The 57,502-nt window shown below is 71.9% G+C and carries 52 protein-coding genes (2 of these 52 cut by a window edge); 24 read left to right on the top strand and 28 right to left on the bottom strand.

All coding sequences use genetic code 11. From position 1 onward, the window contains the following. Positions 1-378 carry the beginning of a helix-turn-helix transcriptional regulator gene (locus AB0B85_RS02090; RefSeq protein WP_357402584.1) on the bottom strand. The gene continues 504 nt to the left of window position 1, outside the view, so the window shows 378 of its 882 coding nt (coding positions 1-378); the start codon lies at positions 376-378; its stop codon lies beyond the left edge, outside the window. A 132-nt stretch (positions 379-510) separates the two neighbouring features. On the opposite strand from AB0B85_RS02090, the gene AB0B85_RS02095 reads away from it, so the two are divergent. Further along, on the top strand, positions 511-1,377 hold the full coding sequence (locus tag AB0B85_RS02095; protein ID WP_357402586.1) for an oxidoreductase: 867 nt from the start codon (positions 511-513) through the stop codon (positions 1,375-1,377). Positions 1,378-1,407: 30 nt separating this feature from the next. Here the strand turns inward: AB0B85_RS02095 and AB0B85_RS02100 are convergent, their stop codons facing one another. After that, the gene (locus tag AB0B85_RS02100) at positions 1,408-2,955 is read right to left on the bottom strand and encodes an MFS transporter (protein WP_357402588.1); all 1,548 of its coding nucleotides are present in this window, start codon (positions 2,953-2,955) and stop codon (positions 1,408-1,410) included. Positions 2,956-3,058: 103 nt separating this feature from the next. Here AB0B85_RS02100 and AB0B85_RS02105 point away from each other — a divergent pair, with 103 nt between their 5' ends. Then, positions 3,059-3,538 (top strand): helix-turn-helix domain-containing protein, encoded by a 480-nt coding sequence (locus tag AB0B85_RS02105; protein WP_357402590.1) that lies wholly within the window; start codon positions 3,059-3,061, stop codon positions 3,536-3,538. Positions 3,539-3,806: 268 nt separating this feature from the next. Then, positions 3,807-5,057 carry a DUF222 domain-containing protein gene (locus AB0B85_RS02110; RefSeq protein ID WP_357402592.1) on the top strand — a complete coding sequence of 417 codons (1,251 nt, stop codon included), beginning with the start codon at positions 3,807-3,809 and terminating at the stop codon, positions 5,055-5,057. 445 nt (positions 5,058-5,502) lie between these two features. Here the strand turns inward: AB0B85_RS02110 and AB0B85_RS02115 are convergent, their stop codons facing one another. After that, entirely contained in the window at positions 5,503-6,273 is a 771-nt protein-coding gene (locus tag AB0B85_RS02115; RefSeq protein WP_357402594.1) for a serine/threonine protein kinase, read from the bottom strand. 236 nt (positions 6,274-6,509) lie between these two features. On the opposite strand from AB0B85_RS02115, the gene AB0B85_RS02120 reads away from it, so the two are divergent. Together AB0B85_RS02120 and AB0B85_RS02125 are read left to right on the top strand one after the other, a co-directional pair. Then, positions 6,510-9,524, top strand: coding sequence for a S8 family serine peptidase (locus AB0B85_RS02120; protein ID WP_357402596.1), 3,015 nt, complete (start codon positions 6,510-6,512; stop codon positions 9,522-9,524). A 176-nt stretch (positions 9,525-9,700) separates the two neighbouring features. Further along, complete coding sequence (locus tag AB0B85_RS02125; protein ID WP_357402598.1) at positions 9,701-12,049, top strand: AAA family ATPase; 2,349 nt, start codon at positions 9,701-9,703, stop codon at positions 12,047-12,049. 50 nt (positions 12,050-12,099) lie between these two features. Here AB0B85_RS02125 and AB0B85_RS02130 read toward each other — a convergent pair whose 3' ends face one another. The 4 genes from AB0B85_RS02130 to AB0B85_RS02145 are packed head-to-tail and all read right to left on the bottom strand — an operon-like array spanning position 12,100 to position 17,216. Further along, entirely contained in the window at positions 12,100-14,187 is a 2,088-nt protein-coding gene (locus AB0B85_RS02130; protein ID WP_357402599.1) for an alpha-galactosidase, read from the bottom strand. Next, entirely contained in the window at positions 14,184-15,005 is an 822-nt protein-coding gene (locus tag AB0B85_RS02135) for a carbohydrate ABC transporter permease (protein WP_357402601.1), read from the bottom strand. The genes AB0B85_RS02130 and AB0B85_RS02135 overlap by 4 nt, the downstream gene beginning before the upstream one ends. Continuing rightward, entirely contained in the window at positions 15,005-15,919 is a 915-nt protein-coding gene (locus tag AB0B85_RS02140) for a sugar ABC transporter permease (RefSeq protein ID WP_357402603.1), read from the bottom strand. Before AB0B85_RS02140 ends, AB0B85_RS02135 begins: the two co-directional genes overlap by 1 nt. Position 15,920: 1 nt before the next feature. Further along, positions 15,921-17,216 (bottom strand): extracellular solute-binding protein, encoded by a 1,296-nt coding sequence (locus AB0B85_RS02145; protein WP_357402605.1) that lies wholly within the window; start codon positions 17,214-17,216, stop codon positions 15,921-15,923. A 159-nt stretch (positions 17,217-17,375) separates the two neighbouring features. Between AB0B85_RS02145 and AB0B85_RS02150 the strand changes: the two genes are divergently transcribed. From AB0B85_RS02150 to AB0B85_RS02185, 8 genes are all read left to right on the top strand, one after another. Further along, the gene (locus AB0B85_RS02150) at positions 17,376-18,122 is read left to right on the top strand and encodes an SDR family oxidoreductase (protein ID WP_357402607.1); all 747 of its coding nucleotides are present in this window, start codon (positions 17,376-17,378) and stop codon (positions 18,120-18,122) included. Positions 18,123-18,156: 34 nt separating this feature from the next. Continuing rightward, positions 18,157-18,867 (top strand): FCD domain-containing protein, encoded by a 711-nt coding sequence (locus AB0B85_RS02155; RefSeq protein WP_357402609.1) that lies wholly within the window; start codon positions 18,157-18,159, stop codon positions 18,865-18,867. Next, a complete protein-coding gene (gene dgoD, locus AB0B85_RS02160) occupies positions 18,864-20,009 on the top strand; it encodes a galactonate dehydratase (protein WP_357402611.1) in 1,146 nt (381 codons plus the stop codon). The genes AB0B85_RS02155 and dgoD overlap by 4 nt, the downstream gene beginning before the upstream one ends. Further along, entirely contained in the window at positions 20,003-20,842 is an 840-nt protein-coding gene (locus AB0B85_RS02165; protein ID WP_357402613.1) for a hypothetical protein, read from the top strand. Before dgoD ends, AB0B85_RS02165 begins: the two co-directional genes overlap by 7 nt. Positions 20,843-20,853: 11 nt before the next feature. Further along, positions 20,854-21,474 carry a bifunctional 4-hydroxy-2-oxoglutarate aldolase/2-dehydro-3-deoxy-phosphogluconate aldolase gene (locus AB0B85_RS02170; RefSeq protein WP_357402615.1) on the top strand — a complete coding sequence of 207 codons (621 nt, stop codon included), beginning with the start codon at positions 20,854-20,856 and terminating at the stop codon, positions 21,472-21,474. Further along, positions 21,471-22,412, top strand: coding sequence for a sugar kinase (locus tag AB0B85_RS02175; RefSeq protein ID WP_357402617.1), 942 nt, complete (start codon positions 21,471-21,473; stop codon positions 22,410-22,412). Before AB0B85_RS02170 ends, AB0B85_RS02175 begins: the two co-directional genes overlap by 4 nt. 87 nt (positions 22,413-22,499) lie before the next feature. After that, positions 22,500-23,381: an SMP-30/gluconolactonase/LRE family protein gene (locus tag AB0B85_RS02180; RefSeq protein ID WP_357402619.1), complete on the top strand. Its 882-nt coding sequence runs from the start codon at positions 22,500-22,502 to the stop codon at positions 23,379-23,381. A gap of 156 nt (positions 23,382-23,537) precedes the next feature. Then, a complete protein-coding gene (locus AB0B85_RS02185; protein WP_357402621.1) occupies positions 23,538-24,641 on the top strand; it encodes an L-dopachrome tautomerase-related protein in 1,104 nt (367 codons plus the stop codon). A gap of 96 nt (positions 24,642-24,737) precedes the next feature. Here the strand turns inward: AB0B85_RS02185 and AB0B85_RS02190 are convergent, their stop codons facing one another. The 10 genes from AB0B85_RS02190 to AB0B85_RS02235 form a co-directional block, all read right to left on the bottom strand. Beyond that, positions 24,738-25,493: a dienelactone hydrolase family protein gene (locus tag AB0B85_RS02190; RefSeq protein WP_357402623.1), complete on the bottom strand. Its 756-nt coding sequence runs from the start codon at positions 25,491-25,493 to the stop codon at positions 24,738-24,740. 160 nt (positions 25,494-25,653) lie between these two features. Continuing rightward, the gene (locus AB0B85_RS02195) at positions 25,654-27,663 is read right to left on the bottom strand and encodes an FAD-dependent oxidoreductase (RefSeq protein WP_357402625.1); all 2,010 of its coding nucleotides are present in this window, start codon (positions 27,661-27,663) and stop codon (positions 25,654-25,656) included. Positions 27,664-27,764: 101 nt separating this feature from the next. Beyond that, complete coding sequence (locus AB0B85_RS02200; protein WP_357402627.1) at positions 27,765-28,445, bottom strand: response regulator; 681 nt, start codon at positions 28,443-28,445, stop codon at positions 27,765-27,767. Continuing rightward, positions 28,442-30,994 carry a DUF4118 domain-containing protein gene (locus AB0B85_RS02205; RefSeq protein ID WP_357402629.1) on the bottom strand — a complete coding sequence of 851 codons (2,553 nt, stop codon included), beginning with the start codon at positions 30,992-30,994 and terminating at the stop codon, positions 28,442-28,444. Before AB0B85_RS02205 ends, AB0B85_RS02200 begins: the two co-directional genes overlap by 4 nt. Positions 30,995-31,066: 72 nt before the next feature. Continuing rightward, positions 31,067-31,948 (bottom strand): potassium-transporting ATPase subunit C, encoded by an 882-nt coding sequence (locus AB0B85_RS02210; protein WP_357402631.1) that lies wholly within the window; start codon positions 31,946-31,948, stop codon positions 31,067-31,069. Beyond that, positions 31,948-34,143 (bottom strand): potassium-transporting ATPase subunit KdpB, encoded by a 2,196-nt coding sequence (kdpB, locus tag AB0B85_RS02215; RefSeq protein WP_357402633.1) that lies wholly within the window; start codon positions 34,141-34,143, stop codon positions 31,948-31,950. The genes AB0B85_RS02210 and kdpB overlap by 1 nt, the downstream gene beginning before the upstream one ends. A 20-nt stretch (positions 34,144-34,163) precedes the next feature. Then, entirely contained in the window at positions 34,164-35,819 is a 1,656-nt protein-coding gene (gene kdpA, locus AB0B85_RS02220) for a potassium-transporting ATPase subunit KdpA (RefSeq protein WP_357402635.1), read from the bottom strand. Beyond that, entirely contained in the window at positions 35,819-35,908 is a 90-nt protein-coding gene (gene kdpF / locus AB0B85_RS02225) for a K(+)-transporting ATPase subunit F (protein WP_036390805.1), read from the bottom strand. Before kdpF ends, kdpA begins: the two co-directional genes overlap by 1 nt. Next, positions 35,905-36,081 carry a hypothetical protein gene (locus AB0B85_RS02230; protein ID WP_357402637.1) on the bottom strand — a complete coding sequence of 59 codons (177 nt, stop codon included), beginning with the start codon at positions 36,079-36,081 and terminating at the stop codon, positions 35,905-35,907. Before AB0B85_RS02230 ends, kdpF begins: the two co-directional genes overlap by 4 nt. A 211-nt stretch (positions 36,082-36,292) precedes the next feature. Then, entirely contained in the window at positions 36,293-37,333 is a 1,041-nt protein-coding gene (locus AB0B85_RS02235) for an SAM-dependent methyltransferase (RefSeq protein ID WP_357402639.1), read from the bottom strand. 72 nt (positions 37,334-37,405) lie between these two features. Here AB0B85_RS02235 and AB0B85_RS02240 point away from each other — a divergent pair, with 72 nt between their 5' ends. Next, complete coding sequence (locus tag AB0B85_RS02240; RefSeq protein ID WP_357402641.1) at positions 37,406-38,272, top strand: zf-HC2 domain-containing protein; 867 nt, start codon at positions 37,406-37,408, stop codon at positions 38,270-38,272. A gap of 6 nt (positions 38,273-38,278) precedes the next feature. Here the strand turns inward: AB0B85_RS02240 and AB0B85_RS02245 are convergent, their stop codons facing one another. From AB0B85_RS02245 to AB0B85_RS02260, 4 genes are all read right to left on the bottom strand, one after another. Beyond that, positions 38,279-38,899, bottom strand: coding sequence for a CGNR zinc finger domain-containing protein (locus AB0B85_RS02245; protein WP_357402643.1), 621 nt, complete (start codon positions 38,897-38,899; stop codon positions 38,279-38,281). A 7-nt stretch (positions 38,900-38,906) separates the two neighbouring features. Beyond that, positions 38,907-39,755 carry an MBL fold metallo-hydrolase gene (locus AB0B85_RS02250; RefSeq protein ID WP_357402645.1) on the bottom strand — a complete coding sequence of 283 codons (849 nt, stop codon included), beginning with the start codon at positions 39,753-39,755 and terminating at the stop codon, positions 38,907-38,909. Positions 39,756-39,832: 77 nt separating this feature from the next. Then, on the bottom strand, positions 39,833-40,489 hold the full coding sequence (locus tag AB0B85_RS02255) for a TetR/AcrR family transcriptional regulator (protein ID WP_357402647.1): 657 nt from the start codon (positions 40,487-40,489) through the stop codon (positions 39,833-39,835). Between the two features lie 96 nt (positions 40,490-40,585). Continuing rightward, positions 40,586-40,984, bottom strand: coding sequence for a VOC family protein (locus AB0B85_RS02260; RefSeq protein ID WP_357402649.1), 399 nt, complete (start codon positions 40,982-40,984; stop codon positions 40,586-40,588). Positions 40,985-41,083: 99 nt separating this feature from the next. Between AB0B85_RS02260 and AB0B85_RS02265 the strand changes: the two genes are divergently transcribed. From AB0B85_RS02265 to AB0B85_RS02295, 7 genes are all read left to right on the top strand, one after another. Beyond that, positions 41,084-42,061 (top strand): YafY family protein, encoded by a 978-nt coding sequence (locus AB0B85_RS02265; RefSeq protein ID WP_357402651.1) that lies wholly within the window; start codon positions 41,084-41,086, stop codon positions 42,059-42,061. A 208-nt stretch (positions 42,062-42,269) separates the two neighbouring features. Then, positions 42,270-43,430, top strand: coding sequence for an N-acetylmuramoyl-L-alanine amidase (locus AB0B85_RS02270; RefSeq protein ID WP_357402653.1), 1,161 nt, complete (start codon positions 42,270-42,272; stop codon positions 43,428-43,430). Positions 43,431-43,574: 144 nt separating this feature from the next. Beyond that, positions 43,575-44,741: an acyl-CoA dehydrogenase family protein gene (locus tag AB0B85_RS02275; RefSeq protein ID WP_357402655.1), complete on the top strand. Its 1,167-nt coding sequence runs from the start codon at positions 43,575-43,577 to the stop codon at positions 44,739-44,741. After that, positions 44,731-45,945 (top strand): acetyl-CoA C-acetyltransferase, encoded by a 1,215-nt coding sequence (locus tag AB0B85_RS02280; RefSeq protein ID WP_357402657.1) that lies wholly within the window; start codon positions 44,731-44,733, stop codon positions 45,943-45,945. The genes AB0B85_RS02275 and AB0B85_RS02280 overlap by 11 nt, the downstream gene beginning before the upstream one ends. A 16-nt stretch (positions 45,946-45,961) precedes the next feature. Then, the gene (locus AB0B85_RS02285; protein WP_357402659.1) at positions 45,962-48,133 is read left to right on the top strand and encodes a 3-hydroxyacyl-CoA dehydrogenase NAD-binding domain-containing protein; all 2,172 of its coding nucleotides are present in this window, start codon (positions 45,962-45,964) and stop codon (positions 48,131-48,133) included. Then, the gene (locus tag AB0B85_RS02290) at positions 48,130-49,296 is read left to right on the top strand and encodes a CaiB/BaiF CoA-transferase family protein (RefSeq protein ID WP_357402661.1); all 1,167 of its coding nucleotides are present in this window, start codon (positions 48,130-48,132) and stop codon (positions 49,294-49,296) included. The genes AB0B85_RS02285 and AB0B85_RS02290 overlap by 4 nt, the downstream gene beginning before the upstream one ends. Before the next feature lie 87 nt (positions 49,297-49,383). Then, positions 49,384-49,671: a hypothetical protein gene (locus AB0B85_RS02295; protein WP_357402663.1), complete on the top strand. Its 288-nt coding sequence runs from the start codon at positions 49,384-49,386 to the stop codon at positions 49,669-49,671. On the opposite strand, the gene AB0B85_RS02300 is transcribed toward AB0B85_RS02295, so the two are convergent. Both AB0B85_RS02300 and AB0B85_RS02305 read right to left on the bottom strand, forming a co-directional pair. Further along, positions 49,672-50,514, bottom strand: coding sequence for a cytochrome c oxidase assembly protein (locus tag AB0B85_RS02300; protein WP_357402665.1), 843 nt, complete (start codon positions 50,512-50,514; stop codon positions 49,672-49,674). Continuing rightward, on the bottom strand, positions 50,511-50,984 hold the full coding sequence (locus AB0B85_RS02305) for a DUF2243 domain-containing protein (RefSeq protein WP_357402667.1): 474 nt from the start codon (positions 50,982-50,984) through the stop codon (positions 50,511-50,513). Before AB0B85_RS02305 ends, AB0B85_RS02300 begins: the two co-directional genes overlap by 4 nt. A 141-nt stretch (positions 50,985-51,125) precedes the next feature. On the opposite strand from AB0B85_RS02305, the gene AB0B85_RS02310 reads away from it, so the two are divergent. The 3 genes from AB0B85_RS02310 to AB0B85_RS02320 all read left to right on the top strand — a co-directional run bounded on the left by AB0B85_RS02310 (position 51,126) and on the right by AB0B85_RS02320 (position 54,190). Next, a complete protein-coding gene (locus AB0B85_RS02310) occupies positions 51,126-52,412 on the top strand; it encodes a DUF2786 domain-containing protein (RefSeq protein ID WP_357402668.1) in 1,287 nt (428 codons plus the stop codon). Between the two features lie 147 nt (positions 52,413-52,559). After that, positions 52,560-52,916: a YciI family protein gene (locus tag AB0B85_RS02315; RefSeq protein ID WP_357402852.1), complete on the top strand. Its 357-nt coding sequence runs from the start codon at positions 52,560-52,562 to the stop codon at positions 52,914-52,916. Continuing rightward, positions 52,913-54,190, top strand: coding sequence for a DUF6596 domain-containing protein (locus AB0B85_RS02320; RefSeq protein ID WP_357402670.1), 1,278 nt, complete (start codon positions 52,913-52,915; stop codon positions 54,188-54,190). Before AB0B85_RS02315 ends, AB0B85_RS02320 begins: the two co-directional genes overlap by 4 nt. 24 nt (positions 54,191-54,214) lie before the next feature. On the opposite strand, the gene AB0B85_RS02325 is transcribed toward AB0B85_RS02320, so the two are convergent. From AB0B85_RS02325 to AB0B85_RS02345, 5 genes are all read right to left on the bottom strand, one after another. Further along, positions 54,215-55,678, bottom strand: coding sequence for an alpha/beta hydrolase (locus AB0B85_RS02325; RefSeq protein ID WP_357402672.1), 1,464 nt, complete (start codon positions 55,676-55,678; stop codon positions 54,215-54,217). 120 nt (positions 55,679-55,798) lie between these two features. Continuing rightward, positions 55,799-56,068: a hypothetical protein gene (locus tag AB0B85_RS02330; protein WP_357402674.1), complete on the bottom strand. Its 270-nt coding sequence runs from the start codon at positions 56,066-56,068 to the stop codon at positions 55,799-55,801. Next, on the bottom strand, positions 56,065-56,415 hold the full coding sequence (locus tag AB0B85_RS02335; RefSeq protein WP_357402676.1) for a helix-turn-helix domain-containing protein: 351 nt from the start codon (positions 56,413-56,415) through the stop codon (positions 56,065-56,067). Before AB0B85_RS02335 ends, AB0B85_RS02330 begins: the two co-directional genes overlap by 4 nt. Before the next feature lie 165 nt (positions 56,416-56,580). Then, on the bottom strand, positions 56,581-56,754 hold the full coding sequence (locus tag AB0B85_RS02340) for a CsbD family protein (RefSeq protein WP_278137166.1): 174 nt from the start codon (positions 56,752-56,754) through the stop codon (positions 56,581-56,583). An 80-nt stretch (positions 56,755-56,834) separates the two neighbouring features. Further along, positions 56,835-57,502 carry the 3' portion of a heavy metal translocating P-type ATPase gene (locus AB0B85_RS02345; protein WP_357402678.1) on the bottom strand. It continues 1,576 nt past the right edge of the window, so only the last 668 of its 2,244 coding nucleotides appear in the window; its start codon lies beyond the right edge, outside the window — the gene reads right to left on this strand; it ends in the stop codon at positions 56,835-56,837.

Genomic DNA, 57,502 nt, shown 5'->3' on the forward strand with positions numbered 1-57,502 from the left:
GTAGCGGTTCTGCACGAAGGCCGGCATGTCGAGCTGCCGCAGCAGGTGCAGGATGCTGGCCGGCACCCGATCGGCGGCCGGTCGGACCGCCCGACGCGACCGCGCCCGGCTCAACCCGATCAGGTACGCGGTCGCCTCCGGATCCAACCGCAGCACCCCGGCCAGGGCATCGAGCACCTGCACCGAGGGGTGCCGTTCGCGTCCCTGCTCCAACCGCAGGTAGTAGTCGGCGCTGATGCCGGCCAGCATCGCCACCTCCTCGCGCCGCAGCCCCGGCACCCGGCGCAGGCCCACGCCGGGACCGAGCCCGACGTCCTCGGGCCGGGTCTGCTCCCGACGGGCACGCAGAAAGTCGCCGAGTGGGTTCATCGCGTCCATACCACCGACGGTAGATCGCCCGGCCGTCCGTTGACTGGGCGTGTCACTACCAGGAACAGCTCGCCCTGCCGGTCGGCCGACCGTCGGCGCACAGTCGAGGCGTACCGACTCCCAGCACGGATAGAGGACCACATGAGCGAGAACCTTCCCGGCGGATCCCTGACCCTGGCTGACGGCCTCACCCTGAGCCGGATGGGCTACGGGGCGATGCAGTTGGCCGGCCCGGGTGTGTTCGGCCCGCCCCGCGACCGCGAGCAGGCGCTCGCCGTGCTCCGCGAGGCCGTCGAGCGCGGGGTCCGGCACATCGACACGAGCGACTTCTACGGCCCGGTGGTGGTGAACGAGCTGATCCGCGAGGCGCTGCACCCGTACCCCGAGGATCTGCACCTGGTCACCAAGGTCGGCGCGCGACGCGGCGCCGACCGCTCCTGGATCCCGGCGCTGGAGCCGGACGAACTGAAGGCCCAGGTCCGGGACAACCTCCGACACCTCGGCCTGAACGTCCTCGACGTGGTCAACCTGCGGGTCGGGGTGGCCGAGGGCACCGGCGACGATCCCCTCTCCGAGCAGTTCGGCGCCCTCGCGGACCTGCGACAGGAAGGGCTGATCCGGCACCTCGGGCTCAGCAACGTCACGCTCGACCAGCTCACCGAGGCCCAGGCCATCGCCCCGGTGGTCACCGTCCAGAACCTCTACAACCTCGCCAACCGCAAGGACGACGCCCTGGTGGACAGGTGCGCGGCGGAGAACATCGCGTTCGCGGCGTTCTTCCCGCTCGGCGGGTTCACGCCGTTGCAGTCCGACACCCTCAACGACGTGGCCGCCCGGGTGGGCGCCTCGCCGCAGCAGGTCGCCCTCGCCTGGCTCCTCCAGCGCTCCCCGACGACCGTGCTGATCCCGGGCACCTCGACGCTGGCGCACCTGCGGGAGAACCTCGCGGCGGCCGAGCTGAAGCTGCCGGCCGACGCGATCGAGGAACTGGACACCATCGGTTCCTAGGGCTGTTTCATCAGGACTGGCCGACAGCCCCTAGTGCTGGCGCGGGCGGTTGCGGACGAGTGCGAGCGTGAGCACGGCGGTGACCAGGAAGACGATCCCGGTGATGCGCAGGCCGGCCTGGACGCCGGAGGTCAGCGCCTCGGCCAGTGCCGCCCGGACCGGATCGGGCAGCGGTTGGTCGCCGGTGGCACCGGCGGCCACCGCCGCCCGCACGGCGGACCGGGTGGGTTCGCCGACCTGGTGCGCGGCCAGCCGGTCGGGCAGGTCGGCAAGCATGGTGGTGGTCAGGAGCGTGCCCAGCAGGGACGCGCCGAGCACGGAGCCGACCTGGCGGGCGGCGTTCACCGCACCGGAGGCCATGCCGGCCTGAGCGGGCGCGACGCTGGCCAGGGCCGCCGCCGTCGCCGGGGCCACCACCAGAGCACTGGCGACGCCGAACAACGCGAACAGCGCCCAGCGAGCACCGAACGAGGTGGTGGGGCCCTGGGCCGCCAGCGCGAAGCTGGCCACCGCACCCAGGACCAGGCCGAGGGCGATCGGTGCCTTGAAGCCGGTACGACGGATCGCCTGCCCGACGCCGAAGGCGGTGAGCGCGTAGGCGCCGAAGAGCACGAGCATCCGCCAGCCGGTGTCCAGCGGGCTGAGCGCCTGGGCCCGCTCGTGGAAGAGGACAAGCAGGATCGCCACGCCGGTGAAGCCGAACAGCGATACCGCGGCGACGACCATGACGGCGCTGAACGACGCGGACCGGAACAGCCGTACGTCGAGCATTGGCGCACCGGCCCGTAGCTCGACAAACACGAACCCCACAAGTGCGACAAGCGCGACGATCCACGCCACCAGCACCACCGGGCTGGCGTAGCCGGCCTTGCCACCCTGGATCATCGCGTAGACGGCGGCGGCGATGGCGACGGTGCCCAGCAGGAGGCCGGGTACGTCGAGTCGGGCGGCGCTCGGCTGGGACTCGGCCACCCCGACGGCGGCGACGACGAGAGTGATGACGCCGAGCACGATGGTCGACAGGTAGACGCTGTGCCACCGGTGGTGCTGGAGCAGCGTGCCGGCGATGAGCGGGCCGACCGCGAGCCCGATGCCGGAGGCCGCCGACCACGCGGTGATGACCTCGGTACGTCGGTGCGGATCGGTGAAGGTCGCGCCGAGGATCGCCAGGCTGTTCGGCAGGATCAGGGCTCCGCCGAGGCCGGCGACCAGCTGCCCGACGATCACCCAGGCCACGGTCGGGGCGCTGGCCACGACGGCGGCACCAACGATCATCGCGATGACTCCGGCACCGAACATGCGCTTGCGCCCGTAGCGGTTGCCGAGGGTGGCCGCGGACAGCACCACGCTCGCCACCATCAGCGTGTAGGCGCTGGGGACCCAGATCAGGGTGGTCGGATCGACCCGCAGATCCTGCTGGATCGTGGTCAGCGCGGATACCGTCGCGGTGATCTGGAAGAACGTGATCATCGCGCCCAGACACATGGCGATCAGGGTCACCGGACGGGAGCCACGGACCGACGACCGGACGACGCCGGCCGGTCCGGGCGCGGGTGGGGCTGCGGTGTTGCTGGTCACTGGCATCCTCAGGGACGGGCGGGCTGGCTTGCATATGCAGAAGTCAGCACGCCCCAGTGAAGCACCTGACTAATCGCAATGCAAGTCAGATAGGCTGGGTGACATGGAGGACCTACGGGAAGACCGCGACTCCTGGTCGAGCGAGAACTGCTCGGTGGCCCGGGCGATGGACATCGTGGGCAGCAGGTCGACGGTCCTGATCATGCGCGAGGCCCTGCTCGGCACGCGCCGCTTCGACGACTTCGTCCGCCGGGTCGGCGTCGGTGAACCCGCAATGGCCGCCCGACTCAAGGACATGCTCGCCGCCGGCCTACTCGAACGCATCCCGTACCGGGAGCCCGGGCAGCGCACCCGCCACGAGTACCAACTCACCCGCAAAGGCCGCGAACTCCTGCCGGTCATCACCGCCCTGCGCAACTGGGGCGACACCTGGGCCGCCGACGACGCCGGCCCATCCGTCGTCGCCACCCACCACGACTGCGGCGAGCCGGTCCGCGCGGTACTCCGCTGCGCCGCCGGCCACGAGATCACGGACGGCGACATCGACATCGCCGCCGGCCCGGGCATCATCCGACGCGCCTGACGGCCGAGCCGGCCGGGCACGGGAGCCGCCGGGCGCGCGGGGCCGCCGGGCGCGCGGGCCGCCGGGGCGGGCTCGATCCGAGGCGACCGGCAGGCGGGCGGGCTCATTCCTCGCGGCGGCCGGGCAGGCGGGCCGCCGGGCCGGGCGTCATTCCTCGCAAATCGGCATGCGGGCCGCCAACCTGAGGTCCCGATGGCACCAGCACAGCACCACTTATCAATCGATTTTGATCGCTAAAACTGTCGTACACCTGTTCTAGTCTCTGGTCATGGTTGAGGAGTTGGCGCGGGCAGACGACGCCGTCGCCGTCTGCGTCGACGACGCCGCCTGGGCCCTCGCCGACGATGAGCTGATCGCGGCGCTCGACGCCGCACACCGCCTGGCGCAACGCCTCGCCGCCGTCACGCTCGCCCTGGTTCGCGAGATCGACGGTCGGGGCACCGCCCGCGCGCAGGGCGCGTCCAGCACAGCGGTCTGGCTGCGCGAACGACTCCGGCTCACCGTTCCCGCCGCCCGCCGGCTCGTCGACCTCGCCGCCGCCCTGGAAAGCGGCAATCCTGGGGTACGCGCCGCTCTGGCCAACGGGGACATCACCCTCGACCAGGCCCGGGTCATCGCCGACACCGTCACCACCGTGCACACGGCCGCCGGCGCGGAGGCCGCCGACAAGGCCGTCGGTGTGCTCACCGAGTGGGCCGGCCAGTTCGACAGCACCCTCCTGCGCAAACTCGGCACCCGCATCCTCGACCACGTCGCACCCGAGGCCGCCGACGCCGCCGCTCGGGCAGCACTGGAAGCCGAAGCCCGCCAAGCGACCCGCGACCGTCACCTCACCCTCTCCGAACTGTCCGACGGGCGGCTCCGACTCACCGGCACCCTCGACACCGAAACCGCCGGCCTGCTCCGCGCCGCCATCGACCCGCTGACCGCCCCGTCCGGTCCAGACGACAGACGCTCCCCCGGGCAACGCCGCCACGACGCACTCGCCGACCTGTGCCGACTCAGCCTGCGCACCGGCGACCTACCCGAGCACGGCGGCGATCCCGCGCAGATCGTCGTCACCACCAGCTACGACATGCTCGCGAGACAACTCGACGCCGGCACCCTCGACACCGGGCTGCGGCTCACCCCGGAGACGGTGCGTCGGCTCGCCTGCGACGCCGCGATCCTGCCCGCCATCCTCGGCAGCGCCGGCCAGGTCCTCGACGTCGGAAGACAACGCCGCCTCATCACCGGCCCACTCCGACGCGCACTCGTCCTCCGCGACCGCGGCTGCGCCTTCCCCGGCTGCGACCGCCCACCCCGCTGGTGCGACGCCCACCACATCCGACACTGGGCCGACGGCGGCGACACCAGCCTGGCCAACGCCGTCCTGCTCTGCGGCCACCACCACCGACACCTCCACCACAGCGACTGGACCGTCCGCTTGGCCGGCGACGGTCAGCCCGAATTCATCCCACCGGCCTGGCTCGACCCCGAACAACTCCCCCGCCGCAACCACTACCACCGGCGGACATAGACACGACCTACCGACGCTGAACCCACCTTCGCCACGCAGTCGGTTCCAGGCAGGTCTCCACGTCGCTGGGCCGGGGTGCTCGATGACCCGCGCGCGCTCGGCGGGACCACCACGGTGGCGCGACCGCACAGGCCGGCGCCGGGTGTGAGCCCGGCCCGCCGCGGGCCACGTCCCTACCCACAGCCACCCACCCCCGTGACGGCCGACCACCTTCGGAGACGACCACCCGCGGGGAGTGCCACCCGCGCGGGGAAGGCCATTCGCGGGGAGAGCCACCACGGAGACGACCACCCGCGGGGAAGGCCACCCCGGAGACGGCCACCCGCGGGGAGGGCCACCGCGGGGAGGGCCACCCCGGGGAGGGCCACCCCGGGGAGGGCCACCCCGGGGAGGGCCACCCCGGGGAGGGCCACCCCGGGGAGGGTCAGGATGTCGCGGGCCGGCGTCATGGGCTTCCTGGGCGGCGAGCCGCCTCCCGCCATGCGCGGACCAGCGCCGGTACGCCGGAGTAACGCTCGGCAGGGGCCGCCCTGGTCGCCCGGTCCACGACGCGACGCTTGTCGTCGTTGCCCCGCCAGCCCGCGGGCGAGTCAAGCAGGTGGCGCAGGGTGCGGCCGAGCAGGTGCACGGTGGTCCGCTCGTCGATCACCGCGCCCCGGACGAACTCCTCCGGCGCCATGTAGCGCCGCGAGCCGGGCAGCCGTTCGGCGTCGAGCACAAAGGGTCCGGGGCGGTACTCGTCCAGGTCGATCAACCGCATCCGTGCGGCGGAGAAGTCGTACAGGAAGCAGCCGTCGTAGAGGTCGACCGCGACGAGGCCGGCGGCGCTGACGGCGAGATGAGCGTCGAGGATCGCGTCGAGGGCCGCCTCGACCTGCGGCAACGGCAGTTGCTGGAACCGGGAGAGCCCGGTCCGGTCCGCACCATGCACGGTGGCGTGGTTCAACACGTCGCCGTCGTACCAGGGGTAGACGAGCGTTGGCCCGGCCGGTCCGTCGACCGTCCGGATTGGACGGACGATCGTGCGGTGGCTGACTGCGGCGTGCACCGCGCGGGCTCGGTCGAGGGAGGCTCTGCCCTCGGCCGTGATGGCCGTCTTGACGAGCCACCGCCGGCCCGCCTGCTCGACCCCGTAGGAGAGGCAGCCGGAGTCCTGTTCGTCGAAGACCACGAAGGCCGTCTCGATCGCCGGCACCGAAAACCGCTGAAATGACATCGACACCCCCGAGTCGGCGTCGTCCAAATGACGCGCAAAGTACCCCTTGTGTTACGAGCCTGTTTCCAAGATGACAGCCAGGTTACGAGTGCTTCTCGATGATCGGTGCCGAACCTAGGTTTCGGCCACCGTCATCAGTCGTGGCGGCCGGCACCGAACGTGGAGGCAACGACGTGCCACAACCGAACACACATCGGACCGGACGGGTCAGGCGCGGGGTCAGCATGCTGGCCGCCGTGGCACTGACCACGGCCGGCCTGACCAGCCTGCCCGGCAGCGCCACCGCGGCGCCGACAAGCAGTGGACCGACCGCCCGCTACCTGGTCCAGCTCGACGAGGAGCCGCTGGCCACGTACACCGGCGGGGTGCCCGGGATCGCGGCGACCAAGCCGACCGTCGGCGCCAAGCTGAACCGCACGTCGGGCAGCGCCAAGGCGTACCGCGACCACCTGCGGCAGCAGCGCACGTCAGTCTTGGACCGTGTCGGTGTGCCGGCCGACCGCACCCGCGTCACGATGGAGACCGCGTTCAACGGCTTCGCCGCCGACCTGACCGGGCCGCAGGCCGCCCGGCTGCGCGCCACCCGCGGGGTGCGGGCGGTCTACGAGAGCCACCAGGTGCACGCGACCACCTCACACACTCCGGACTACCTGGGCCTGACCGGCAAGGGTGGGGTGTGGCAGAACGAGTTCCGCGGCGACTCCCACGCGGGCGAGGGCGTCATCGTCGGGGTCATCGACAGTGGTTACTGGCCGGAGAGCGCGAGCTTCGCGCCGCTGCCCAGCCCGCGCCCGGACCAGGCAGTCATCGACGCCAAGTGGAAGGGCACCTGCGACGTCGGCATCGAAGCGCCGGTCACCTGCAACAACAAGGTGATCGGCGCCCGCTGGTACAACGACAGCGGCATCGCCGACACGTTCCCGGACGACTACTCCTCGCCGCGTGACCGCAACGGCCACGGCACCCACACCGCCAGCACCGCGGCCGGCCTGCACGGCGTCCGGGCGACCTCGGGCACCCAGGACCTGGGCCTGATCTCCGGAATGGCGCCGGCCGCGCGCCTGGCGATCTACAAGGCGCTGTACGACAACGGGGCGGGCGGCGCGACAGGTACCGACATCGACATCGTGCACGCCATCGACGACGCGGTCGCCGACGGCGTGGACGTGATCAACTATTCGATCGGTGACGACACCGAGCAGTTCGGGGCAGTCGACGCCACGTTCTTCAACGCCGCCGCCGCTGGGGTGTTCGTCGCCGCCGCCGCCGGCAACTCCGGCCCCTTCGCCAACACCGTCGACAACTCGACGCCGTGGCTTACCACTGTGGCCGCGAGCACCACCGACCGGCAGAACACCCGGCAGCTCAACCTCGGCGACGGCACCACGATCGCCGGTGTGGGCATGGGCGAGACCGGTGTCGGGCCGGCCCCGCTGGTCTTCGCGAAGGACAGCGCGCTCGACCCGGACGGGGCCTACGGCGCCGGCCTCTGCGCCGACGACACACTCGACCCCGCCAAGGTCAAGGGCGCTATCGTGCTCTGCCTGCGCGGCGAGATCCCGCGTACCGACAAGAGCATCGAGGTGGCCCGGGCCGGCGGCGTCGGCATGGTGCTGTACAACGAGGAGCTGAACTCCCTCAACGCCGACGTGCAGACCGTGCCGACAGTGCACATCAACGAGGTCGACCTGGCCACTGTCAGCGCGTACGTCGCGAAGGGCAACGCCACGGCGACCATCTCGCCAAGCAGGCTGGAGACCGTCGAGGCACCCGCGGTCGCCGCGTTCTCCTCGGCCGGCCCGTCCAACCTGAACGCCGGTGAGCTGCTCAAGCCGGACATCAGCGCGCCCGGCCAGGACATCGTCGCGGCGTTCTCGCCGTCCATCGGCGGCAACGACTTCGCCCTGGAGTCGGGCACCTCGATGGCCGCGCCACACATCGCCGGCATCGCCGCGCTGCTGCTGGCCAAGCACCCCGGCTGGTCGCCGGCGGCGGTCCGCTCGGCGCTCATGACAAGCGCCGTGGACAAGACCGACAAGGGCAACCCGATCAAGATCGGCACGTACGACGCCACCCCGCTGAACTACGGCGCCGGTCAGGTGAAGCCGGGCAGCGCCTTCGACCCGGGCCTGGTCTACGACTCCAACCAGCAGGACTGGATCAAGTACCTGTGCGGGGTGTCGGCCGACCGGGGCGGCGACTACGGGCTCGGTGACCTGGACGGCTGCGACACCATCGGCGCGATCGACACCGCGCAGCTCAACTACCCGTCGATCTCGCTGGGCCGGATGGTCGGCAAGCAGAGCGTGACCCGCACGGTCACCAACGTCAGCGACAAGACCAGCACCTACACGTCGTCGGTGCAGGCCCCGCCGGGCTACCAGGTCACTGTCACCCCGAAGAAGTTGCAGATCCGTCCGGGCCAGAGCGCCCGCTTCACCGTCGAGGTCACCAACACCGGCGGGGCGTTCGACACCTGGGCCGACGGCTCGCTGACCTGGCGCGACCAGTTCACGCACGAGGTACGCAGCCCACTGGTCGTGCGCAACTCGGGGCTGGTCGCGCCCGACGCCATCACCGGCACGGGCACCTCCGGCAGCGTCCGGATCGCCGCCGAGGTCGGTTACAAGGGTCAGCTGATCTCCCAGCTCTCCGGCCTGACCGCGGGCACCAGCACCGCGGTCACCCTGACGGGCGAGGGGCCGAGCTGGGACTGGAGCACGTCGAACAACCTGCCGGTGCCGCTGCCCGCGGCCATCAGCAAGACCACCCTGCACGTACCGGCCGGCACCCGCAGCCCGGAGATCCACGTGACATCGGCACGACCCACCTGCTCCCACATCGACTGGGAGGACGAGGAGGGCGTGATGGAGTGCACCGAGTTCAGCCTCAACGTCTACGACACGTCCGGGAAGTTCGTCACGGCCACGGCCAGCACCCGGATCGGCGCCAAGGTCAGCCTGCCGGACGGCGCCGGCGACTACATAGTGGTCGTCGAGCAGGAGTTCACCGAGAACATCAAGGACGAAGCCAACGCGTACACCATCACCAGCTACCTGCCGGGAGCGCCGGGCACCTCGACCGGCCGGTTCACCATCGACCCGAAGCAGCGCAGCGTGCAGCCGGGCGCGACGGCGAACCTGACAGTGCGCTGGTCCGGCCTCGCGGCGGGTCAGCGCTACGTCGGGCTGGTCGAGTTCCGCAACGGTGACGGCTCGCTGAAGACCGTGCCGGTCACCATCCAGTCCTGACCCTCTCCCCCAACCCGGCGGATCGGCGTGTGACCCAGGTCACCGCCGGTCCGCCGGCCCATTGTCCCGCCGGACGGAGGTGATCTGCTCGCCCCACGGTGATCGACGGCGGCGAGGACACGACACGGGGCGGCGGGAGCCCAACTCCCGTCCGCCCCGAACGTCTGCGTGGACCCGTGGAGTTCGTCGGACGAGCGGCGGAGTTGGCCCAGTTGCGTCGGCTCGCCGCAGCCCCACCGTGCCTGATCCTGCTGGAGGGCGAGCCCGGGATCGGCAAGAGCCGCCTGGTCACCGAGTTGCTCACCGAACTTCCCGGTCACCACCTGGTCGGCGAGTGCGACGACGTGCCGGAGCCCTTCCCGCTCGGCGTACTGCTCGACGCGATCCGGGGCAGCGCCAACCGACTCGGCACCCTCAGCCCGGTGGCTGGCGCCCTCGCGCCGCTGCTGCCCGAACTGGCCGACGTGCTGCCCGACCCGCCACCCCCGCTTACCGACCCGGCAGCCGAGCGGCACCGGCTGCTCCGAGCCGTCGGGGCGGTGCTCGCCGCGTTGAGCCCCGCCACGCTGCTCCTTGAGGACCTGCACTGGGCCGACCCGGCGACCTGTGAATTCCTCGCCTACCTGAGCACCCACCCGGTCGACGGGTTGGCGGTCGTGCTGACCACCCGCACGGTGACGGCCGGCGGCAGCACCCCGATCCACGACGCCCTGGCCCGAACTCCACCGTGGAGCGTCACGCGGGTCGCGCTCGGTCCGCTGGACACCAGCGACGTACGCCGGCTCGCCGCCCGGACCCTGCGGCTCGACGACCCGCCGCAACAGTTGGTCGCCACCCTGCTCGACCGCACCGCCGGCATCCCGTTCGTCGTCGAGGAGGTACTGCGGACGCTCGCGGAGCGGGGCGGCGACCCGTTGGCGGACGACAGCGTCCCGTTCGTCCTGCGGGACGTGCTGCTCTGGCGGTTGCGGGCGCTCGACGAGGCGACCCGGGAGGTGCTCGGCGCCGCCGCCGTACTCGGGTTGGCACCGGACCAGCGCATCCTCGCCGCGGTGCTCAGCCTGGACCGGGTGGCGGTCGGCACGGCACTGACCGCGGCCCACCGGGCCGGCCTGCTGCACGACGCCGGGGACGGCCTGCGGTTCCGCCACGACCTGGCCCGGCAGGTGGTGTACGACCTGGTGCCCCGGGAGAGCCGGGAGTGGCTGCACCTACGCGTCGCCCGGGTGCTGGAGCAGGAGTTGCCCCGGCCGGTCGCCCAACTCGCCCACCACTACCATCGGGCCGGCAGCGGCGCGGACTTCGTCCGCAACGCCGAGGCGGCCGCCGACCTGGCCACCGAGCGTGGCGACGACGCGACAGCCGCCAGCTTCCTGCTCCAGACCATGGACGTCGCCGAACTGCCTCGACCGGTACGGGTACGGCTCGCCGCCAAGCTGGGCCGGTATGCCATCGACGGGCTCAGCCAGGCCGAGGCGATCCCGGTGCTGGAGCGGCTGCTCGCCGACCGACGACTGCCGCCCGGAGCCCGCGGTGAGCTGGGTCTGGTCCTCGGCCGGATGCTGCGTCAGCAGGGTGAGGCGCTGCGCGGGTACACCGAGATCGAACGGGCCGTGCCGTACCTGCGCGCACCCCGACGCAAGGCGCCGGCACTCGCGGTGTTGGCGGCCCCCGACACCGTCGTCGGCCGGCACGTCGACGACCACCTGGCCCGCTGCGCGGAGGCGGAGAGCGCCGCTGCGGCCAGCGGGGACCCGGGGGCGCACCTCGCGGTCCGGATCGCCCGGGCCTCGCTGCTGCTGGAGCTGGGCGACCCGGCCGCCTGGGCGATCATCGGGGAGTTGCGGGCCTCCGCCGAGTTGGCCGACCGGCCGCGGGAGCACGCTCGGGCCTGCCTGAACTGGGCGCAGGGCGCGTTGCACGCCGGGCATCCGGAGCAGGCCGAGGCGCTCCTGGCGGCGGGTCGGACGCTCGTCGACGAGACCGGGTACGAGCGGCTGACCGCCCTGGTGGATGCGACCGAACTGTCGCTTGACCGGGCCGCCGGCCGGCTGGACGGTCTCGTCGAGCGGCTCACCCGTCTTGTCGCAGGCGCGGCGCGAATGCCGGTCACCCTGCTCGACGCGCGGGCCGAACTGGCCACCGTGCTGGCCCGCACCGCGAACAAGGACGACGAGGAACGGCGGGCGGAAGAGGCGCTGCGGGAGGTGGTGGCCGACGCTCGGCGGGTCGGCGCGATCTGGCCGCTGGTGCAGGCGCTCTCGGCGCTGGCCCGGCTGACCCTGGCCGGACGGCCGGGCGAGGCGGTCGGGCATGCGACGGAGGCGCTGTCGCTGGTGCGCGGCAAGGGCATCCTGGCGTGGGCCGCCGAGGCGGTGCTGGTGCTGGCGGAGGCTGCCGCCACGGCGGGGGCACCGGAGTGGGCTGCGGCGGCGGTGACCGAACTGGAGGCCGGGATCGCCGGCCGGGACGCCCCACTCGCCGTGGCCACCCTGCGTCGGTGCCGCGAAATCCTGCCGGCCTGAGACCGTCCGGCCGGTTGTCGGGCCCGCCGCAGGGTGGTGGGGCTCCGGCCTCAGTCGCGGGTCAACACGATGAGGTCGGCGTCGTGGGTCGGACTCCACTGCACCGGCAGGCCCACCGTGGCGAGGTGGCTGCCGGAGTAGTGGCGGTCGCCGTCGGAGTAACGAGCCGCCGGGTCGAGGCCGCGCAGCGGCAGCCGCACCGGGCGCGACGGCAGCAGGCCGGTGCCGTCGAGCCGGCCGGTGTGCCAGGCCAGGACGACCAGCCTCTGCTCGTCGGGGGCGGTGTACTGCACCGCGCAGCGGGCCTGGTCGGGGCCACCGATCAGGTGCACCTCGCCGTGTGTGACGACGTCCCGGATCTCCTTGTAGCGGGCGATCCAGCCGGCCGCCTCGACCCGCTCCGCAGGGGTCCACGCGCGGATGTCCGCACCGATGCCGAGCACACCTGCCATCGCGAGGACGAACCGGAACGCCAGCGAGCGGGGGCGCGTGTCGAACAGGCCGGGGGCGTCGGTCACCCAGGAGCTGAGCAGGTGCGGGGCGTTGGCGTGCAGGAAGCCGTACTGGATGGCCAGCCGGTCGAGTGGGCCGGTGTTGTCGCTGGGCCAGAAGACGTCGGCGCGGGCGGCCATCGCCAGGTCGGTCCGCGCGCCACCGCCGGCGCAGGCCTCGATCAGCACGCCGGGGTGGTCCCGGCGCAGCTGCTCGTAGATCCGGTGCAGGTTGGCGACGTGCGCACCGTCCAGGTCGAGCGGGGCGACCCCACCGGGCCGACCCGGCTCGGTACGCGGCCTGTTGAAGTCCCACTTCAGGTAGTCGATGTCGTACCGGCGCAGCAGACCGTCCACTGTGGCGTGCACGAACTCGGCGACCTCCGGCCGGCCCAGGTCGAGCAGGTACTGGTTGCGCACCGGGGTGAGCGGTCGGCCGTCGACGGCGTAGACCCAGTCCGGGTGCTCGGCATAGAGGGTCGACTTGGGGTTGACGCACTCCGGCTCGACCCAGAGCCCGAAGTTCAGCCCGAGCGCGCGGACGTCGGCGATGAACGCGTCGAACCCGGCCGGGAACTTCGCCGGATCGGGCGTCCAGTCACCCAGCCCGGCGGTGTCGTCGTTACGGCCGACGAACCAGCCGTCGTCCACCACGAACGTCTCCACGCCCAACTCGGCGGCGACCCGGGCGAGCGCGAGCTGGCTCTGTGCCTCGACCGCGAAGTAGGTGGCCTCCCACGAGTTGTAGAGCACCGGGCGCGGGGTGAGCCGGTCGGCGGCCAACAACCGCTGGTGGGTGTGCCAGACCCGGGCCAGCCCGTCCAGGCCGTCCGGGCTGTACGCGCCGGTGACCACCGGCAGGGTCAGCGACTCACCGGGGGCCAGGTCAAGCGGGCCGTCGACCAACTGCCGGCCGGCCCGGACCCGGGTCAGCCCACCGGTGTCCCGCTCCGCGCTGATCTCCCACGAGCCGGTCCAGGCCAACCCCATCCCCCAGGCCGCGCCGGCCGGGTCCGCGGTGTCCCGCACGGCCAGCCAGGGCACGTGCAGATGCCCGGGTACGCCCTGGGAGCTGCCGATGCTGAACGTGCCGTGGTCCAGCTCGACGTGGGCGAGTTGGAACTCCTGCGCCCACTGCCCCCACTGGTGGCTGAGCAACGCGCCGTGCGGCGTGGGTACGCAGAATCCGCCCGAGAAGGCCCGGAGCACCCGCAGGACGCCGGTGCCGTCGTTTGTCAGCTCCACCCAGCGCTGCACCACGTCGGTGCCGACCGGCACCCGGTAGTGCACCGTGGCGCGCAGCCCGGTCACCGGGTCGGCGAACTCGACGGCCAGCTCCCGCTGGTCGGCGTCGACCCGCTCACCGGTGTGGGCGAAGCCGACCCGGCGCTGCCCGTTGGCGGTCTCCACCACCAGGTCGGCGCCGGTGAACGGGCGGTCGGCGTCGGTGGCGTACTCGATGGGGGCGGCGTCGCCGGCGGTGAGGAACGGCACCGGGCCGTCGTAGGCCACCGGCGACGGCCCGTCCGAGACGCCGTGCGGGCCCCACGCGACAAGCTCCAGCCAGCGACCGTGCGCGGGCATTGTCACCGTGTACTCGGTGTTCGTGCCGCGCAGCGTCCAGCGCCGCCCGGTCGCGGCGGTCACTTGACCGCTCCGAGCGCCAGACCGGACACGAAGTGCCGCTGGAAGCGCAGGAAGACCGCGACAGTGGGGACTGCCGCGATGACAGTGCCGGCGGCGATGACGTTCCAGGACGAGACGAACTGCCCCTGCAGGGCGAGCAGCGCCGGAGTGACGGGCATGTTGTCGTCGGTACGCAGCACGGTGATCGCCCAGAGCAGGTCGTTGAAGATCCAGGTGAAGGACAACGCACCGAGGGCGGCGAGCGCGGGGCGGGTCAGCGGCAGCATCACCTTCGTGAAGATCTGCGCTGTGCCGGCGCCGTCGATGGTGGCCGCCTCCTGGATCTCGTTCGGCAGGTCCCGCATGAAGCCGTGCAGGACGAAGGTGTAGAAACCCAGCCCGAAGCCGACCTGCACCGTGATCAGCGCCCAGAGCGTGTCGTACATGCCGGTCAGCTCGCTGAACTTGGCCACCGGGATGAGCAGGATCTGTGGTGGCAGCAGGTTGCCGGCGAGCATCAGCAGCAGGATGGTGCGTCGGCCGGGGATCCGGAACCGGCTCAGCGCGAACGCGGCCATCGCCGCGAGCCCGAGGCTCAACACCACCGACGGGATGGTGACGAGCATGCTGTTGATCAGGGCGCGCAGCTCACCGCCGTCGGTCCACGCCTGCCGGTACGTGTCCACTGTGAACGACCGGGGCAGGCTGCCCACCCCGTGCGCGGCGATGTCGTCGAACGACCGGGTGGACATCACCACCACCCAGAGCACCGGCCCGAGCCAGAGCACTGACAGCAGGATCATGCCGGTGTGGAAGGCCCCGGTACGGAGCTTGTTCATCAGGCTTCCTCCCGGAACGCGCGGACCAGGTAGCCGAGGATGACGGCCAGCGCGAGCACGAAGATCACGACGGCGATCGCTGAGGCGTAGCCCAGCCGCAGGCTCTGGAACGCTGTCGAGTACATGTAGGTGCTGAGCAGCTCCGACGAGTGGTACGGGCCGCCCTTGGTGAGCGACCAGACGATGTCGAAGGAGCGCAGCGAGTCGATGACGATGACCGACAACACGACGGCGTTGACCCCCTTGAGCTGGGGAATGGTGACGTGCCGCAGCCGTTGCCAGGAGTTGGCGCCGTCCATCCGGGCCGCCTCGTGCAGCGCCGGGTCGATGGCCTTCAGGCCGGCCAGGAACAGCACCATCACGTAGCCGATCTGCCGCCACAGGGCGGGCAGGATCACCGCGTACAGGGCGGTCTGCGGGTCCGCGAGCCAGGGCCGGATCAGGCTCTCCAGGCCGACCGCCCGCAGCAACGTGTCGGCGATGCCGTCGGGCTGGTAGAACACCCGCCAGACCAGCGCCGTCACCACGAGCGAGAACACCACAGGGGTGAACAGCGCGGCCCGGTAGAAGCCGACCCCGCGCCGCTCCTTCTGCAGGACCAGCGCCATCCCGAAGCCGCCGAGCACGGAGAGGCCACCGAAGAGCACCAGCCAGATCACCGTGTTGACGAGCGCACCGCGGAAGGTGGCGTCACCGGCCAGCTCGACGTAGTTGTCGGTGCCGACGAAGGCCGGCGACGACATGCCGTCCCAGCGGGTGAGCGAGAACCAGAAACCCTGCAGCGCCGGCCAGAACACCCAGATGCTCTCGACCGCGAACGGCACCAGGACGAACGCCACAAGCAGCGGCGACAGTCGAGCCGACCGTCGCCGCCGCGTGGGGGTGACCGAAGTCGTGGAGATCGTTGCTGTCACGTCAGCCCTTGAAGACCTTCTCGGCGCCGGCCTGCCACTCCCGCAGGATCGCGTCGATCTGGTCCGGCTTGTCGATGAACTTGGTGAGCGCGGTGTCCGCTGTCGGCTGGAGTGCGTCGCTGGAGTCGCGGTTGAAGAACTGGGTCAGCTCCTTGGCCTCGTCCAGCATCGCCTTGCCCTTGGCGACAAGCGGCGAGTCGGACGCCTTGGCCTTCGGGTTGGCCGGCAGCACGATGCCGGAGCTGGCCTTGACGTACGCCTCCTGCGCCTCGACCCCGGCCAGGTAGGTGAGCAGGGCCTTGGTGCCGGTCGGGTTGGCGGTCTTCGCGCTGGCGAAGAAGCCGTCCGTCGGCGCCTCCTCGGCCAGCGGGACCGCCGGGTCGATGATCGGGAACCGGAAGAAGTCCAGGTCACCGAGGGCGTCCTTGGGCGCGGCGTCGGCGAAGAACGTGCCGATCAGGAACATGCCGGTCTTGCCGGCCAGCAACGCGGTGGTGGCCTCCTGGAACGGGTACGCCTTGCCCTTCGGGTCGAAGTAGGGCAGGGCCTCGCGCCAGCGGGTGAAGACCGCCTTGACCTTCGGGTCGTCGAAGCGCTGCTTGCCGGCGAGCAGCTCGCGGTGGAACGGCGCGCCGTTGATCCGGATGTTGAGGTAGTCGAACCAGGCCGAGGCGATCCACGGGGTGTCGCCGAGACCGATGCCGATCGGCGGGATGCCCTTGCTCTTCAGCGTCTCGCACAGCGCCAGGAAGTCGGTCCAGGTCTTCGGCTCCTGCACGCCCCACTTGGCGAAGTTGGACTTGCGGTAGAAAAAGCCCCACCAGTAGTTGTTCATCGGCACGAAGACCTGCTTGCCGCTGGTATCGGTGGAGAGCGTGCGCAGCGACTGCGGGTAGTCGCCGAGCGACTTCCACACGTCGGAGACGTCGAGCAGCAGGTTCTTGCTGGCGTAGTCGTTGGCGACCGAGCCCGCGTACCAGGTGTAGAGGTCCGGCGGGTTGGCCGAGGTCAGGTAGGTCGGGAGCTGGGTCCGGAAGGTCTCCGAGGCGATCGTGTTGAGGCTCGCCGTGCCCTTGCCCTGCGCGTTGAACGTCTCGATCAGCTTCTCCATCGCGACCTTGGCCTGCGGCGAGGAGAGGTTGGACTGGATGGTGACCGCGCCTGAACCGCCGCCCGTCGTCGGCCCGCTTGCGGAGCTGGCGCACGCGCTGAGGAACGAGCTGGCGCCGAGTGCACCCAGGCCGGCCAGCCCTAGGTGACCAAGGAATCGCCGGCGACCGGGGTCGAAGTCGCTCACGGAGGTATCCCTTCCTCTACGACACGCAGCGTCACCGCGCAGTGTGTCGTCCATGTGAATGCTGTGCCGAGAAGGTTGCATCGGACGTCGCCGACTGTCAAGATATCTTCGTAATTAATGATTAGATGAGATCAAGGCGAAGGTCAGGTGGATCAGCTTATGCGTCGGCTTGAAGGCAGAAACGCGCTGGTCACCGGTGCAATGGGCGGGATCGGCGCCGCCACGGCCCGGCGGCTCGCCGCCGAGGGCGCAGCGGTCGCGCTCCTCGATGTGCACGACCCGACCCCGCTGGCCGACGAACTGAAAGCTCACGGCGCACAAGCACTGTCCGTAGTGGCAGACGTCAGCGACGAGAGCGACTGGGCGGCTGCGGTGTCGGCCGCCCGCGACCGTCTCGGTCCGATCGACATCCTGGTGAGCACCGCGTACGCCGTGCGGGTCGCCCCGGCCCACGAGACCAGTCGACAGTCCTGGGACCAGCAACTCGGCGTCAGCCTCACCGGCTCCTTCCTCGGCGTCCGCGCCTGCCTCGACGACCTGCGGGCCCGCTCCGGCGCGGTGGTGCTGATCTCCTCCGTACACGCGCTCGTCGGGTTGCCCGGCCGCCCCGCCTACGCCGCGGCCAAGGGCGGCCTGGTCGCGCTCGGCCGCCAACTCGCCGTGGAGTACGGCCCGCAGGTGCGGGTCAACACGGTGCTGCCCGGCCCGATCCTCACCGCCGCCTGGGCCGACGTGTCCGAAGAGGACCGCGAGCGTAGCGTCGCCGAGACGGTGGCGAAACGCTTCGGCACCCCGGACGAGGTGGCCGCGACCGTCGCCTTCCTCGCCTCGCCGGACGCCGCCTACATCACCGGCGCGAGCCTGGTGGTGGACGGTGGCTGGACAGCGGTGAAAGCCTCGGCCTGAGAGATCGATCCGACAAGCGAAAAGGCCACGAGCATTGGCACAGTACGCACGCCGCGGCGTCCACGGGCAGACCGTCGAAGCGATCGCCCGACGCATCCTCACCGGTGAGATCCCTGCCGACGCGACACTGAACATCGTCGCCCTGCAGGAGGAGTTCGACGTCAGCCTGACCGCGCTCCGCGAGGCGCTGAAGGTCCTCTCCGCCAAGGGCCTCGTCGACGCCCGGCAGAAGCGCGGCACCTTCGTCCGACCCCGCGCCGACTGGAACCTGCTCGACGGCGACGTGATCCGCTGGCAGTTCGCCGAGGGCCCCGACGAACGACTGCTCGAAAAGCTGCACGAGGTGCGCGCGATCATCGAACCGGCCGCCGCCCGGCTGGCCGCCACCCGGGCGACCGAGGACGACCTGGCCGCCCTGGACCGGGCACTCGACGAGATGGCCGAGGCCAACGGTGACCCGGCCGCCGCCGTCGCCGCCGACCTCGCCTTCCACCGCGCGCTGCTCACCGCCACGCACAACGAGCTGCTGGAACGGATGGAGGTGGTGATGGAGACCGGGCTCGCCGAACGGGACCGCCTGGTGCACGGCGGCGCCGCGCACGACGATCCGGTGCCCAGCCACCGGGCCGTCGTCGACGCGCTGCGCGAGCGGAACGAGACAGCGGCCGAGACCGCCATGCGTGAGTTGCTGGACAAGGCCGTCCGCGACGTCGAGAAGGCACGGGGACGAAGGGGCAGTCAGTGAAGATCGAGCGCATCGAGACCTTCCTGGTCGCGCCACGGTGGTTGTTCTGCCGGGTGGAGACCGACGACGGGCTGGTCGGCTGGGGTGAACCGGTGGTGGAGGGGCGCGCCGAGGTGGTGCGCAGTGCCGTCGAGGTGCTCGCCGAATACCTGATCGGCGCCGATCCGCTGCGCATCGAGCAGCACTGGCAGGTGCTCACCAAGGGCGGCTTCTACCGGGGCGGCCCGATCCTCTCCAGCGCGGTCGCCGGCCTCGACCAGGCACTCTGGGACATCGCCGGGCAGGCGTACGGCGCACCTGTGCATGCGCTGCTCGGCGGACCGGTACGCGACAAGGTGCGGATCTACTCCTGGATCGGCGGGGACGAGCCCGACGAGGTAGCCGACGCCGCCGCCGCGCAGGTCGCCGCCGGGCTCACCGGGGTGAAGATGAACGCCTGCGGACGGCTCTCCCCCATCCCCACCTCCGCCGAGCTGGACGAGATCGTCGGTCGGGTCGCCGCCGCCCGCGAGGTCCTCGGCCCCGACCGGGACATCGCACTCGACTTCCACGGCCGGGCCGGGCTGGCCGCGGTCCGCCGGATCCTGCCCGAACTGACCGCCCTGCACCCGTTCTTCGTGGAGGAGCCGGTCCTGCCCGACCAGGCCCACCACCTGCGCGACATCGTCGCCAGCACACCGATCCCGGTGGCCACCGGGGAACGGCTCTACGGCCGCGGCGAGTTCCTCGGCCCGTTGCAGGCCGGAGTCGCAGTGGTGCAGCCGGACCTGTCGCACGCCGGCGGGATCTCCGAGGTCCGCCGGATCGCCGCGCTGGCCGAGACGTACGGCGCGCTGCTCGCCCCGCACTGCCCGCTCGGCCCGATCTCGCTGGCAGCCAGCCTCCAGGTGGCCTTCGCGACGCCGAACTTCCTGATCCAGGAGCAGAGCATCGGCATCCACTACAACGTGGGTTCCGAGTTGCTCGACTACCTGGTCGACCCGGAGCCGTTCCGGTTCGTGGACGGGCACATCGCCCGCCTCGACCGGCCCGGCCTGGGCATCACGGTGGACGAGACGGCCGTCCGCAAGGCCGCCCAGACACCGCACACCTGGCGCAACCCGGTCTGGCAACACGCCGACGGATCGTTCGCGGAATGGTGACCGGCGCGACGCAGGTCCCGCTGCGCGTGGAGTACGACGCGGCGCACGGCGGCCGGTGGACCAGCCTGCGCGGCGGCGGGCGACAGTGGCTGTGGCGGGGCCCGCAGCAGGGCCGCCACGGGGTACGCCCCGACGACGCGTTCGTCGACGCCGGTGGCCTGGAGGAGTGCCTGCCCACGGTGCGCGGCGAGCCCGACCACGGCGAGGTGTGGTCACGCCCCTGGCGCAGCGCCGGGCCCGGCACTCTGGTCATCCAGCGCCCGACGTTCGTGCTGACCCGCCGGATCACCGACTCCGGCGGCGTGGTGGTGGCCGACTACCGGCTGGCCGCCGACCCGGGTCACCGGTTCGTCTGGGCCGCGCACGCCCTGCTCGGCCTCTCCCCCGAGGCCCGCCTCGACGCGCCCGCCGGCACGCCGACCCGGCTGCACCCGGAGGCCGCCGCGCTCCTGCCGCCGGGCACCTGGCCCACCGACGCCCCCTGGCTCACCGGGGCGTGGCCGGCCCCCGCCGGGCTGACGCTCGACACGTTCGGCCCGGACGACGGCACCGCGCTCGGCGCGGTACTGCTCGATTGCCCCCGCGTCCAGGTGGTCGACGAGTCCGACCGGCTGACAGTGGAGCTGGAGTGCGACGGCCAGCCCCGCAGCACCGCGCTCTGGCGCAACCTGGGCGGCTGGCCGGAGGACTGCCCCTACCGCAGCATCGGCGTCGAACCGATGCTCGGCGCGGCCTTCGACCTGGCCGACGCCGGCCCCGCCGACGCGGCGGTCGTACCCGCCACCGGTGAGATCACCTGGCGACTCACCATCTCCGCCCACCGCACCCACTGAGGACACCCGCGATGAACCTGCTCGACGAGCTGCGTACCCACCGGTTGCTGGCCATCGTGCGCGGCCCGGACCCGGCCGCCGCGCTCGCCGCCGTACTCACCCTTGCCGAGAGCGGCGTCGCACTGGTCGAGGTCTCGCTCACCAGCGCCGACGCGCTCGACGTCATCCGACGTGCCCGGGCCGCCCTCGGGCCGGACTACGGCCTGGGAGCGGGCACCGTGCTCAGCGCCGAGGACGCCCGCGCGGCGGCCGACGCGGGCGCCGGTTTCCTGGTCACCCCGGCGCTCGCGCCGAGCCTCGCCGAGGGTGGCCGGCTCGGGTTGCCGGTCCTCGCCGGTGCGCTCACCCCCACCGAGATGGTGCAGGCCATCAGCGGCGGGGCCGCCGCGATCAAGCTCTTCCCGGCCTCCCTCGGTGGGCCCGACTATCTGGGCGCGCTGCGCGACCCGTTCCCCGGCACCGCGTTCGTACCGGTCGGCGGGGTCGACGCGGCCGGCGCGCGACACTACCTGGACCGGGGCGCGATCGCGGTGGGCGTCGGCTCCCCGCTGCTCGGTGACGCCGTCCGGGGCGGCGACCTGTCGGCGCTACGTGAGCGCGCTGCGACATTCCGCACGGCGGTCCAGCGGTGATCGACCTGCTCACGCTCGGCGAGACGATGGCGGCCTTCCGCAGCAGCGGCCCGCTGCGGCTGGGCGGCACCGCCGGGATCTCCGTCGCCGGGGCCGAGTCGACTGTGGCGATCGGCCTGGCCCGGCTCGGTCACCGGGCCGCCTGGATCGGGGTCACCGGCGCCGACGAGCCCGGTGCGCTGGTCCGCCGTACGCTGCGCGCCGAGGGCGTCGACCTGACCTGGTCCCGGATCGACCCGAGTGCGCCCACCGGGCTGATCCTCTTCGAGAACCGGGTCGCCGACATCAATCGGGTGACCTACCACCGCGCGGGTTCCGCCGGCTCCCGGCTCGGCCCGGCCGATGTGACCCGGGCCTTCGACGCACCTGGGTCGCCGCCCCGGCTGCTGCACGTCACAGGCATCACCTGCGCGCTCGGCGTCGAGCCGTACCAGTCGGTGCTGGCGGCCGTGCGCCGGGCCCGCGCGGCCGGCAGCACCGTCTGCCTCGACGTCAACCACCGGCAGCGGCTCTGGTCGGTCACCGAGGCCGCCGCCGCGCTGCGACCGCTGGTGCCCTCGATCGATCTGGTGGTCGCCTCCGACGACGAGTTGGCAGTGCTCACCGACGCCGCCGACCCGGTCGCGGCGCTGCTCTCGGCAGGGGTGACCGAGGTGGTCGTCAAGCACGGTGCCGGCGGGGCGAGCAGCCACCGGGCGACCGGCACGGTGCACCGTCCAGCCAGGACGGTGCCGGTGGTGGACACCGTCGGCGCCGGCGACGCGTTCGTGGCCGGACTGCTCTCCGGTTGGCTCGACGGCGTCGACGCGCCAGCCCGGCTGGACCGCGCGGTCACTACCGGCGCGTTCGCGGTGGCCACCCGAGGCGACTGGGAGGGCCTGCCCGAGCGGGCCGAGCTGACGCTGCTGGACCACGAGCCGGGCGGTACGGTCCGCTGACCGGGCAGTGGGCAGTCACAGCGGCGGGCCGCCCGCCGATCGTGCGACCGCCCACCGCCGCCCCCGCAGATCGTTTGGAGGAACACCATGGAGCTGACCGAACCGACAGTCTGGAGCACCGACCGGCTGGAGCTGGGCGAAGGACTGCGCTGGGTCGACGGGCGCCTGATCCTCGTCGACCTGCTGGCCGGACGGCTACTGGAAACCGACGGCGACGCCCCGGCCCCGCTGCGGGAGCTGCGCCGTCTCGACGTGCCGCTCGGCGCGGTCGCGCCGGTGGCCGGCCGACCCGGTGACTGGCTCGCCGCCGCCGGGACCGGCATCACCCTGCTGCCCGCGGGCGGCGACCCCCGACCGGTCGCCGACCTGGTCGGTGCCGCAGCCGAGCCGACCCGGATGAACGACGCGGTCGCCGACCCGCACGGCCGCTTCTGGGCCGGCAGCATGACGTACGCCGCGGTCCCCGGCGAGGGCGCGCTCTACCGGCTCACCCCGGGCGCGGCACCGGTGTCCGCGGTGACCGGGCTGACCATCCCGAACGGGCCGGCGTTCGACGCCACCGGCACCACCATGTACCTGGCCGACACGCCGCGTGGCGCGATCGAAAGGTTCACCGTCGACCCGGCCACCGGTGACCTGCACGATCGGGAGCCGTTCCTGCGTCTCACCCCCGACGACGGCGGTCCGGACGGAATGACAGTCGACGCGGAGGGCCACCTCTGGGTGGCGTTCTGGGGCGGCTCGGCGGTTCGTCGCTACCGGCCCGACGGCACAGTGGACCGGGAGATCCGGCTGCCGGCGAAGCAGCCCGCCGGCATCTGCCTGGGCGGCCCCGACCTGCGCCGGCTCTTCATCGGCACCGCCCGGGTGGGGCTGACCACGCCCGGCCCGGCGGACGGAGCACTGCTCGCGGTGGACGTCCCGGTACCCGGCCTACCCGCCGCCGGGGCCGCCGCACCGGTGGCCTGAGGCAACCCGAACGGTTCGCCGCCCCGACCTCGCTGGCCGCCTCCCGACGATGCTTCCTGCCCGCGGTGAGGCATACCGGACGCCCGGGCGGGAATAGCGGCACCGGAGTGGGACAACCGGCAGGAGGCGGATGGTGAGCACCATGGGACGGGCGTCATGAGCGGGCCGGTCGGCGACGAGCCGGTCGGCGAGTTGGAGTTGGTGCACACCTTCACCGGCCCGATGCCGACCGGGGTGAGCGTCTCGCACTCCGGTCGAATCTTCGTCAACTTCCCGAAATGGGGCGACGAGGTACCGGCCACCGTCGTCGAGCTGCGCGACGGCCGGGAGATGCCCTACCCCGACCAGGCGTGGAACGACCCGTCGGGCGACGACGACGCGGGCGCGTTCATCTCGGTGCAGAGCATCGTGGTGGATCCGGCCGACCGGCTCTGGGTGCTGGACACCGGCAGCCCCATGTTCCAGCCCACCAAGCCGGGCGGCCCGAAGCTGGTCCGGGTCGACCTGGAGACCGACACTGTCGCCCAGGTGATCACCTTCCCGGCGGACGTGGCGCTGCCGACGACGTACCTCAACGACGTCCGCTTCGACCTGCGTCGCGGTGAGGCGGGGGTCGCGTACATCACCGATTCGGCTCTCTCCGGGCCGAACGGGATCATCGTGGTGGACCTGGCCAGCGGGGCGTCCTGGCGGCGGCTGCACGACCACCCGTCCACCAAGGCGGAGCCGTTGACGTCGTTCCGGCCGGTGGTCGAGGGTCGACCGTTCCTCGAACGGCCGGCGGACGGGCCGCCGAAGCCGGTGGCGATGGGCTCCGACGGCATCGCGATCTCCGCCGACGGCAGCCGGCTCTACTACTGCCCGTTGACGTCCCGACGCTGGTACAGCGTCTCCACCGAGGCGTTGGCCGACCCGGGCGTCACCCAGGAGGCGGCCGCCGCGACGGTGGTGGACGAGGGCGACAAGGGCACCGCGTCGGACGGGTTGGAGAGCGACGACGCGGGCCGGTTGTACATCACGTCGTACGAACACAACGCGGTGCTGCGCCGACTGCCGGACGGCGAGTACGAGACGCTGGTCCACGATCCGCGCCTGCTCTGGCCGGACACCATGTCGGTGACCACCGACGGGTACCTCTACGTCACCGCCAACCAACTGCACCGGCAACCGCAGTACCAGGGGGGCCAGGACCTGCGGCGCAAGCCGTACGCGCTGTTCCGCACCCGCATCGACGCCGGCCCGGTGCTGCTGCGCCGCTGACATGGATCTGGCGATCATGGAGTTGTGGTGCCCGGTTAGGAATGCTTTTGAGTGTTTTGTTGCCCACCACAACTCCATGATCGGCAAAGCAGGCGCTCAGCTGACGGGCAGGGTGCGGTCCAGGAGGTCGAACAGGGCGGCCCAGTGACGCTCGGTGGCCTTCTCGTCGTACGCCGGGGTGTCGGCCATGGTGAAACCGTGGTGGGCGCCCTCGTGCACCTCGGAGCGGTAGCGCACCCCGGCGGCGTCGAGCGCCTTCTCCAGCGTGGCGATCTGCTCGGGCGTCATCGACTGGTCGGCGTCGGCGTGCCCGAAGTACAGCTCGCCGGTGATCGAGCCGACGCCCAGGTGCGGGCTGTCCGGCGCGTCGGTGACGAGCCAGCCGCCGTGGAAGCTCGCCAGCGCGGCGATCCGGTCCGGGTACGCCTCGATGGCCCGCAGCCCGTTCGTGCCGCCCATGCAGTAACCGGTGATCGCGACCGGGCCCGGCCGGACGTCGTCGCGGGCCGCCAGGAAGTCGAGGTAGGCGGCGGTGTCCCGGTTGATCACGTCGGGGGTCAACACGCCGACCAACGGCATGATTTTCTCGAAGAGCGCGGCGCGCTGGTCGGCCTCGCCGAGTCGGGACAGGTCGAACAGTGGTGCCCGGCCGGCCCGGTAGAACAGGTGGGGAGTCAGCACCAGGTAGCCGCGCTCGGCGATCCGCTCCGCCATCTCCACCAGGCGCGGGCGCGGCCCGAAGGCGTCCATGAAGATCAGCACCGCCGGGAACGGGCCGTCGCCGTCCGGTCGGGTCAGGGACGCGTCAGCGATCCCGTCGTCGGTCGGAATGTCCACCGTCGTCGTCTGCACCACGCCTCCTCGTACGCCGATCTTGGTCTGTCCCGAACGTTACTCGCCGTGTCGGCGGGCCCGGCCGGCAGCCGCGTGAACGCGGCGTCAAAAATCGGCGACGGCCTGTCGGAACGGCGTATCGGCGGGCGCTCCGGCGTCGTCCGGTGGTCACGATCGGTCAGGCGCGGACGAAGCGCACCGCGTCGGCTATGACGTGGCCGTCGGTGTCCTCGGTACGGATCAACACGCTCCCCTCGGTGCCCGCCGTGAACGGGTAGGTGCCCAACGCCACCCACTGGCCCCCGGACTGCCGCTGGTCGACGGTCCGGGTGGCCAGCCCGCCGGAGTACGCGATGTCCACCGGCACGTTGCTCGCCCGGTTGGGGTCCGCGGTCCAGCGCAGCTGCACGGTCCACGACCCGGAGGCAGGCAGTGTCGGGCGGAACCGCAGCCGGTTGACGCCCTTTGCGGTGTTGCCGTCGTGCTCGTAGTCCGGGCCGTAGTAGCCACCGATGCTGGTGCTGCGCAGCCACGTCCCGGCCCGGGTGATCCCGTTGGCCGCCGCGTTGTCCAGGATCACCTCGCTGGTCGAGCCCCATTCCAGTACCGCGCCGTCCTGCCGCAGCCGGGCCTGGAGGGTGGACACGGGCACCTCCTGCACGGCGAGGTTCCCGGCGAGGGCCAGCGACGCGGCGGTGGCCGCCGCCTGCCCGAGGATCATGAACACCGGTTCCATCCGGATCGAGCCGTACGCGATGTGACTCGCCGAGAGGCAGACCGGCACCAGCAGGTTGGCGCACTGCGTCTGGTGCGGGACGATCGCCCGGTAGCTGACCGGGTACGGCTGCGGCACCCCGATCTGCACGTCCCCCTCGTTGCGCACCTTCCCGTCGACGACCACCCGTTGACAGTTGTGCGAGTCCATCGTGTAGCTGGCCAGCCCCACCGAGTCGGCGGCCCGTACCCGGCCCCGGCAGTCGGCCTCGGTCACCACGTACGCGGACACCATCCGGCGGGCCTCCCGGATGTAGAGCAACGGCGGCCAACCACCGGTGCTGGTGAACTCGTCGACCGGCAGCCCCCACCGGGCGGTCGAGTCACGCACCGACGCCGGCAGCCGGGGATCGTTGGCCAGGAACCACATCAGCCCCTGCTGGTACGTGCGGTGCTCGGCGATGATGCTCTCCCGTACCGCCCAACTCGCCGTCGGGTACGCGTGGTTGAAGCCGATGTGGTCGGTGGAGACCGCGCCGTTGTTGTTGGAGTCGGTCTTGCCGCCGCCGATCGAGTGGGTGGTGAAGTACGGCCCCGCGTAACCGGCCTGGATGTGGCGTAGCAACAGCTCGTACCGGATCGGGTCGTAGCCGGACGGCCTGCCGAACGGGATCCGGTTGGCCGCCTGGGTGAGGCACATCCGGAAGCAGTACGCCTGGATCCGGTCGTCGGCGCTGCCGCGCGGGGCGAGTGGCGTGGCGGAGATGCCCGGCAGCAGGCCGCTGGCGGGCGAGCCGGCCGTCACGTACGGGTCGACGGGGTAGACGAACTGGTGGGTGTTGCCGGACTGCACCCCGTTTATCGTCTCGCCGTAGGTGTCGTTGGACTCCCGCCCGACGGTGAACCCCACCCCGGCCATGGCCAGCAGGTCGCCCTCGTAGCTGGCGTCGACGAACACCCCGCCGGAGTAGATCGAGCCGTCCTCGGTGCGCAGCTCGGTGATCCGGTTGCCGCTGCGGCCGAGGCCGGACAGCCGCGCGCCGACGACCACGGGGACGCCCGCCTCGGCGAGCATCTCGGCGAAGACGGCTGCGGCGACGTGCGGTTCGAAGGTCATCCGCAGCGGCGAGGTAGGCGTGAGGGTCCCGCCGTGGTACTTCACGTACACCCGGCGGTAGAACTCGGCGGCGAGACCGCCGATGGACGCCTGGACGCCGGTGTCGGTGGCGCCCAGCCCGGCGGTGCTCAGCCCGCCGACGTGGCTGGTGGGCTCCACCACCACTGCGGTGCGGCCGAGCCGGCGCATGGTGATCGCGGCGGCCAGCCCGCCGGAGGTGGCGCCGTAGACGACCAGGTCGGCGGTGGTGACGGCGGCCCGGGCGGGGCCGGCGCGGAACGGGTCGGTGAGACCGGCCAGGACGAGGCCGGCACCGCCGGCGGTCAACAGGCGGCGGCGGGACAGGGGCACTGACACGGCGGGCTCCATCAGGGGTAACCGGAGGGGGACGGTTACAGAAGCACGCCGCTGCCGCTGCGAGCGAAATTCTTCAATGTTCGCTGGCGGGTGTCAACGGGTCAGGGGCGGTAGCGGTAGCCCATTCCCGGCTCGGTGATGAGGTGCCGGGGGCGGGCCGGGTCGTCCTCCAGCTTGCGGCGCAGCTGGGCCAGGTACTGCCGCAGGTAGTTCGTCTCGTTCTGGTATTCCGGCCCCCACACGTCCTGCAGGAGCTGACGCTGGCTGACCAGCTTGCCGGGGTGGCGGAGCAGCTTCTCCAGCACGCTCCACTGGATCGGGGTCAGCTTGACCTCGGTGCCGTCGTCGCGCCGCACACTGTGGTCGGCCAGGTCGACTGTGTGCTTGCCGATCCGCAGCGCCGGCACCGCCTCGGTGGGGCCGCCGAGGCGGCGGGTGACGGCGCGGATGCGGGCCAGCAGCTCCTCCACTCCGAACGGCTTGGTGACGTAGTCGTCCGCGCCCGCGTCGAGCGCGGCGACCTTGTCCTCGCTGCCGGCCCGGCCGGAGAGCACGATGATCGGCACGCTGGTCCAGCCGCGCAGACCGCGGATCACCTCCACCCCGTCGATGTCGGGCAGGCCGAGGTCGAGGACCACCAGGTCGGGCGGGTGACTGGCGGCGGCCTTCAACGCGGCGGCCCCGGTGTCGGCGACGTCCACGTCGTAGCGGCGGGCGCGCAGGTTGATCCGCAGGGCGCGCAGGATCTGCGGTTCGTCGTCGACGACCAGGATGCGGGTCATTCCTGCGGCCCCTCCGAGCTGGTCTGTGCGGCGGCCGGCAGCCGCAACACCATGGTGAGCCCACCGCCGGGGGTGGTCTCCGGGGTGATGCTGCCACCCATCGCCTCGGCCAACCCCCGGGACAGGGCGAGTCCGAGACCGACGCCTGTCTGGTTGTCCCGGTCGCCGAGGCGTTGGAACGGCAGGAAGACGTGCTCCCACTGGTCCTCCGGGATGCCCGGCCCCCTGTCGATCACCCGTAGCTCCACCTGCCCGGCGTGCGCACTGGCGGTGATCGTCGGCGGCTGGTCCGGCGGGCTGTAGCGCAGCGCGTTGGCGACGATGTTGACAAGCACCCGTTCCAGTAGGCCCGGGTCGGCGGTGGCGGCCGGCAGGTCGGCCGGGATGTCCGTGCCGACGGTCGCGGCCGCCGGGCCGAGTTCGTCAAGCGCCAGGGGTACGGCGTCCTCCAGGCCGATCACTGTCGTCGAGATGCCGAGCACGCCGGCCTGGAGGCGGCTCATGTCCAGCAGGTTGCCGACCAGCCGGGCGAGCCGGTCCAGCGACTCCTCGGCGGTCTCCAGCAGCTCCTCGCGGTCGGCCTCGTCGAACTCGATGTCGGGGCTGCGCAGGCTGGTCACCGCCGCCTTCGCCGACGCCAGTGGCGTACGCAGGTCGTGGCTGACCGCGGCGAGCAGCGCGGTGCGCATCCGGTCGGCGGCGGCGAGCGGCCGGGCGGTGGCGGCCTCCTCGGCGAGCCGTTCCTGGCGCAGCGCCACGGCGGCCTGGGCGGCGAACGCCTCGACGATCCGCCGGTCGGCGGCCTCCAGCCGTCGGCCGCTGAGCACGACGGTGATCCGCTCGTCGACGGGTACCGCCGTCTCACCGCCGTCGGGTGTGCAGGCGGGCTGGTCGCCGACGCTTGCCACCACGCACCAGGCGCGCTCCTCCCGGGCCCGGTCAGGACGACCGCCGGCCTCCTCGGCCAGCTCCAGCACGCTCACCGCGCGCAGCCCGAAGGTCTCCCGGAGCTGGTCCAGCAGGGCCGGCAGAGGGCGTTCGCCGCGCAGTACGCCACCGGCGACGGCGGCGAGGGTCTGCGCGTCGGCGGCGGCGCGCGCGGCCTCCCGGGTCCGCCGGGCCGCGACGTCCACGATCCAGCTCACCGCGAGGGCCACGCCGACGAAGACGGCCAGGGCGAGCAGGTTGTCGGCCTCGGCGATGGTGAGCGTCCGGTACGGCGGGGTGAAGAACCAGTTGAGCAGCAGCGAACCGCCGAGCGCGGCGACAAGCGCCGGCCACACCCCGCCGACGAGCGCGACCCCGACGACCCCGGCGAGGAACAGCAGGATGTCGTTGGTGAGGGTCAGGTCGGGCAGGGCCTTCAGCAGCAGTGTGAGCAGCGGCATCCCGAGCACGGCCAGAGCGAAGCCGAGCAGCCGTCGCCGCCGGGACAGCGCCGCCGGCACCGCCGCCGCCCGGCGGCCCTTGCCGGCCTGCTTGTGGGTGACCAGGTGGACGTCGATCGAGCCGGAGAGCGCCGTGGTGGTCACCCCGACACCCCGGGCGAAGATCTGCGCGAGGCGACCCCGGCGACTGGCCCCGAGCACCAACTGGGTGGCGTTCACGCCCTGGGCGAAGTCGAGCAGCGCGGCCGGCACGTCGGTGCCGAGCACCTGGTGGTACGTGCCACCCAGGCTCTCGACGAGGACCCGCTGGCGGGCCAGTTGGGCCGGGTCCGCGCCGGCCAGGCCGTCGCTGCGGGCCACGTGCACGGCGAGCAGGTCGGCGCCCTTGCTGCGGGCCGCGACCCGGGCCGCCCGGCGGATCAACGTCTCACCCTCCGGGCCGCCGGTCAGGGCCACGACGACGCGTTCCCGGGCCTCCCAGGTGGCGGCGATGCCCTGCTGGCTGCGGTAGCGGTCGAGCTGCTCGTCGACCTTGTCGGCCAGCCAGAGCAGCGCCAGCTCGCGCAGCGCGGTGAGGTTGCCGACCCGGAAGTAGTTGCCCAACGCGGCGTCGATCTTGTCTGGCCGGTAGATGTTGCCGTGCGCCATCCGCCGGCGCAGCGCCTCCGGGGTCATGTCGACAAGCTCGACCTGCTCGGCGGCGCGGACGATCTCGTCGGGCACGGTCTCCCGCTGGGTGGTGCCGGTGATCTGGGCGACGACGTCGTTCACCGACTCCAGGTGCTGCACGTTGACGGTGGACAGCACGTCGATCCCCGCGTCGAGCAGCTCCTGGACGTCCTGCCAACGCTTGTCGTGCCGGGAGCCGGGCACGTTGGTGTGTGCCAGTTCGTCCACGATCGCGATCTCGGGGTGGCGGGCCAGCACCGCGTCCAGGTCCATCTCGGTGAACTCGGCGCCCCGGTAGGTGAGCGTGCGGCGGGGCACCTGTTCCAGGTCGCCCAGCATGGCGGCGGTGTGCTGGCGGCCGTGGGTCTCCACGAAGCCGATCACCACGTCGGTGCCGCGCGCGGCCCGCCGTTGGGCCTCCTCCAACATGGCGTACGTCTTGCCGACGCCGGGGGCGGCCCCGAGATAGATGCGCAGTTCTCCGCGTGGCACGGGACCATCCTCCCTGCTCAGATCGGCGGGCGGGGCCGTGCCCGGTTGGCACGGCCCCGCCTGCGGGTGCGCTCAGCGTGCGGGGAACTGCTCGTCGAGGGCGAGGTTGAGCTCCAGCACGTTGACGCCGGGTTCACCCATGAATCCGAGCGCCCGCCCGGCGGTGTGCTCCTCGATGAGCTTGCGGACCGCCGCCGGGTCCGCGCCGCGTTCCCGCGCGACCCGGTTCACCTGCACCTCGGCGTACGCCGGGCTGATCTGCGGGTCGAGGCCGCTGGCGCTGGCGGTGACCGCGTCGGCGGGCACCGCCGGGTCGGCGGGGGCGTCGCCCCGGATCGGGGTGACCACCCCGCCGGCGGCCACGTAGTCCTCGCCCGGTTGGGCCGGCTCCACCGGCACCCCCTGGTACGAGGACACGAACGGGGTGGCCGGGGCGGCCTGGTTGACGCTTACCACCCGGGTGACCGGGCCGGTCAGACCGTCGGCGCGGAAGACGGCGAGCACGGCGCCCACCCCGTCGTCGGTGCAGTACGGGCGACGTCCGTCGACACCGTTCAGCTCGCCGACGGCCTTGCTGCGCCCGCACACCTGGGTGAGCAGGCTCTCGCTGGACTCCTCCGGGTCGGTGGCGATGGTGTCGACGACGCTCTCCGGGCCCAGGTTGCTGGCCGAGGTGGAGGTCGGGTCGTAGCCGTCACCGGCGGCCGACGGGCGGGACTGGAAGTAGCGCGGGACGGGGTTGCCGTCCGCGTCGGTGAAGGACTGGCCGATGAGCGAGCTGCCGATCGTCGTACCGCCCGAGGTGATAAGCGAGCCGTCGACCTTGTGGTTCAGGCCGGGCAGTCGACCGACCGCGACCAGGGCCAGCGGGTAGACCAGGCCGAGCAGCACCGTGAAGACCAGTACGGCGCGCAGCGCGGCGAGGTGTTGGGCGATCCAGGTGGGTAGGCGCATCACGAAATCCCCGGGATGAATTGGATGAGCAGGTCGATGAGCTTGATCCCGATAAACGGCACGATGATGCCGCCCAGGCCGTAGACCAGCAGGTTGCGGCTGAGCAGCTTCGACGCGGCGGCCGGCCGGTACCGCACGCCGCGCAGGGCGAGCGGGATCAGCGCGATGATCACCAGGGCGTTGAAGATGACGGCGGACAGGATCGCCGACTCCGGGCTGGCCAGCCGCATGATGTTCAGTGCGTCCAGGCTCGGGTAGAGGCCGGCGAACATGGCCGGGATGATCGCGAAGTACTTCGCGATGTCGTTCGAGATGCTGAACGTGGTGAGCGCACCACGGGTGATCAGCAACTGCTTGCCGATCTCCACGATCTCGATCAGCTTGGTCGGGTCGGAGTCGAGGTCGACCATGTTGCCGGCCTCCTTCGCGGCCGACGTGCCGGTGTTCATGGCCACCCCGACGTCGGCCTGGGCGAGCGCCGGTGCGTCGTTGGTGCCGTCGCCGGTCATCGCGACCAGCCGGCCGCCCTCCTGCTCCCGCTTGATCAGCGCGAGCTTGTCCTCCGGCGTCGCCTCGGCCAGGAAGTCGTCCACCCCGGCCTCGTCGGCGATGGCCTTCGCGGTACGCGGGTTGTCGCCGGTGATCATCACGGTCCGGATGCCCATCCGGCGCATCTCGTCGAACCGCTCGCGCATGCCGGACTTGACCACGTCCTTGAGGTGGATGACGCCAAGGGCGCGGGCCGGCTCACCGTCGACGTGCTCGGCGACCACGAGCGGGGTGCCGCCGGTGCCGCTTATCGCGTCCACGATCTCGCCGACCTGCTCGGTCGGGTGGCCGCCGTTCTCGCGTACCCACTTCATCACCGCTGCGGCGGCGCCCTTGCGGACCCGGCGGGCCGTGCCCGACGCGCCGCCGTCGACGGTGGCGTCCGGGGTCAGGTCGACGCCGCTCATCCGGGTCTGCGCGGTGAACGGCACGAAGGTGGCGTGCGGCATCACCCCGGGCTCGCGCTCGCGCAACCCGAACTCGTTCTTCGCCAGGACTACCACCGAGCGCCCCTCCGGGGTCTCGTCGGCCAGGCTGGACAGCTGGGCGGCGTCGGCCATCGCCTCGACGGCAACCCCTTCGACGGGTACGAACTCGGCGGCCTGCCGGTTGCCCAGCGTGATGGTGCCGGTCTTGTCCAGCAGCAGGGTGTTGACGTCGCCGGCCGCCTCGACGGCCCGGCCGCTCATGGCCAGCACGTTGCGCTGGACGAGGCGGTCCATGCCGGCGATGCCGATGGCCGACAGCAGCGCGCCGATGGTGGTGGGGATCAGGCAGACAAGCAGCGAGACCAGCACGACACCTGTGACACCGGAACCGGTGATCGCCCCGCTGTCCGGCGCGGCCGCCTGGTACGCCTTGGAGAAGATCGCCAAGGGCTGGAGGGTGACCACTGCCAGCAGGAAGATGATCGTGAGCGCGGCGAGCAGGATGTTCAGCGCGATCTCGTTCGGGGTCTTCTGCCGGTTGGCGCCCTCGACCAGGGCGATCATCCGGTCGATGAAGCTCTCCCCGGGCTTCTGGGTGATCTTCACGATGATCCGGTCGGAGAGCACCCTGGTGCCCCCGGTCACCGCGCTGCGGTCACCGCCGGACTCGCGGATGACCGGGGCCGACTCGCCGGTGATCGCCGACTCGTCGACGCTGGCGATGCCCTCCACGATGTCCCCGTCACCGGGGATGATGCCGCCGGCCTCGACCAGCACGATGTCGCCCTGCCGCAGCTCCGGCGCGGGCACCGCCTCGTCGCGGTAGGTGTTGGCCCGCGCGCCGGGCTTCCAGTCGACCAGCCGGGTGGCGATGGTGTCCTTCTTCGCCTGCCGCAGGGTCGCGGCCTGGGCCTTGCCCCGGCCCTCGGCGACCGCCTCGGCGAGATTCGCGAAGATCACCGTCAGCCAGAGCCAGATGGTGATCGCCCAGGCGAAGACCGACGGGTCGGCCACCGCCAGGACCGTGGTGAAGGCCGCGCCGACCTCGACGATCAGCATCACCGGGTTACGCCACATGGTGGTCGGGTTGAGCTTGCGTACCGCGTCCGGCAGGGACCGGATCAACTGCTGGGGGTCGAGCAGGCCTCCGCCGATCCGGTTGCCCTGGGTGGCGGGCGTGCCGGGGAGTTGCTCTGTCGGGGCGGACGTGACGGACATGTCCTCGTTCCTCATGATGGTCAGAGCCCTTCTGCCAGCGGGCCGAGCGCCAGTGCGGGCAGGAAGGTCAGCGCGACGAGGACGACGGTGACGCCGACGACCATGCCGATGAACAGCGGTCGGTGGGTCGGCAGGGTGCCCTCGGACGCGGGGGTGGGTGCCTGGCGGGCCAGCGATCCGGCCAGCGCGAGCACGAAGATGAGCGGCAGGAATCGGCCCAGCAGCATGCACAACCCGAGCGCGGTGTCCCACCAGGTGGTGTTGACGGTGATGCCGCCGAACGCGGAGCCGTTGTTGTTGCTGGCCGAGGTGAACGCGTACAGCACCTCGGAGAGCCCGTGCGGGCCGACGTTGAGCGCCGTGGAGTTGTTGCCTGTGGCGAACGCCGCCGCCGTGCCGACAAGCACCAGGATCGGCGTGATCAGGAAGTACAGCGAGGCGAACTTGATCTCGCGGGACCCGATCTTCTTGCCCAGGTACTCGGGAGTGCGGCCGACCATCAGCCCGGCCACGAAGACCGTGATCACCGCGAGGATGAGCAGGCCGTAGAGACCCGAGCCGGTGCCACCCGGCGCGACCTCGCCGAGCATCATGTTGACCATCGTCATCATGCCGCCGAGCGAGGTGAACGAGTCGTGGAACGAGTTCACCGCACCGGTCGAGGTGAGCGTGGTGGCGGCGGCGAAGGTGGCCGAGTTCGACACGTCGAACCGCACCTCCTTGCCCTCCAGCGCCGCGCCGACCGCCTGCGGGACCGTGCCGTGGCCGGCCAGCTCGAAGATGTTGGTGATGGCGACGCTGGCGAACGCGAGGATGCCCATCACGGCGGCGATGGCGTAGCCCTGCCGGTTCTGCCCGACCATCCGGCCGAAGACCCGGGGCAGGCTGAACGGGATCAGCAGGATCAGGAAGATCTCCAGCCAGTTCGTCCAGGCGGTCGGGTTCTCGAACGGGTGGGCGCTGTTGACGTTGTAGAAGCCGCCACCGTTGGTGCCCAGCTCCTTGATGACCTCCTGGCTGGCCACCGGGCCGCCGGTGATGGTCTGGGTGCCGCCGGTAAGCGTGCTCACGTCGGTGCCGCCGGAGAGGTTCTGCACCGCTCCGCCGATCATCAGCGCGATGGCGCCGAGCACGGCGATCGGCAGCAGGATGCGCAGCACGATCCGGGTCAGGTCGACCCAGAAGTTGCCGAGTTGCCCGGTGCGGCTGCGGGCGAAGCCGCGGACCAGCGCGACAGCCACCGCGATGCCGACCGCCGCCGAGACGAAGTTCTGCACCGCCAGGCCGGCCATCTGCACCAGGTGGCCCATCGTCGACTCACCCGAGTACGACTGCCAGTTGGTGTTCGTCACGAACGACACTGCCGTGTTCCACGCGCCGTGCGGCACCACCGGGTCGAAGCCCAGCGACAGCCACAGGTGGTTCTGCACCCGCTGGAACAGGTACAGGAACAGGATCGAGACCGCGGAGAACGCCAGCACGCTGCGGGCGTACACGCCCCAGGTCTGCTCGGCGGCCGGGTTGACCCCGACCAGCCGGTAGATGCCCCGCTCGACCCGCGACTGCTTCGTTCCGGAGACCGCCCGGAACATGTAGTCGCCGAACGGCTTGTAGACGGCGACGATGGCCGCCACCAGCGTCAGCACGAAGATGACGCCTGCTGTTGTCATGGTCATCAGAAGCGCTCCGGGAACAGCAGGGCGAACACCAGGAACGCGCCCAGGACGATCGCGAGCACCAGACCGACGGCGTTTACCGCGTTCACAGCTTCTCCACCGCCCGGACCACCAGGGCGAGCGCTGCGAACAGCACCACCGTCAGGACCACGAACACCACGTCAGACACGCTGACTCCTCTTACCGGAAAGGTTCGTCGCGACCGCCTTCCGGTCGCGCCGGGCAAGCAAAGCCCCACCGCCTGCCGGATGGCAGGGGTCATAACGCGACAGTGACGGCGGCGAACCTTTTCTTGACGTGGTTTTCACACCTGCCCACTGAACAGGTGAAATGCGGCACAGAGGCGCGTCGGTCGGGGAGACGAGGGGTGGCTGTCCACCCTTTGCTCTGCTTCAACGGAGGCAACAGCGAGGCACCGACGCTGTTGCGCCGGTGGAAGCAGAGCAAAGGGCCCGAAGGGGGTGGGCGGCGGGTCAGGCCGGGCGGCGGGCCACCAGCACGTCGCGCATGATCGACTGGTCCACCCGGTGCCGCAGCGCGCGGTAGGGCTCGGCGTCGACAACGGTCAGGCCCGCGTCGGCAAGCGCCGCCGCCGCGTCGTCGCGGCTCGCGACGTGGGTGTTCCAGGAGATCCCGAGCGCCCCGCCGGGACGCAGCAGCCGCGCCCAGACCGGCGCGGCGTGCGCGAGCAGCGCCAGCGGATCGCGGGTCAATCCCTGGTCGGCGGTACGACTGCCGTGCTGTACGCCGTACGGCGCGTCGGCGACGACCAGGTCCACGGTCTCCGGGCGGAAGAACTCCGCCGACCGGGCGGTGTCGGCGTTGACCACGTCCAGCAGCTGGGTCTGGCCGGCCTTGTGTTCCTCGCGGGTCGGCGCCAGCTCGATCCGCACCCGCCGGCCGACCACCTTGCGCTCGCGGCGCACCGGCCCCGACTCCAGCACCCGGTGCTTGACCCGCTTCTGCTTCAGCCAGGTGGTGATGAACGCCCGGTACGCCTCGACGTCCTTCTGGTCGCGCTCGATCCCTGCCGCGTCGAAGCCGTACATCAGTGCCTGGTTGAGGGTGGTGCCGCGACCGCAGAGCGGGTCGAGCACCCGGAACCGGCGGCTGGTCAGCTCGCTGGCCCAGTCCGAGGCGAGCAGTGTGACGTTGAGCAGCAGCTTGGTGAACTGCTCGTTGGTCTTGCCCGGGTACTTCTGGATGGTGAGCAGGTCGTCGTCATAGCGGTCCAGTCGGCTCCACTCGACCGGCCGCAGCAGCTCGCCGACGATCTCGAACAGCGCGTACCCGGCGGAGAGGTTGCCCAGGACGCTCAGGTCCCGCTCGGTTAGCCCGTCACCGGTGAAGGTGACGTAGGACGCCCCGCCGACGACCTCGGTGTCCAGCTCGCCGATCCGACCGTCGAGCGCCGAGCGGCCGAAGATCTCCAGCTCGGCCCGGGTCAGGTCGACGGCGGAGCGGGCGTACACCCGGTTGGTTGCGGGCAGGATCAGCAGGCCGTAGCGCGTCATGATCCGGCGAGTATTCCACAACGGGTGACTGTCGCCGGGAACCGGAGCGGCCCTCGGAGCGACTACCGGTACATGGGGTGTGAGCAGTGGCGGGAGATCCTGTCCGCGCAGTTGGACGGGGAGGAGACCGCCGCCGAGCGGGCGGCGGCGCAGGGGCACCTGGACGAGTGCGCCAAGTGCCGGGCGTGGTTCGCGACGGCGGCGGGGGTGACGCGTCGCGTTCGTACCCGATTGGTCACCGACGTCCCGGACCGGACCGACGCGATCCTGGCCGCCCTCGGCGGCGGTGTCGCGGCCGGCGCGACAGGTGACGCTGGCGCGGTCCCCGACGCCACGCCGCCCAGCCGCCGGTCGCGGTGGCGGCCCCACCTGCCTGGGCGCGGCGCCCTGGTCGTCGGGTTGCGCGCGGCGCTCGGGCTGCTCGGCGCCGTGCAACTGGTGCTCGGCCTGGCCCAGGTGGGCCGGGGCGCGACCGCCGACCACCTGCACCCCGCGGGCCAGCACCTGTGGCACGAGTCGGCCGCGTGGAACGTCGCTGTGGGTGCCGGCTTCCTCTTCGTGGCGGTACGCCGCAGCCCGCCGGCCGGGCTGCTGCCGATGCTCAGCGCGTTCGTCGGCACGCTGCTGCTGCTCTCGGTGAACGACCTGGCCACCGGGTCGGTGGACGGGGAGCGACTGGTAAGCCACGGTTTCCTGGTGGTCGGCTATCTGATCACCGTGCTGCTGTCCCGCCCCGGGCTGCGTCCCGGCGGGCCTGCGCCGCAGCGGCAACCGACGCCGTCGCGCTGGCGTTTCGGCACCGACGAGGGCGAACGGCCGCTGCGGGTGGTCAACGCGGGGGCGTACCCCGCGCAGGCGGCCGATCGGCACGCCGCTCCGGCGGCACGGGCCGGCCGGGCCGCGCGGGCCAGCCGGACCGGCGACCGGCGGGCGGCCTGAGCCTGTTCAGTCCGTCTGCCGCTGCCGCGCGCGGTGGGCGCGCAGGTTTGCCGGGAGGCCGCAGACGCGGACGGAGTGCCAGACCCCGCTGTTGTTGCGGGAGCGGTCGTAGAACGCCACCTGGCACCGGGGGTTGCGGCAGGTCTTGATGCGCCGGCCGACGTCGGTGAGTTGCGCCGCGAACAACTCCGCCAGGACGAGGGAGACAAGCGACTCGGCGCCCGTCCCGGCGGGATCGAGGTGGACCGACCCGGTCCCGTCGAGCCGCAGCGTGGCAGCTGCGGCACGAGGGGCCGGCACCGGCTCGGGCGGCCCGGATTCCGGTGTGGCGTGGAGCCTGGCGTCGATCCCGTACCGCAGCTCGTCGCGGAAGGTCCGCAGCGCCCGCAGGCCGGCCGGGTCGAGCGTCACGTCGGGTGCCGGCCGCCCGGTGGCCGTCGACCACCGGGCGGCGACATCGTGCGTCCACTGCGTGGCGCTGTCGAGATCGTCGAGGAGATCCGGCTGGCGGGGTGCGCCGGCCGGGAGCGTGTTGAGCAGGTCCTGGACCAGCCCGAGGCCGCCCGGTGCGGGGTCGAGGCCGTATCGCGCGGTCGCGGGCCACGGCGGAGTGGACACCGACGGCATTGTCACATCACTTTCCGATCAGGCCGAGCGCCCCGTACCACAGCGGTCCCGGGTTCACCCAGTCCGGATAGAGCTCCATCATCGCGTCGAAGAACTCGATGGCGGTCGACTTCTCCGCCAACAGCCGCTCCACGTTCAGCAGGTACCTCCGGGTCTCGTCGATGCTCGACGGGTCGTCGGGGCGGTTGCGGTTCTTGTGGCTGGCGACGACAGCCCGGGGCGCGAGGGCCTCGACGCGGTCGAGTGCCTTGAGCCACTCTCGCAGGCCACCGTTGACGGTTTCCAGCAGGTACTGGTGGACCCCGTTGTAGACGACGTCGCCGGCCACGACGAGGCCGATCGACGGTACGTGCAGGACCGTGGTCTGGTCGCCGTCGGTGTGCCCGGTCTCGACCGGCTGGGCGACGTTGCCGTCGATCAGAATTCCGCCGGGCGGCACCGGAATGGCGTCTACTGGCGACTCCGGGATCAGCCCGGGGAAGACCTTGTCGAACACCGCCTGGCGCCCGACGGTGGCCTGCTGGTGCATGACCTCGATGGTGCCGGGCGTCGCGTAGGTGACGGCGTCGGGGAAGCGCTTGACCAGTTCGGGGGCACCGAACCAGTGGTCGCCGTGCCCGTGGGTGGCGTAGATGGCGGTCAGCCGCTTGCCCGACCGCTCGATCCAGTCGCCCGCCGTCGCGATCTGCTCGTGGGTGAACGGCGGGTCCACCAGCAGCGCCTCCTCGGCCCCCGAGATCAGGGTGGTGGCTGTCGGGTTGAAGTGGATCGGCGAGCCGTCCGGCATGCGCTGCTCTCCGGCCCGGACCGGGCCGTCCAATACCAAAACCTCGTAGGAAAGGGCAGATGGGGACATGCTTCCTCCTCGGTGACGCGGGTTGCGACAGTCGGCGCACGCCCACCGACGAAATAAGCATAAGTCTTATGCCTATTTCAGCCAGCCGTTTGCCGAGTCTCCTGCGTCACGCCCTCCCTCGCGACGACCTGCGGGACGACCTGCTCCACGATCGTCAACAGCGTGGTGGTGAGCAGCAGGTGCACCTGGGGGCGGGTCAACGCGCCGCGCTGGAGCCACTCCCGGGCGGTCGAGGTCGCCAGGCCGCAGTACGCCCGAACCATCCCGCGTAGCTCCTCGTGGCGCTCCGCCTCGTCGGCAAGCCCGACGGCGACGAGCATGCGGTCCGCGGCGACCTCCTCGGCCTCGGCGAGCACCCGTTCCACGTCGGCGTCACCACCCATTCCCCGCGCGGTGACCGCCGCCAGCCAGGAGGTGCTGTGCCGGGACACCACGTCGAGGAACCAGGTGACACTGGCCTCGACCCGGGTCCGCAGGTCACCCTTGGGCAGCCGTTGCAGGGCAACCTCCGGGATGGTCACCATGACCCGGACGACCTCCAGGTAGAGGTCCTTCTTCGCCCCGAAGTAATGGTTGACCAACCCGCGGGCGACACCCGCCTCGCGGGCCACGTCGGTGGTCGACACGTCCGCGTACGGCCGCTCGCCGAACAGCCGGACCGCGCAGGCCAGGATCTGCCCACGTCGGGCGTCCGGCTCCAATCTGCGGCGGCGCGGAGCCGTCTCGACACTCATCTGGCCGACCCTATCGGCAGCTCACATCGCCGGCTTCGGCCTCGACGCCCCCCGTGCCTTGTCGGAACCGGCGGCATCGAGGCCGCGCCGAACCGGTCAACTGCGGAACCCCTCGATCGCGGCCGGGGTCACCGGGGTGAAGAAGTTGACCAGGTTGCCGTCGGGGTCGCGGAAGAGCAGCGCCCGGTTACCCCAGGGCATGGTCGTGGGCTCGTTCACGAAATCCTCGACCACGCTCTTCAGCTTCTCGTACAGCGCGTCCACGTCGTCCACGAGGAACTCGATGATCACGCTGTGGTTGTCGGCCGGGCGGGCCGAGTCGGGCGCGAACAGTGCGACGGTGCGGGTGCTGCCGATCGCCAGCCTGCCGTGGGCGGTACGCAACTCGGCGAAGTCCTCGTTACCCCAGGTCGCCTGCACGCCGGTGATCTTCTCGTAGAAGCCGACCAGGCGGTTGATCTCGTCGGTGATGATGCGGATGGAGACGAAGTCCATGTCTTCTCCCTGCTCAGTGCGGTTGGTATCGCTCGGTGGAGATCACGTTAGAACGAATACTGGACAGGTTCGGTCCAGTATTCGGATAAAGTTCACACCGTGGCACGACCGACAGCCCAGGTGCTCGCACTACTGGAACTTCTGCAATCCGGCGGCGTCCGGACGATGACCGAGCTTGCCGAGCGCCTTGGTGTCGAGCCGCGCACCGTGCGGCGCTATGTGAGTCATCTGATCGACCTGGACCTGCCGGTGGAGTCGGTGCGCGGTCGCTACGGCGGGTATCGGCTCGCCGCCGGCTACCGACTGCCGCCGCTGATGTTCAACGACGACGAAGCTCTGGCCGTCCTACTCGGCCTGATCGCCGGCCGTCGTGCCGGGTTGGCCACGGCAACCGGCACCGCTGGCGAAACCGCCGCCGCGAAGATCCGTCGCGTCCTGCCGTCGCGGACCGCTGACCTGCTGGACGCCGCGCTCCAGTCCCTCGCCTTCACCGCCGAACCCGGTGACTTCCCCGCGCCGCAGACCGACGTACTACTCACCGTCGCCGAGGCGGTCCGCCACCACCGGCCGATCTCGCTGCAATACACCTCGGGTGACGGTCGGCGCAGCGTCCGCGTGCTGCATCCGTTCGGGCTGGTCAACCATGCCGGCCGGTGGTATGCCACAGGGGTCGATCCGGAGATCGGCGAGGAGCGAACCCTCCGACTCGACCGCATCGCGGACGCGAGACCGTTGCCGGGCTCGTTCGAGCCGCCCGCCGGAAACGATCCGGCCGGGCACCTTCTCAGGTCGATGGCACGAGCGCCGTACCAGCATGCGGTGTCGCTGCGGATACAAGGAACTGTCGAGCAGATCCGCAGGCGGCTACCAGCCAGCATCGCCGAGGTACGAGAGGGTGCGGAGGAAGGCTGGCAGGACGTGGAGATCCGGGCAGAGAGCCTCGACTGGTTGCCCGGCATGCTCGCTGCACTCGACCTGCCGTTCGTCATCGAACGCCCGGACGAACTCCGCGACCGCGTCGTCGCACTCGCCGAGCGGCTGGTGGCCTCGGCACGCCGCGATTCGGCCCGCAGCTAGCCAGCCGCCACCCTCACCGTGATCACTTGATGCTCAGCAGTTGTCAGCGCCGCTCCTGAACTGCTGAGCATCAAGTGATCACGACGAGCGGCCTGCGGTGATCCGCCTTTCTGTCTTACCCTTGCCACTCATCAGTGGCAGCCCGACTGGCGCGGTCTCCACCGCTCCTGCCCGGCGGGCTAGATCAACTGAGCAAGGGAGCAGAGCCTTGGTTTCTCGACGTCGAGTGTTGTCTGGCGCGGCCGGTGCGGCCGTCGGCCTCACGGCCGCCGGTACGTTCGGCGGGTCGGCGACGGCGGCACCGTCCGCCGCCACCGTGACGTCGCCGCTGGCGGCCCGCCGTGGTCGACTGATGAGTCGGACGGTGGTGACGTCACCGGCCATTCCGTTGACCCACCTGTCCGTCGCGCACAGCGGCCCGGCGGCGGCGGTGCGCCTCCGTACCGGCAAGGGGTGGAGCGACTGGCTGGAGCTCAGCGCGTGCCCGAGCGGTCGGGACGATCGCGCGTCGTCGGCCCGGTCGAGCGTCGTGGTGGCCGACGGCGCCACCGGATACGAGGTCCAGGTCGCGGACGGTTCGGCGGCGACAGTTGTCGAGCTGAACATGGTCGACGGGGCTCGGCGGACGATCGCGAGCGCGGAGACGAACGGCCTTCCGCTGCCGCCCAACACGCGGAGGCCGCCGACGTATCTGCCCCGGTCCGGCTGGGGAGCCGACGAGTCGCTGCGGCTCGCCCCGAACGGCAGCCCGCTGTGGCCGACGCAGTTCTTCCCGGCGCAGACGCTGACCGTGCACCACAGTGGGGTGGACCAGCACAACGACGACCCCGATCCGGCGGCGACGGTTCGCGCCATCTACTACGACCAGTGCGTACTCCAGGAGTTCGGGGACATCGGTTACCACCTGTTGATCGACGAGGCCGGCAGGGTCTACGAGGGCCGCTACTCCGATCCGGGGTCGCAGCCGGTCTACGGCCCGGCCTCGGGTGCCGACGGTCGGCCGCTCGCGGTCAACGCGGCGCACGTGAGCGGCTACAACGCGGGCAACATCGGCATCTGCCTGCTGGGCCGTTACACGTCCCGCCTGCCGAGCCCGGCCGCGCAACGGTCACTGGCCGTCGTGCTGGCGGGGCTCGGCCTGACGAGCCGGCTCGATCCCACCGGTCGGACCGGCTACGTCAATCCGATCAGCGGGGTGGGTGGCAACGTGGCGGTCATCTCGGGCCACCGGGACTGGGCGAGCGTCGGGGCCGACCCGACCGAGTGCCCGGGCGACTACTTCTACCCCTACCTCGGCGAGCTTCGCCAGGAGGTGTCCACTCTGGCCGGGGTTCACCCGACTCCGCCACCCCGGCCGCCGCGGCGCTAGTCGTCGCGGGGCAGCCGCACCTACCGCCCCCGCCTGGTCGACCGTCGCACCGGTGGGGGCGGTGCCGTCTGGGCCCGCCGCACCTGTGGGGCTACCGATCCGGACTTATTGACATGCCGCCAACAGCGCGCGAGGGTGATGAACATGCCGACGCCCCCGCTCGACGGATCCCCCTCAGCCTGGCGCGAGCCGGAGCACGACGACCTCGCCGACCTGGCCCGCACCTTCTTCACCAAGGAGGTGCTACCGCACACCGACCGTCTGCTGGCGCAGGGCCACCCGGACCGCGAGCACTACCGCCGCGCCGGCGAGCTGGGGTTGTTGGGCCTGTCCGTCCCGGAGGAGTACGGCGGCGGAGGCGGCCAGTTCACCCACGAGGCCGTGCTGCTGCACGAACAGACGTACGCGGGTGAGAGCAGCCTCGGGTTGGCGGTGCACAGCGGCATCGTCACCGGCTACCTGGTCGCGTACGGCAACGCGGAGCAGAAGCGGCGGTGGCTGCCCGGCCTGTGCAGCGGCGAACTTGTGGGCGCCATCGCGATGACCGAGCCGGACGGCGGCTCCGACCTTCAGGCGATGCGCACCCGTGCGGTCCGCGACGGGGACGACTACCTGGTCACCGGCGCGAAGACGTTCATCACCAACGGTGGCCTGGCCGACCTGATCATCCTGGCCGTGAAGACCGACCCCGAGCAGCGGGCGGCCGGTGTCTCGCTGCTGGTCTGCGAGGTCGGCGACGATCCGGCGGGCTTCCGCCGGGGCCGGCTGCTGTCCAAGATCGGGCTGCACGGCAACGACACCGCCGAGTTGTTCTTCGACGAGTTGCGGGTGCCGGCGGCCAACCTGCTCGGCGACGCCGAAGGGCTGGGCTTCGGCCAGCTCATGCAGCAACTCCCGCAGGAACGGCTGGTCATCGGCGTCGGCGCGGTGGCCGCGATGCAACGCGCGGTCGAGCTGACCGTCGCGTACGCGAAGGAGCGCACCGCCTTCGGCAAGCCGCTGATGGGCCACCAGCACACCCGGATGGTGCTCGCCGAGTGCGCCACCCGCGCCCGGGTCAGCCGGGTCTTCCTGGACGACTGCATCGTCCGGCACACCCGCGGCGACCTGGACGTGGCGACCGCCGCGATGGCGAAGTCCTGGCTCACCGAAGGGCAGTGCGAGGTCATCGACAGGTGCCTACAGATCTTCGGTGGCTACGGCTACACGACCGAGTATCCGATCGCCCGGATGTACGCCGACGCCCGGGTCCAGAAGATCTACGGCGGCACCAACGAGATCATGAAGGAGCTGATCGCCCGTGCCCTCTGAGGCGTACGTCTACGACGCGGTCCGCACCCCGCGCGGACGCGGCCGGGACACCGGCGCGCTGCACGGGGTCAAGCCGATCTCGCTGGTGGTCGGCCTGATCGACGCGCTGCGCGAGCGCAACCCGGGGCTCGACGTGGGCCGCCTGGAGGATCTGCTGCTGGGCATCGTCACCCCGGTCGGCGAGCAGGGCGGCAACCTGTCCCGGGCCGCCGCGCTGCTGGCCGGGCTACCCGACCAGGTGGGCGGGGTGCAGCTCAACCGGTTCTGCGCCTCCGGGCTGGAAGCGGTGAACATCGCTGCCGCACGGATCCGCTCCGGCTGGGAGCACCTGCTGCTCGCCGGTGGCGTGGAGTCGATGTCCCGGGTGCCGATGGGCTCGGACGGCGGGGCCTGGATGAGCGATCCGCAGACCACGCTCGCCACGTCGTTCGTCCCGCAGGGCATCAGCGCCGACCTGATCGCCACCCTGGAGGGCTTCACCCGCGACGACGTGGACGGTTACGCGCTGCGGTCGCAGGATCGGGCCGCCAAGGCGTTGGCCGGCGGGCACTTCGCCCGCTCGGTGGTGCCGGTGCGCGACGGCAACGGGCTGGACATCCTCACCGTGGACGAGCACCCGCGACCGGACACCACCCGGGAGACGCTGGCCCGACTCACCCCGTCGTTCGCGGCGCTCGGCGACGCCGCCGGCTTCGACGCTGTCGCGTTGCAGAAGTTCCACTGGTTGGAGGCGATCGAGCACGTCCACCACGCCGGCAACTCGTCGGGCATCGTGGACGGTGCGGCACTCGTGCTGATCGGCTCGGCGCAGGTCGGCCAGGAGCTCGACCTCGCCCCGCGCGCCCGGATCGTCAGCGCGGCGGTCAGCGGCGCCGATCCGACGCTGATGCTCACCGGCCCGATCCCGGCCACCCACAAGGCGCTCGCCGCCGCCGGGTTGACCGTCGCCGACATCGACCTGTTCGAGTTCAACGAGGCGTTCGCCGCCGCGGTGCTCAAGTACGTCCGGGATCTGGGTATCGACCCGGACCGGGTGAACGTCAACGGTGGCGCTATCGCACTCGGTCATCCGCTCGGCGCGACCGGGGCGATGCTGATCGGCACCGCCGTCGACGAGTTGGAGCGCCGTGACCTGCGCCGCGCGGTGGTGACCCTCTGCATCGGCGGCGGCATGGGCGTCGCCACCGTTCTCGAGCGCTGCTGACCCCCGGGGGACGACAATGACAAACACCATCCGGTACGACAGTGCCGCCGACGGCGTCGTCACGCTCACCCTCGACGACCCGGACCAGTCCGCGAACGTCATGAACCAGGCGTACGCGGCGTCCATGAGCGCCGCGCTCGACCGGTTGGAGGCCGAGCGTGACGAGCTGACCGGGGTCATCGTGACAAGCGCGAAGTCGACCTTCTTCGCCGGCGCCGACCTGCCGCGGACGATCCGGGCCAGCCGCGCGGACGCGCCCGAACTGGCCGAGCTGCTCGACACCATCAAACGGGACCTGCGCCGGCTGGAGACCCTGGGCCGACCGGTGGTCGCCGCGATAAACGGCTCGGCGCTCGGCGGTGGCCTGGAAATCGCCCTCGCCTGCCATCACCGGATCGCGCTTGACGCGCCGGGCAGCCGGCTCGGCCTGCCCGAGGTGACCCTCGGTCTGCTGCCCGGGGCCGGCGGTGTCACCCGGACGGTACGGCTGCTCGGCCTGGCCACGGCACTGACCACCGTGCTGCTCACCGGTCGGCGGATGCGCCCCGCCGACGCCCTGGCCGCCGGGCTGGTCGACGAGGTGGTCGCCACCCCTGCGGAGTTGCTGGACCAGGCCCGGGTCTGGATCGCCGCCAACCCGCACCCGAGCCAGCCGTGGGACCGACAGGACTACCGGATGCCCGGCGGCACCCCGGCCAGCCGCTCGCTGGCCGCCCAGTTGCCGGCCTTCCCGGCCACCCTGCGCAAGCAACTCAAGGGTGCCCGGCTGCCCGCACCCGAGGCGATCCTGGCGACCGCTGTCGAGGGCGCGCAGGTCGACCTGGCGACCGCGTTCACAGTCGAGACCCGGCATCTGATCGGCCTACTCACCGGGCAGGTCGCCAAGAACATGATCGGTGCCTTCTTCTTCGACCTGAAGGCGGTGAACGGCGGCGCGGCCCGTCCGAGCGGGGTGGACGCCCCGCCGGTGCGCCGGGTGGCGGTGCTCGGCGCCGGGATGATGGGCGCGGGCATCGCGTACGCGTGCGCCACCGCCGGGTTGGACGTGGTGGTCAGGGACGTCACGCCGGAGGCCGCCGGCCGGGCCCGGGAGCACGCCGAGCGGTTGCTGGCCCGCAGGGTACGCAAGGGTCGCGCGACGCAGGCCGACGCCCGCGCGGTGCTGGACCGGATCACCACCACCGACCAGGTCGACGCGTTGGCCGGCTGTGACGCGGTGATCGAGGCGGTCTTCGAGGACCCGGCGCTGAAGCAGGCGGTCTTCGCCGAGGTGCTGCCGGTGTTGGCGCCGGGCGCGTTGCTCGCCTCCAACACCTCCACCCTGCCGATCACCGGGCTGGCCGAGGGGGTGGACCGGCCCGGCGACTTCATCGGCATGCACTTCTTCTCCCCGGTGCACCGGATGCCGCTGCTGGAGATCGTGGTCGGGGCGCGGACCAGCGACACCGCTCTGGCGCGGGCGTTCGACCTGGGACGGCGGATCGGCAAGACCCCCATCGTGGTCAACGACGGCAGGGGTTTCTTCACCAGCCGGGTGATCGGTCGGTTCCTCGACGAGGCGGTCGGCATGGTCACCGAGGGTGTTCCCGCCGCGTCGGTGGAGCAGGCCGCCCTGCAGGCGGGCTACCCGACCGGGCCGCTGGCGCTGGCCGACGAGGTGAGCCTCACCCTGATCCAGCGGATCCGCCGGCAGTTCGAGGAAGCCAGCGAGGAGTTCCTGCCGCTGCCGGCGCACCGGCTCGTCGACGAACTGGTCGACGCGTACCACCGGCCGGGGCGTGCCGAGGGACGCGGCTTCTACTCCTACGACGACGACGGCGGCCGGGGCCGGTTGTGGCCGGGCCTCGCCGACCTGGTCACCGACGTGGGCCGTGCGGTGCCGTTCACCGACCTCCAGGAACGGATGCTCTTCGCCGAGGCGCTGGACGCGCTGCGCTGCCTCGACGAGGGTGTGTTGCGCACCGAGACCGACGCCAACATCGGCTCGATCTTCGGCATCGGCTTTCCGGCCTGGACCGGCGGGGTCATCCGCTACGTCCGGCAGTACGCGGGCGGTCCCGCCGGCTTCGCGGCCCGTGCCGTCGAGCTGGCCGACCGGTACGGTGACCGGTTCACGCCCCCGGCCGACCTGGTCGACCGGCTCGCCGCCTCGGCCACCCGCCCCGGCGAACCGGCCGGCGTCGCATGACGGGCTCCGCCGGTGGGCGAGCCGGCGAGCCGGGCGACGCGGCGCACCGTGGGCCGCTGGCCGGGGTACGGGTGGTCGAGTTGGCAAGCCTCGCGCCGGCCCCGTTCGGCTGCATGGTGCTCGCCGACCTGGGCGCGGACGTGGTGCGGGTGGATCGTCCGGGTGCCCCGGGTGCGGGGCGGCTGGCCGCGCCGACCGGCGGACCGTTGCAGCGCGGCAGGCGGGTGACCGCACTGGACCTGAAGTCCCCGGCCGGTGTGGCCGACCTGCTGTGCCTCGTCGAGCGGGCCGACGTGCTCGTCGAGGCGTACCGGCCGGGGGTCGCCGAGCGGCTCGGCTTCGGCCCGGAGGTGTGCCAGGAGCGCAACCCCGGGCTGGTGTACGCGCGGATGACCGGTTGGGGCCAGCACGGCCCACTGGCGGCCCGCGCCGGGCACGACATCGACTACCTCGCGGTGGCGGGGGCGTTGGAGCCGCTGGGCCGGGCCGGTGAGCGCCCGTACGCGCCGATGAACCTGCTCGCCGACTTCGGTGGCGGCGGCATGCTGCTCGCCGTCGGGGTGCTGGCGGCGCTGCTGGAACGGGAACGCTCCGGCGTCGGTCAGGTTGTCGACGCGGCGATGGTGGACGGGTCGGCGCTGCTCACCTCGTTCCTGCACGGGCTGCTCGGCAGTGGCCTGTGGGCCGCGCCGCGCGGGCGCAACATGTTCGACGGCGGGGCGCCGTTCTACGACACGTACGCCACCGCCGACGGTGGGTTCATGGCTGTCGGCGCTGTCGAACCGGCCTTCTACGACGTACTCCTCACCGGCCTCGGCCTGGCCGACGACCCGGACCTGCCCGCGCAGTACGATCCGGACGGCTGGGATGAGCTGCGCCAGCGCTTCGCCGCCCGGTTCGCCGAGCGGACCCGGGACGAGTGGACCGCGGTCTTCACCGACCTGGACGCCTGTGTCGCGCCGGTGCTCGCCCCCGGCGAGGCGCACCGGCACCCGCACAACGCCGCGCGGGGGACCTTCGTCGACGTCGGCGGCGAGGTCCAACCGGCCCCGGCGCCGCGCTTCGACCGGACGCCCCCGGCCCGACCAGCTCCCGCGCCGGACCCGGAGCAGGACGTTATACCGGCAGCGGAAATTCTCGCGAACTGGCCGCGACGGAGCTGAGGGGCTGCGAGTTCCGGGGCGTGGTGGCACTCTCGGCGGAGCCGTTCCCGCCGGGACGGCAGCCAATTCTTCAGGGAGTCGACGAGCATGACCACGGATCAGTGGAAGGGCTACATCAACGGAATCCTCTACGGGGTCCAGTTCGACAGGACGCTCGACGACGCGGTGGTGACCCGGGTCGCCGCCGGCGTGGCCGCCGGGCTCTACCCGGGCGACCGGGCCGAGACGCTTGACGCGCTGGATCAGGCGCTGCGCTCCGAGATCCCGCTCAACGACGAGATCGAAACCCCGCACAGCGAGGAGAGCATCCGCACGTTCCTCCGCAACCTGTCCACCGCCCTCCAGGCGGGCGCCTCCGCACCTCGGCTGCGCTGATCAGGAGAGCTGTGCCGGGGACGGGCGCTCCGCTGACCCAGTCGCGTCAGTCACGTGACGACGGCGGCGGTTGTTGTACCAGCCGGCGAAGAGGGCTGTTGCGAGCAGCAGCTCCGCCAGGTCGCCTCCGTAGTACATGAGCTGGGCGGCGGAGCGGAACGCCTCCGGATCCGGGTTGTCGAGGCCGGGTGGGAGGGTGCCGGCCTGTGCGTACAGGTACTTGGCCAGCACGGCGTGTCCGGCCGCCGCGCCCAGCAGCGCGCCGACCCGGACCGCCAGCCCCGGGCGGCGCGGCGCCGGATCCGGCCCGGCGAGTGACCAGGCGAAGAGATAACCGGCGGCCAGGTAGTGCAGGTGCAGGGCGTGGTGCAGGACGGGCTGGCGCTCGGCCGCCGCGTACAGCGGGGTGAGCAGCACCAGCGCCAGCCCACCAGTGCTGAGCAGTCCGGCGGTGACCGGGTGTGCGAGCAGGTGCAGCGGGCGGGCGCGCAGCAACCGGCCCACCGCCCGGCGGACCGGCGGCGGCGCGACCCGCAGCAGCAGGGTGATCGGAGCACCGAGCACCAGCCCGAGCGGGGCCAGCATGCCGAGCAGCAGATGCTGCGCCAGGTGCCCGCGCGGGTCGCCGGAGAGTTGGGCAAGCGGCCCGACGGCGACCGCCAGCCCCGCGCAGCCGGCCAGCCAGGCGACGGTCCGCCGGTGCCGCCAACCCCGGGGGTCGCGCCCGGCGGCCAGCAGGTAGCCGCCGGCCAGCAGGGCGACCGGAAACAGTGGAAGCCAGGACGGCTCACCCGCCGGGTGACCGCCGTGCGCGAACGGCGCAACGGGCAGGAGCAGAGTCATCGGCGGCCGTCGCGCGACCGGGCCCGCCAGATCAGCAGGGCACCCGCCAGCAGCAGTGCCGCGCCGGCCAGGTTCCACACCACGTCGTACGGCACGAGGTGCACCCCGTAACGGATCTGGTGCAGCCGCAGGACCTTGTGGTCGACAAGCCCGTCGAAGAGCTGGAACCCGCCGGCGCCGAGCAGGAAGCCACCCCAGACGAGCCGGGTCGACAGGGCGTGCCGCCGGCGCAGGTCGGCGTACCAGAAGAACCCACCGACCAGGGCGATCACCTCGGCCGCGTGCAGCAGCCCGTCCGAGAGCAGCGCCACCGACGGGGTCGACCGGTCGTAGAAGTGGTGCCAGGCCAGCAACTGGTGGAAGACGATCTCGTCCACCGCGGCCATGATCGCGATGCCGATCAGGGCGCCGGCGAGGATGGCGGGCCGGACGTGGACGGTGCGGCCTCTCGGCAGGCTGGAATCGGCCACCACACACCTCGCATCCGCGTCGGGTCAGCCCCAAACTACCCCGAACTGGGCGCGGCACTCCTCGTCAACCATCGTCGCCGGCCTCCCCCGTTTCGTGACTCCGACCCGACCGACGGCATGATCATGGAGCCTGGAGGGGCAGTGGAAACCGAGAAGGAGGTGCCTGTGCCGGACGCGGACGAACTCGTCGCCAACGCACTCGCGGCGGTGCGCGGCGCCGACGTACGGCAGGCCGAACGGCAGCTGGACCACCTGATCGTCGGCACCGGCGCGGCGGACGGCACCACGGCGGTGGACGCGGCGGTGCTGGGCCGCCTGGTCCGGGGCCTGACGCGGCTCTGGCCGCGCGGCTGGCAGCCCGCCGACCTGGACCGGATCACCGCGCGGCGACTCGACGCCCGCGCCGCGCGCCTGGTCCGCGCCGCGATGGCCGTGCAGCGGCGCGAGCAGCCGGATCCGGTCCCGGCCTGGTTCGACGAGCAGCTACGCGACTTGACCACCGAGGGGCGGGCGAACGCCGCGGACGTGCTGGCCGGCTGGTCCGCCCGGGAGGGGCTGGACCGGGTCGACGCGCTGCGCACAGCCGTGGACGTCATCGCGCTTGTGGAGAGCCTGCCGCCGATCGCGGTACTGCGCCCGCCACCCGGGTCGAACGGCGCGGCGACCGCCCGCTCGGCCGGTCCGGCGCGCAGCGGGTCGCCGATGCTGGATCGGGTCCGGGCGCTACTGGCCAAGGCCGAGTCGACGACCTTCCCGGCCGAGGCGGAGGCGCTGACCGGGAAGGCGCAGGAGCTGATCGCCCGGCACAGCATCGACGAGGCGCTGCTGGCCGCCGGGTCGGCGCGCGGCGACGTGCCCGGCGGGGTCCGCCTGAGCACCGACACCCCGTACGCGGGTGCCAAGGCCCTGCTGGTGCAGGAGGTGGCGGCGGCGAACAGGTGTGAGGCGGTCTGGTCCGACGATCTCGGCTTCGCCACAGTGCTGGGCTGGCCGGCCGACCTGGTGGCGGTGGAGTTGCTCTACACCTCGCTGCTGGTGCAGGCCACCGCCGCCATGCTGCGCGGGCGGGCCGAGCGCCGGCCCGGATCGGGACGACGGACGAAGGTCTGGGACGAGTCGTTCCTCAACGCGTTCGCGCTGCGGATCGGCGAGCGGCTGCGCGTGGCCACCGAGGCGGCCACCGACGCGGCGGATCAGGCGACGGCCGACACGGCCGGGGCGGAGCGGCTGCTGCCGGTGCTCGCCGCCCGGGGTGAGGCGGTCCGGGAGCGGCTGGACACCCTCTTCCCCGGTGTCACCCGGCACCGACTGAGCGTGCGCGACGCCGAGGGTTGGTCGTCGGGCACCTCGGCCGCCGACCGGGCATCGCTCGACGTCGGGGGCGGGCGGAAGCCCCGCCAGGTGCCGGGCCGGCCCGATCGGCGCTGAACCGCCCGGCGTGGGATCACCACCAGCGAAGATATCTGCGATTTTCTTCGGTACGCCGTAGGGAACGGGTTGTCGGCTCCGACCCTGCGATGAGTCGCGCCCCGACCGGGGCGCGTGCAGAGCCTGAGGAGCGTCGCCGTGAAGTACATGCTGCTGATCTGGAACCGGCCCGGCTTCACCGAGGAGCTGTCCGAGCAGGACCGCACCGCCCTGTTCGGTGAGGTCGACGAGATCATGAAGGAGTTGACCGAGACCGGCGAGCTGATCGGCGGCCAGGCGCTGGCCAACCCGGCGCAGACGTTGACGGTCCGGGCAGTCGACGGCCGGGCCGAGGTCATCGACGGGCCGTTCATGGAGAGCAAGGAGCAGTTCGCCGGCTACCTGGCGGTCGACTGCGACGGCCCGCAGCGGGCCGCCGAGATCGCCGCCCGCTGGCCGGACGTGCGCTTCGGCGGTGCCATGGAGGTCCGCCCGATCATGGACGAGGCCGGAGCGGAGATGTGACAGACGACCGGACGGTCGAGGACCTGCTGCGCACTGTCGCGCCGCAGGTCCTCGGCCTGCTGGTCCGCCGGTACGGTCAGTTCGACAGGTGCGAGGACGCGGTGCAGGAGGCGCTGCTCGCCGCCGCCACCCAGTGGCCCGCGCAAGGCGTACCGGACAGTCCGCGCGCCTGGCTGCTCACCGTGGCCACCCGCCGGCTCACCGACGAGTGGCGCAGCGAGCACGCCCGCCGGGACCGCGAGCTGGCGGTGACGCTGCGCGAGCCGGCGTCCGCCGGGGTGGCTCCGGCGGCCGACGCGGAGCCCGCCGTGCCGGACGCCGACGACACCCTCACCCTGCTGTTCCTCTGCTGCCATCCGGCGCTTACCGGGTCGGCGCAGGTGGCGCTCACCCTGCGCGCGGTCGGCGGTCTCAGCACCGCCCAGATCGCCCGGGCACACCTGCTGCCGGAGGCGACGATGAGTCAACGGATCCGCCGCGCCAAGCAGCGGATCGAGGCCGCCGGCGCCCGGTTCACAATGCCCGGCCCCGCCGAACGGGACGAGCGGCTGCGCACCGTGCTCCGGGTGCTCTACCTGATCTTCAATGAGGGCTACACCGCGTCCAGTGGCCCGGATCTACACCGGGCCGAACTGACCGGCGAGGCGATCCGGCTGGCGCGCATCCTGCACGGGCTGCTGCCCGACGACGGCGAGGTGACCGGTCTGCTGGCGTTGATGCTGCTCACCGACGCGCACCGGGCGGCGCGGCTCGGCCCGGACGGGGAGTTGGTGCCGCTCGCCGAGCAGGACCGCAGCCGGTGGGACGCGACAGCCACCGCCGAGGGGATCACGCTGATCACCGACGCGTTGACCTGGTCGCCGCCCGGCCCGTACCAACTCCAGGCGGCGATCGCCGCGGTGCACGCCGAGGCGCCGACGGCGGCGCAGACGGACTGGCGACAGATCGTCGCGCTCTACCGGCTGCTGGCCCGGATCGCGCCGAACCCGATGGTCACCCTGAACCAAGCGGTGGCGGTGGCCATGGTGGACGGCGCGCGGGCCGGACTCGCCCTGCTCGCCCCGCTGGACGCCGACGAACGCACCGCCGGGCACCACCGGCTCGCCGCCGTCCGGGCGCACCTGCTGGAGCTGGCCGGGGAGACCGGCGCGGCGCGGGAGGCGTACCTCAGCGCGGCCCGGGGCACCACGAGTCGGCCCGAGCAGCGCTACCTGGAGCGCCGGGCCGCCCGTCTGGGCGGCGTCCGACCACCGCCGGCCGGCGGGCCGAGCTGACCCCGGACGGCCGGCGGCGCGCTGTCACGCGTCGGGGTCGACGGCCGGACAGGTGACGCCTCGGGCCGGCACCACCTTGTCGATCAGGTAGGAGTCGACCGCTCGGCCCACACACTGGACGCTTGTGGTGTAGCTGCCGTGCCCCCAGCCCTGGTAGGTGAGCAGCACGCCGTGCTGACCCAGCTGACGGGCCACGTTGCGGGACCAGTCGTATCCGCTGGCCGGGTCGTGCACCGTGGCGGCGACAAGCAGCGGCACGTCGGTGTGGACCCGCAACCGGTGCTGCGGATTGGCCACCGGGGTGGGGGTGCCCAGGCAGGTGACGAGAGCGAACAGGGCCGGTGGGTACCGCAGGTCCGGTGCGAGTCGGGCCGTCCGGCGCAGGTGTGCGGCGTACTCCCGGTAGTCCCGGACGGGCAGGCTCCAATCCTGACAGAAGACCGCGAAGGGGTACGCCGCGACGGCGTCGCCGGCCGCCCTGGTGTCGGCCGGGAGCGCGGCGGGCGACGCGGCGCCCGCGTCCATCGTGGCGAGCCAGCCGGCCAGCCCCGGCCAGCGCACGGTGTCGTAGAACTCCTTGTGGGTGAGCCGGACCAGCTCGAACGGGGTCAGCACGACCCCTGGCCGTTTCGGGTCGGTAAGCGTGCCTGCCTCGGCCCGGGCGCGCAGCCCGGCCCAGATCGTCCGGAGGTCCCGCCCGTGTAGGGCGCACGCGCTGGACCTGTCACACCAGGCGACGAACTCGTCGAACGCGCCCTCGGCGGTGCGGGCCTGACTGTCGAGGAAGGCGCGGGTGCCGACGCTGTGGTCCATCGTCGCCTCCAGCACCATGGCTCGGACCCGGTCGGGGTACAGCTCGGCGTACCGCTGCCCGAGCAGGGTGCCGTACGAGCTGCCGTGGAAGGTCAACTGCCGCTCGCCGAGCGCGGCGCGGACCGCGTCGAGGTCACGGGCGGCACTTGTCGTGTCCACGTGGTCGTAGAGCGGCCCGGTGCGGGCCCGACAGTCGGCGCGCAGCAGCGCGTTGCCGGCCAGCGTGGCGTCGAACTGGGCCTGGTCGGCGATCAGTTGCGGTTGCCGGGCGAGTAGTTCCCGGGCGCAGACCACCGGGTGGCTGCCGCCGGTGCCGCGCGGGTCGAAGCTGACGATGTCGAAGCGGCGGCGCAGGTCGGCGCTGAACCGGGAGCTGCCGTTGACCACCCGGTCGACCCCGCTGTCACCGGGGCCGCCGGGGCCGAAGACAAGCGCACCCTCGCGGGTGGCCGGCTTGGCGGCCCGGCGGGCCAGCGCCAGGTCGAAGTGCTCCCCGCGGGGTCGGTTCCAGTCGACAGGCAGCGACAGGGTGCCGCACTCGGCGGAGGTGTCCGTGGCGCAGGGGTGCCAGTCGATCGTCGGGTGGGCGGCGGCCGGGGTCGCCGGGGTCAGCCCGGCGGCGGTGAGGGCCAGGGCGACCGTCCAGCCGACTGCTGATTTGCGTACACGCAGCATGAGGTGCTGTCCTCTCCTGGAGGGAGCGTTACCGGTGAAACTCGCCCGCTGGGCGAGGTGATGCTGCTTCCGCCCGGGTCGTCGAGTAGCCGCTCGACGGCCCGGGACCTTCGGCCGTGGTCAGTCGACCTCGAGCAGGACGCGTTCGAGTTTGGTCATCCGGGTCTCCATCCCGCCCAGCCGACCGTCCATGGCCGCGAGCAGTCGGGCGTTCTCCGCCTGCGCCTGGGCGGCCGTCTCGGCGAGCTGGCGGTAGTCGTCCGCCCGGGACGCCTCGTACCGGGCCCGCCGGGTCTTGGCGAGCTGCACGACGGTCACCGTGAACACGCTGATCAGCAGGGCGAAGATGCCGATCGCGCCGACCACCTCGGTCCAGTCGTGGTCGCTCATCGGTTCGCTCCCGGCTGGTCGGCCGAGTCGGGCACGGTCAGCGTCTCGGCCGCCGCCGCGATGATCTCGGGGGTGAGGGTGAGCACGAACGGCTGCACCTCGTAGTAGTTCATTGCCTTCCCGTCCTCCGACAACTCCAGGCTGGCGGTGACCAGCCCGGCCGCCGCCAGCTTCCGTAGGTGGACCTGCAACAGCGCCCGGCTGATGCCCAGTTGTCGGGCCAGCCCGCTGACGTAGGCACGCTCGCGGGCCAGCGCGGCGACGATCCGCAGCCGGTGCGGGTTGGCCAACGCGGCCAGCGCCCGGACCAGATCGTCGCCGGTCGGCGACGAAGCGCTGCTGCTCACAACAAGCCCTCGCACATGCAAAAGGAAGCTAGCAGGTGTGCCGGCGCGGCGGTGCGGGCCGAGAACGGAATCAGGGGGATCTCAGGGTCGCGAGTCGGGGCCGGACACACAGACACGCCGGGCCGGTGAATGATCACCGACCCGGCGTGCGGGTTACGTCGTACGTCAGCTCTTGAAGGCGTCCTTGATCTTCTCGCCCGCCTGCTTGAGCTTGGCCGTGGACTGGTCAGCACGACCCTCGGCCTCGAGCTGCTCGTTGTCGGTGGCCCGACCGGCGCCTTCCTTCAGCTTGCCGGCCGCGTCCTCGCTGGCGTTGTTGATCTTGTCGTCGAATCCCATTGCCAACCTCCATTGCAAGCGTCGCTACGCCCCAAGCAGTACCCCCGCCGGCACCGGTCCAACCATCACGGCCGTCACAGTCAGCGATCGGCCGACCGGAACCGGCGCAGTCGCAGACTGTTGGCCACCACGAAGACCGAGGAGAACGCCATGGTGGCACCGGCGATCATCGGGTTGAGCAGCCCGGCGGCGGCCAGCGGCAGGGCCGCCACGTTGTAGCCGAACGCCCAGAACAGGTTGCCCCGGATGATGCCGAGCGTGCGTCGGGACAACCGGATGGCGTCCACCGCGGCGTCCAGATCACCCCGGACCAGGGTGAGGTCGGACGCCTCGATCGCCACGTCGGTGCCGGTGCCCATGGCCAACCCCAGGTCGGCCTGGGCCAGCGCCGGGGCGTCGTTGACCCCGTCACCGACCATCGCCACCGACCGCCCCTGCGCCTGGAGCCGCTTGACCACGTCGACCTTGCCGGCCGGCAGCACCTCGGCGATCACCTCGTCGATGCCCACCTCGGCGGCGATCGCGCCGGCCACCGTGGCGTTGTCCCCGGTCAGCAGGACCGGGGTGAGCCCCAGCGCCCGCAGCCGGGCCACCGCCGCCCGGCTGGTCGGCCGGACCACGTCGGCGACCGCGAGCACCCCCCGGGCCCGCCCGTCCCAGGCCGCGACGATCGCCGTACGGCCGGCGGCTGCCGCGTCGCGGACAGCCTCCTCGACCTCGGGCGGTACGTCGAACTCCCGTTCCCGCA

Origin of the sequence: Micromonospora sp. NPDC049044, from assembly GCF_040649215.1 — a bacterium.
Lineage (GTDB): Bacteria > Actinomycetota > Actinomycetes > Mycobacteriales > Micromonosporaceae > Micromonospora.

Bases quoted from the DNA above. Each gene is read 5' to 3' on its own strand.
- AB0B85_RS02105 (WP_357402590.1), top strand. From the start codon at position 3,059: ATGGAGGACCTACGGGAAGACCGCGACTCCTGGTCGAGCGAGAACTGC.
- AB0B85_RS02115 (WP_357402594.1), bottom strand. From the start codon at position 6,273: ATGTCATTTCAGCGGTTTTCGGTGCCGGCGATCGAGACGGCCTTCGTG.
- AB0B85_RS02210 (WP_357402631.1), bottom strand. From the start codon at position 31,948: ATGCGCCTACCCACCTGGATCGCCCAACACCTCGCCGCGCTGCGCGCC.
- kdpB (WP_357402633.1), bottom strand. From the start codon at position 34,143: ATGTCCGTCACGTCCGCCCCGACAGAGCAACTCCCCGGCACGCCCGCC.
- AB0B85_RS02260 (WP_357402649.1), bottom strand. From the start codon at position 40,984: ATGGACTTCGTCTCCATCCGCATCATCACCGACGAGATCAACCGCCTG.
- AB0B85_RS02250 (WP_357402645.1), bottom strand. From the start codon at position 39,755: ATGTCCCCATCTGCCCTTTCCTACGAGGTTTTGGTATTGGACGGCCCG.
- AB0B85_RS02200 (WP_357402627.1), bottom strand. From the start codon at position 28,445: ATGACCCGCATCCTGGTCGTCGACGACGAACCGCAGATCCTGCGCGCC.
- AB0B85_RS02340 (WP_278137166.1), bottom strand. From the start codon at position 56,754: ATGGGATTCGACGACAAGATCAACAACGCCAGCGAGGACGCGGCCGGC.
- kdpA (WP_357402635.1), bottom strand. From the start codon at position 35,819: ATGACCATGACAACAGCAGGCGTCATCTTCGTGCTGACGCTGGTGGCG.
- AB0B85_RS02230 (WP_357402637.1), bottom strand. From the start codon at position 36,081: ATGACCCCTGCCATCCGGCAGGCGGTGGGGCTTTGCTTGCCCGGCGCG.
- AB0B85_RS02245 (WP_357402643.1), bottom strand. From the start codon at position 38,899: ATGCCGTCGGTGTCCACTCCGCCGTGGCCCGCGACCGCGCGATACGGC.
- AB0B85_RS02255 (WP_357402647.1), bottom strand. From the start codon at position 40,489: ATGAGTGTCGAGACGGCTCCGCGCCGCCGCAGATTGGAGCCGGACGCC.
- AB0B85_RS02095 (WP_357402586.1), top strand. From the start codon at position 511: ATGAGCGAGAACCTTCCCGGCGGATCCCTGACCCTGGCTGACGGCCTC.
- AB0B85_RS02165 (WP_357402613.1), top strand. From the start codon at position 20,003: ATGGTGACCGGCGCGACGCAGGTCCCGCTGCGCGTGGAGTACGACGCG.
- AB0B85_RS02110 (WP_357402592.1), top strand. From the start codon at position 3,807: ATGGTTGAGGAGTTGGCGCGGGCAGACGACGCCGTCGCCGTCTGCGTC.
- AB0B85_RS02185 (WP_357402621.1), top strand. From the start codon at position 23,538: ATGAGCGGGCCGGTCGGCGACGAGCCGGTCGGCGAGTTGGAGTTGGTG.
- AB0B85_RS02325 (WP_357402672.1), bottom strand. From the start codon at position 55,678: ATGCTGCGTGTACGCAAATCAGCAGTCGGCTGGACGGTCGCCCTGGCC.
- AB0B85_RS02295 (WP_357402663.1), top strand. From the start codon at position 49,384: ATGACCACGGATCAGTGGAAGGGCTACATCAACGGAATCCTCTACGGG.
- AB0B85_RS02180 (WP_357402619.1), top strand. From the start codon at position 22,500: ATGGAGCTGACCGAACCGACAGTCTGGAGCACCGACCGGCTGGAGCTG.
- AB0B85_RS02135 (WP_357402601.1), bottom strand. From the start codon at position 15,005: ATGAACAAGCTCCGTACCGGGGCCTTCCACACCGGCATGATCCTGCTG.
- AB0B85_RS02150 (WP_357402607.1), top strand. From the start codon at position 17,376: ATGCGTCGGCTTGAAGGCAGAAACGCGCTGGTCACCGGTGCAATGGGC.
- AB0B85_RS02170 (WP_357402615.1), top strand. From the start codon at position 20,854: ATGAACCTGCTCGACGAGCTGCGTACCCACCGGTTGCTGGCCATCGTG.
- AB0B85_RS02240 (WP_357402641.1), top strand. From the start codon at position 37,406: ATGGGGTGTGAGCAGTGGCGGGAGATCCTGTCCGCGCAGTTGGACGGG.
- AB0B85_RS02315 (WP_357402852.1), top strand. From the start codon at position 52,560: ATGCTGCTGATCTGGAACCGGCCCGGCTTCACCGAGGAGCTGTCCGAG.
- AB0B85_RS02275 (WP_357402655.1), top strand. From the start codon at position 43,575: ATGCCGACGCCCCCGCTCGACGGATCCCCCTCAGCCTGGCGCGAGCCG.
- AB0B85_RS02235 (WP_357402639.1), bottom strand. From the start codon at position 37,333: ATGACGCGCTACGGCCTGCTGATCCTGCCCGCAACCAACCGGGTGTAC.
- AB0B85_RS02330 (WP_357402674.1), bottom strand. From the start codon at position 56,068: ATGAGCGACCACGACTGGACCGAGGTGGTCGGCGCGATCGGCATCTTC.
- AB0B85_RS02300 (WP_357402665.1), bottom strand. From the start codon at position 50,514: ATGACTCTGCTCCTGCCCGTTGCGCCGTTCGCGCACGGCGGTCACCCG.
- AB0B85_RS02290 (WP_357402661.1), top strand. From the start codon at position 48,130: ATGACGGGCTCCGCCGGTGGGCGAGCCGGCGAGCCGGGCGACGCGGCG.
- AB0B85_RS02285 (WP_357402659.1), top strand. From the start codon at position 45,962: ATGACAAACACCATCCGGTACGACAGTGCCGCCGACGGCGTCGTCACG.